This is a genomic window from Streptomyces lucensis JCM 4490 (assembly GCF_014650035.1).
In the GTDB taxonomy this organism is placed as follows: domain Bacteria; phylum Actinomycetota; class Actinomycetes; order Streptomycetales; family Streptomycetaceae; genus Streptomyces; species Streptomyces lucensis.
In genome coordinates this window covers 1-55,541 of sequence record NZ_BMUE01000012.1, presented here as the reverse complement: position 1 = coordinate 55,541, position 55,541 = coordinate 1, and the positions used below count along the sequence as shown (strand labels likewise).

The 55,541-nt window shown below is 72.2% G+C and carries 56 protein-coding genes and 1 riboswitch (1 of these 57 running past the window's edge); of the genes, 23 read left to right on the top strand and 33 right to left on the bottom strand.

What is annotated here, in order from left to right; genetic code table 11:
* From thiS to IE177_RS24910, 5 genes are all read left to right on the top strand, one after another.
* Window positions 1-14 carry the 3' portion of a sulfur carrier protein ThiS gene (gene thiS, locus IE177_RS24930; protein ID WP_190017653.1) on the top strand. 199 nt of this gene lie to the left of the window's left edge, so the window shows 14 of its 213 coding nt (coding positions 200-213); its start codon lies beyond the left edge, outside the window; it ends in the stop codon at window positions 12-14.
* Between the two features lie 3 nt (window positions 15-17).
* A complete protein-coding gene (locus tag IE177_RS24925; RefSeq protein ID WP_190017652.1) occupies window positions 18-812 on the top strand; it encodes a thiazole synthase in 795 nt (264 codons plus the stop codon).
* Window positions 813-900: 88 nt separating this feature from the next.
* Entirely contained in the window at window positions 901-2,829 is a 1,929-nt protein-coding gene (gene pknB, locus IE177_RS24920; protein WP_190017651.1) for a Stk1 family PASTA domain-containing Ser/Thr kinase, read from the top strand.
* 57 nt (window positions 2,830-2,886) lie between these two features.
* Window positions 2,887-3,765 (top strand): deoxyribonuclease IV, encoded by an 879-nt coding sequence (locus IE177_RS24915; protein WP_190017650.1) that lies wholly within the window; start codon window positions 2,887-2,889, stop codon window positions 3,763-3,765.
* Between the two features lie 73 nt (window positions 3,766-3,838).
* The gene (locus IE177_RS24910; protein WP_190017649.1) at window positions 3,839-4,351 is read left to right on the top strand and encodes a DUF4396 domain-containing protein; all 513 of its coding nucleotides are present in this window, start codon (window positions 3,839-3,841) and stop codon (window positions 4,349-4,351) included.
* A 12-nt stretch (window positions 4,352-4,363) separates the two neighbouring features.
* On the opposite strand, the gene IE177_RS24905 is transcribed toward IE177_RS24910, so the two are convergent.
* Window positions 4,364-4,996, bottom strand: coding sequence for a sulfite oxidase-like oxidoreductase (locus IE177_RS24905; protein ID WP_190017648.1), 633 nt, complete (start codon window positions 4,994-4,996; stop codon window positions 4,364-4,366).
* Window positions 4,997-5,173: 177 nt separating this feature from the next.
* Between IE177_RS24905 and bfr the strand changes: the two genes are divergently transcribed.
* Entirely contained in the window at window positions 5,174-5,653 is a 480-nt protein-coding gene (bfr, locus tag IE177_RS24900; protein WP_190017647.1) for a bacterioferritin, read from the top strand.
* Between the two features lie 15 nt (window positions 5,654-5,668).
* On the opposite strand, the gene IE177_RS24895 is transcribed toward bfr, so the two are convergent.
* Window positions 5,669-5,893 (bottom strand): (2Fe-2S)-binding protein, encoded by a 225-nt coding sequence (locus IE177_RS24895; protein WP_190017646.1) that lies wholly within the window; start codon window positions 5,891-5,893, stop codon window positions 5,669-5,671.
* 157 nt (window positions 5,894-6,050) lie between these two features.
* Entirely contained in the window at window positions 6,051-7,403 is a 1,353-nt protein-coding gene (locus IE177_RS24890) for a class II 3-deoxy-7-phosphoheptulonate synthase (protein WP_190017645.1), read from the bottom strand.
* Between the two features lie 106 nt (window positions 7,404-7,509).
* Here IE177_RS24890 and IE177_RS35840 point away from each other — a divergent pair, with 106 nt between their 5' ends.
* Together IE177_RS35840 and IE177_RS24880 are read left to right on the top strand one after the other, a co-directional pair.
* Complete coding sequence (locus tag IE177_RS35840; protein ID WP_190017818.1) at window positions 7,510-7,566, top strand: trp operon leader peptide; 57 nt, start codon at window positions 7,510-7,512, stop codon at window positions 7,564-7,566.
* 99 nt (window positions 7,567-7,665) lie between these two features.
* Window positions 7,666-9,522 (top strand): anthranilate synthase family protein, encoded by a 1,857-nt coding sequence (locus tag IE177_RS24880; protein WP_190017644.1) that lies wholly within the window; start codon window positions 7,666-7,668, stop codon window positions 9,520-9,522.
* An 87-nt stretch (window positions 9,523-9,609) separates the two neighbouring features.
* Here IE177_RS24880 and IE177_RS24875 read toward each other — a convergent pair whose 3' ends face one another.
* From IE177_RS24875 to IE177_RS24860, 4 genes are all read right to left on the bottom strand, one after another.
* Entirely contained in the window at window positions 9,610-10,638 is a 1,029-nt protein-coding gene (locus IE177_RS24875; protein ID WP_190017643.1) for a 6-phosphofructokinase, read from the bottom strand.
* Between the two features lie 112 nt (window positions 10,639-10,750).
* The gene (locus IE177_RS24870; protein WP_190017642.1) at window positions 10,751-11,428 is read right to left on the bottom strand and encodes a response regulator; all 678 of its coding nucleotides are present in this window, start codon (window positions 11,426-11,428) and stop codon (window positions 10,751-10,753) included.
* Window positions 11,425-12,660 (bottom strand): MacS family sensor histidine kinase, encoded by a 1,236-nt coding sequence (gene macS / locus IE177_RS24865; RefSeq protein WP_190017641.1) that lies wholly within the window; start codon window positions 12,658-12,660, stop codon window positions 11,425-11,427. The genes IE177_RS24870 and macS overlap by 4 nt, the downstream gene beginning before the upstream one ends.
* 44 nt (window positions 12,661-12,704) lie before the next feature.
* A complete protein-coding gene (locus IE177_RS24860; RefSeq protein ID WP_190017817.1) occupies window positions 12,705-13,439 on the bottom strand; it encodes a lysophospholipid acyltransferase family protein in 735 nt (244 codons plus the stop codon).
* A 145-nt stretch (window positions 13,440-13,584) separates the two neighbouring features.
* Between IE177_RS24860 and IE177_RS24855 the strand changes: the two genes are divergently transcribed.
* The gene (locus IE177_RS24855; RefSeq protein WP_190017640.1) at window positions 13,585-14,364 is read left to right on the top strand and encodes an alpha/beta hydrolase; all 780 of its coding nucleotides are present in this window, start codon (window positions 13,585-13,587) and stop codon (window positions 14,362-14,364) included.
* Window positions 14,357-14,929, top strand: a complete 573-nt coding sequence (locus tag IE177_RS24850) for a hypothetical protein (RefSeq protein ID WP_190017639.1) — start codon at window positions 14,357-14,359, stop codon at window positions 14,927-14,929. The genes IE177_RS24855 and IE177_RS24850 overlap by 8 nt, the downstream gene beginning before the upstream one ends.
* Before the next feature lie 52 nt (window positions 14,930-14,981).
* On the opposite strand, the gene IE177_RS24845 is transcribed toward IE177_RS24850, so the two are convergent.
* From IE177_RS24845 to IE177_RS24820, 6 genes are all read right to left on the bottom strand, one after another.
* A complete protein-coding gene (locus tag IE177_RS24845) occupies window positions 14,982-15,740 on the bottom strand; it encodes an endonuclease/exonuclease/phosphatase family protein (RefSeq protein WP_190017638.1) in 759 nt (252 codons plus the stop codon).
* A 148-nt stretch (window positions 15,741-15,888) separates the two neighbouring features.
* The gene (locus IE177_RS24840) at window positions 15,889-16,842 is read right to left on the bottom strand and encodes an ROK family glucokinase (RefSeq protein WP_190017637.1); all 954 of its coding nucleotides are present in this window, start codon (window positions 16,840-16,842) and stop codon (window positions 15,889-15,891) included.
* A gap of 67 nt (window positions 16,843-16,909) precedes the next feature.
* Window positions 16,910-17,398 carry a DUF5304 domain-containing protein gene (locus IE177_RS24835; protein WP_190017636.1) on the bottom strand — a complete coding sequence of 163 codons (489 nt, stop codon included), beginning with the start codon at window positions 17,396-17,398 and terminating at the stop codon, window positions 16,910-16,912.
* Window positions 17,399-17,454: 56 nt separating this feature from the next.
* The gene (locus IE177_RS24830) at window positions 17,455-18,627 is read right to left on the bottom strand and encodes an ArsA family ATPase (RefSeq protein WP_190017635.1); all 1,173 of its coding nucleotides are present in this window, start codon (window positions 18,625-18,627) and stop codon (window positions 17,455-17,457) included.
* A 65-nt stretch (window positions 18,628-18,692) separates the two neighbouring features.
* Window positions 18,693-19,130 (bottom strand): SRPBCC family protein, encoded by a 438-nt coding sequence (locus tag IE177_RS24825; RefSeq protein WP_190017634.1) that lies wholly within the window; start codon window positions 19,128-19,130, stop codon window positions 18,693-18,695.
* Between the two features lie 123 nt (window positions 19,131-19,253).
* Window positions 19,254-20,090, bottom strand: coding sequence for a metallophosphoesterase family protein (locus IE177_RS24820; RefSeq protein ID WP_229816258.1), 837 nt, complete (start codon window positions 20,088-20,090; stop codon window positions 19,254-19,256).
* 296 nt (window positions 20,091-20,386) lie between these two features.
* On the opposite strand from IE177_RS24820, the gene IE177_RS24815 reads away from it, so the two are divergent.
* Window positions 20,387-22,183 (top strand): AMP-dependent synthetase/ligase, encoded by a 1,797-nt coding sequence (locus tag IE177_RS24815; RefSeq protein WP_190017633.1) that lies wholly within the window; start codon window positions 20,387-20,389, stop codon window positions 22,181-22,183.
* Window positions 22,184-22,280: 97 nt separating this feature from the next.
* Here IE177_RS24815 and IE177_RS24810 read toward each other — a convergent pair whose 3' ends face one another.
* Complete coding sequence (locus IE177_RS24810) at window positions 22,281-23,423, bottom strand: glycosyltransferase family 4 protein (RefSeq protein ID WP_190017632.1); 1,143 nt, start codon at window positions 23,421-23,423, stop codon at window positions 22,281-22,283.
* A gap of 141 nt (window positions 23,424-23,564) precedes the next feature.
* Here IE177_RS24810 and IE177_RS24805 point away from each other — a divergent pair, with 141 nt between their 5' ends.
* Window positions 23,565-24,800: a glycosyltransferase 87 family protein gene (locus IE177_RS24805; RefSeq protein ID WP_190017631.1), complete on the top strand. Its 1,236-nt coding sequence runs from the start codon at window positions 23,565-23,567 to the stop codon at window positions 24,798-24,800.
* A gap of 1 nt (window position 24,801) precedes the next feature.
* Here the strand turns inward: IE177_RS24805 and IE177_RS24800 are convergent, their stop codons facing one another.
* The gene (locus tag IE177_RS24800) at window positions 24,802-26,136 is read right to left on the bottom strand and encodes an MATE family efflux transporter (protein WP_190017630.1); all 1,335 of its coding nucleotides are present in this window, start codon (window positions 26,134-26,136) and stop codon (window positions 24,802-24,804) included.
* An 89-nt stretch (window positions 26,137-26,225) separates the two neighbouring features.
* On the opposite strand from IE177_RS24800, the gene IE177_RS24795 reads away from it, so the two are divergent.
* Entirely contained in the window at window positions 26,226-26,759 is a 534-nt protein-coding gene (locus IE177_RS24795; RefSeq protein WP_190017629.1) for a PadR family transcriptional regulator, read from the top strand.
* Here IE177_RS24795 and IE177_RS24790 read toward each other — a convergent pair.
* The 5 genes from IE177_RS24790 to IE177_RS24770 form a co-directional block, all read right to left on the bottom strand.
* The gene (locus tag IE177_RS24790) at window positions 26,740-27,927 is read right to left on the bottom strand and encodes a hypothetical protein (protein WP_190017628.1); all 1,188 of its coding nucleotides are present in this window, start codon (window positions 27,925-27,927) and stop codon (window positions 26,740-26,742) included. The genes IE177_RS24795 and IE177_RS24790 overlap by 20 nt on opposite strands.
* A 27-nt stretch (window positions 27,928-27,954) precedes the next feature.
* Window positions 27,955-28,965 carry a C40 family peptidase gene (locus IE177_RS24785; RefSeq protein WP_190017627.1) on the bottom strand — a complete coding sequence of 337 codons (1,011 nt, stop codon included), beginning with the start codon at window positions 28,963-28,965 and terminating at the stop codon, window positions 27,955-27,957.
* 247 nt (window positions 28,966-29,212) lie between these two features.
* Window positions 29,213-30,247: a C40 family peptidase gene (locus IE177_RS24780; protein WP_190017626.1), complete on the bottom strand. Its 1,035-nt coding sequence runs from the start codon at window positions 30,245-30,247 to the stop codon at window positions 29,213-29,215.
* A gap of 211 nt (window positions 30,248-30,458) precedes the next feature.
* A complete protein-coding gene (locus IE177_RS24775; protein ID WP_190017625.1) occupies window positions 30,459-31,802 on the bottom strand; it encodes an NYN domain-containing protein in 1,344 nt (447 codons plus the stop codon).
* A gap of 44 nt (window positions 31,803-31,846) precedes the next feature.
* Window positions 31,847-32,086: a hypothetical protein gene (locus IE177_RS24770; protein ID WP_029382693.1), complete on the bottom strand. Its 240-nt coding sequence runs from the start codon at window positions 32,084-32,086 to the stop codon at window positions 31,847-31,849.
* A 154-nt stretch (window positions 32,087-32,240) separates the two neighbouring features.
* Between IE177_RS24770 and IE177_RS24765 the strand changes: the two genes are divergently transcribed.
* Window positions 32,241-32,966, top strand: a complete 726-nt coding sequence (locus IE177_RS24765; protein WP_190017624.1) for a rhomboid family intramembrane serine protease — start codon at window positions 32,241-32,243, stop codon at window positions 32,964-32,966.
* A gap of 91 nt (window positions 32,967-33,057) precedes the next feature.
* Here the strand turns inward: IE177_RS24765 and IE177_RS24760 are convergent, their stop codons facing one another.
* A complete protein-coding gene (locus tag IE177_RS24760) occupies window positions 33,058-34,209 on the bottom strand; it encodes an acyl-CoA dehydrogenase family protein (RefSeq protein WP_190017623.1) in 1,152 nt (383 codons plus the stop codon).
* A 430-nt stretch (window positions 34,210-34,639) separates the two neighbouring features.
* On the opposite strand from IE177_RS24760, the gene IE177_RS24755 reads away from it, so the two are divergent.
* The 5 genes from IE177_RS24755 to IE177_RS24735 all read left to right on the top strand — a co-directional run bounded on the left by IE177_RS24755 (window position 34,640) and on the right by IE177_RS24735 (window position 40,559).
* The gene (locus IE177_RS24755) at window positions 34,640-35,614 is read left to right on the top strand and encodes a cytochrome P450 (RefSeq protein WP_190017622.1); all 975 of its coding nucleotides are present in this window, start codon (window positions 34,640-34,642) and stop codon (window positions 35,612-35,614) included.
* A 273-nt stretch (window positions 35,615-35,887) separates the two neighbouring features.
* Window positions 35,888-36,841, top strand: a complete 954-nt coding sequence (locus IE177_RS24750; protein ID WP_229816257.1) for a polyprenyl synthetase family protein — start codon at window positions 35,888-35,890, stop codon at window positions 36,839-36,841.
* Entirely contained in the window at window positions 36,838-37,755 is a 918-nt protein-coding gene (locus IE177_RS24745) for a terpene synthase family protein (RefSeq protein ID WP_190017620.1), read from the top strand. The genes IE177_RS24750 and IE177_RS24745 overlap by 4 nt, the downstream gene beginning before the upstream one ends.
* Window positions 37,756-37,766: 11 nt before the next feature.
* Complete coding sequence (locus tag IE177_RS24740; protein ID WP_190017619.1) at window positions 37,767-39,125, top strand: cytochrome P450; 1,359 nt, start codon at window positions 37,767-37,769, stop codon at window positions 39,123-39,125.
* A gap of 75 nt (window positions 39,126-39,200) precedes the next feature.
* Window positions 39,201-40,559, top strand: coding sequence for a cytochrome P450 (locus IE177_RS24735; protein ID WP_190017618.1), 1,359 nt, complete (start codon window positions 39,201-39,203; stop codon window positions 40,557-40,559).
* 79 nt (window positions 40,560-40,638) lie between these two features.
* Here the strand turns inward: IE177_RS24735 and IE177_RS24730 are convergent, their stop codons facing one another.
* Window positions 40,639-41,826 (bottom strand): cytochrome P450 family protein, encoded by a 1,188-nt coding sequence (locus IE177_RS24730; protein WP_229816256.1) that lies wholly within the window; start codon window positions 41,824-41,826, stop codon window positions 40,639-40,641.
* A gap of 117 nt (window positions 41,827-41,943) precedes the next feature.
* Between IE177_RS24730 and IE177_RS24725 the strand changes: the two genes are divergently transcribed.
* From IE177_RS24725 to IE177_RS24715, 3 genes are read left to right on the top strand one after another with little or no spacing between them, the layout of a single operon-like run.
* The gene (locus IE177_RS24725) at window positions 41,944-42,645 is read left to right on the top strand and encodes a TetR/AcrR family transcriptional regulator (protein WP_190017617.1); all 702 of its coding nucleotides are present in this window, start codon (window positions 41,944-41,946) and stop codon (window positions 42,643-42,645) included.
* Complete coding sequence (locus IE177_RS24720) at window positions 42,642-43,928, top strand: phthiocerol/phthiodiolone dimycocerosyl transferase family protein (RefSeq protein ID WP_190017616.1); 1,287 nt, start codon at window positions 42,642-42,644, stop codon at window positions 43,926-43,928. The genes IE177_RS24725 and IE177_RS24720 overlap by 4 nt, the downstream gene beginning before the upstream one ends.
* Before the next feature lie 35 nt (window positions 43,929-43,963).
* On the top strand, window positions 43,964-44,245 hold the full coding sequence (locus tag IE177_RS24715; protein ID WP_190017615.1) for an Lrp/AsnC family transcriptional regulator: 282 nt from the start codon (window positions 43,964-43,966) through the stop codon (window positions 44,243-44,245).
* Window positions 44,246-44,258: 13 nt separating this feature from the next.
* Here the strand turns inward: IE177_RS24715 and IE177_RS24710 are convergent, their stop codons facing one another.
* From IE177_RS24710 to ctaE, 8 genes are all read right to left on the bottom strand, one after another.
* A complete protein-coding gene (locus tag IE177_RS24710; protein ID WP_190017614.1) occupies window positions 44,259-45,620 on the bottom strand; it encodes an aminotransferase class V-fold PLP-dependent enzyme in 1,362 nt (453 codons plus the stop codon).
* A 163-nt stretch (window positions 45,621-45,783) separates the two neighbouring features.
* Window positions 45,784-45,900, bottom strand: a riboswitch (SAM riboswitch).
* Window positions 45,901-45,977: 77 nt separating this feature from the next.
* Window positions 45,978-46,151, bottom strand: a complete 174-nt coding sequence (locus IE177_RS24705) for a hypothetical protein (protein ID WP_190017613.1) — start codon at window positions 46,149-46,151, stop codon at window positions 45,978-45,980.
* 27 nt (window positions 46,152-46,178) lie between these two features.
* Complete coding sequence (locus IE177_RS24700; RefSeq protein ID WP_190017612.1) at window positions 46,179-46,535, bottom strand: PRC-barrel domain-containing protein; 357 nt, start codon at window positions 46,533-46,535, stop codon at window positions 46,179-46,181.
* Window positions 46,536-46,690: 155 nt separating this feature from the next.
* Window positions 46,691-47,755, bottom strand: a complete 1,065-nt coding sequence (gene trpD / locus IE177_RS24695; RefSeq protein WP_190017611.1) for an anthranilate phosphoribosyltransferase — start codon at window positions 47,753-47,755, stop codon at window positions 46,691-46,693.
* Between the two features lie 135 nt (window positions 47,756-47,890).
* Window positions 47,891-49,549 (bottom strand): cytochrome bc1 complex cytochrome b subunit, encoded by a 1,659-nt coding sequence (qcrB, locus tag IE177_RS24690; protein ID WP_190017610.1) that lies wholly within the window; start codon window positions 49,547-49,549, stop codon window positions 47,891-47,893.
* Window positions 49,546-50,604: a cytochrome bc1 complex Rieske iron-sulfur subunit gene (qcrA, locus tag IE177_RS24685; RefSeq protein ID WP_190017609.1), complete on the bottom strand. Its 1,059-nt coding sequence runs from the start codon at window positions 50,602-50,604 to the stop codon at window positions 49,546-49,548. Before qcrA ends, qcrB begins: the two co-directional genes overlap by 4 nt.
* The gene (qcrC, locus tag IE177_RS24680) at window positions 50,601-51,413 is read right to left on the bottom strand and encodes a cytochrome bc1 complex diheme cytochrome c subunit (protein ID WP_190017608.1); all 813 of its coding nucleotides are present in this window, start codon (window positions 51,411-51,413) and stop codon (window positions 50,601-50,603) included. Before qcrC ends, qcrA begins: the two co-directional genes overlap by 4 nt.
* A 62-nt stretch (window positions 51,414-51,475) precedes the next feature.
* Window positions 51,476-52,096, bottom strand: coding sequence for an aa3-type cytochrome oxidase subunit III (gene ctaE, locus IE177_RS24675; protein ID WP_190017607.1), 621 nt, complete (start codon window positions 52,094-52,096; stop codon window positions 51,476-51,478).
* A gap of 154 nt (window positions 52,097-52,250) precedes the next feature.
* On the opposite strand from ctaE, the gene IE177_RS24670 reads away from it, so the two are divergent.
* The gene (locus IE177_RS24670) at window positions 52,251-52,652 is read left to right on the top strand and encodes a response regulator (RefSeq protein WP_190017606.1); all 402 of its coding nucleotides are present in this window, start codon (window positions 52,251-52,253) and stop codon (window positions 52,650-52,652) included.
* 98 nt (window positions 52,653-52,750) lie between these two features.
* Here the strand turns inward: IE177_RS24670 and IE177_RS24665 are convergent, their stop codons facing one another.
* The 3 genes from IE177_RS24665 to IE177_RS24655 all read right to left on the bottom strand — a co-directional run.
* Entirely contained in the window at window positions 52,751-54,013 is a 1,263-nt protein-coding gene (locus IE177_RS24665) for a L,D-transpeptidase (RefSeq protein ID WP_190017605.1), read from the bottom strand.
* Window positions 54,014-54,160: 147 nt separating this feature from the next.
* Entirely contained in the window at window positions 54,161-54,559 is a 399-nt protein-coding gene (locus IE177_RS24660; RefSeq protein ID WP_190017604.1) for a cytochrome c oxidase subunit 4, read from the bottom strand.
* The coding region (locus IE177_RS24655; RefSeq protein WP_190017603.1) for a cytochrome c oxidase subunit I at window positions 54,556-55,541 on the bottom strand (986 nt) is incomplete at its 5' end. The genes IE177_RS24660 and IE177_RS24655, both read right to left, overlap by 4 nt.

The window sequence follows — 55,541 nt, the reverse complement described above, 5'->3', positions numbered from 1 at the left end:
TCCAGGGAGGCTGACCCATGGCCGACGACCCCTTCGTCCTCGGCGGTGTGCCCCTCGGCTCCCGGCTGATCATGGGTACGGGCGGTGCGCCCAGCCTCGACGTGCTGGAGCGGGCGCTGGTCGCCTCCGGCACCGAGCTGACCACGGTCGCGATGCGGCGGGTGGCCCCGTCCGTGCACGGTTCCGTGCTGTCGGTGCTGGACGGGCTGGGCATCCGGGTGCTGCCGAACACGGCCGGGTGCTTCACCGCCGGGGAGGCGGTGCTGACCGCGCGGCTGGCCCGGGAGGCGCTGGGCACGGACCTGGTCAAGCTGGAGGTCATCGCCGACGAGCGGACGCTGCTGCCGGACCCGGTGGAGCTGCTGGAGGCGGCCGAGACGCTGGTCGACGACGGGTTCACGGTGCTGCCGTACACGAACGACGACCCGGTCCTCGCGCGGAAGCTGGAGGACGCCGGCTGCGCGGCGGTGATGCCGCTGGGTTCGCCGATCGGGTCCGGGCTCGGCATCCGCAATCCGCACAACTTCGAGCTGATCGTGGAGCACGCGCGCGTGCCGGTGATCCTGGACGCGGGCGCCGGTACGGCGTCCGACGTGGCGCTGGCCATGGAGCTGGGCTGCGCGGGTGTGATGCTGGCCTCCGCCGTGACCCGGGCGCAGGAGCCGGAGACGATGGCCGCGGCCATGAAGCACGCGGTGGAGGCGGGCCGGCTGGCGCGGCTGGCGGGGCGCATCCCGCGTCGCCACTTCGCGCGGGCCTCCTCGCCCACCGGGGGGCGCGCCCGCCTGGACCCCGAGCGCCCCGCCTTCTGATCGCGCGACAGTCACAGCTCTGCTGCATTCCGTCCCCGGAACCCCACGGGGCCCGGGGCGGGCGGCCGGTCCTCGTAGACTCCCCTGCGTGGATACGACCCTTCAGGACCCCCTCGTCGGGCAGCTGCTCGACGGCCGTTACCGCGTCGACGCGCGGATCGCGGCGGGCGGGATGGCCACGGTCTACCGGGCCCTGGACACCCGCCTGGACCGCGTGCTCGCGCTGAAGGTGATGCACCCGACGCTCGCGGTCGACGGCACCTTCGTCGAGCGGTTCATCCGGGAGGCCAAGTCGGTAGCCCGGCTCGACCACCCCAACGTGGTGCAGGTCTTCGACCAGGGCACCGACGGGTCGTACGTGTACCTGGCGATGGAGTACATCGCCGGGTGCACCCTGCGCGACGTGCTGCGCGAGCGGGGGGCGCTGCAGCCGCGGGCCGCGCTGGACATCCTGGAGCCGGTGCTCGCCGCGCTGGGCGCCGCGCACCGGGCCGGGTTCGTGCACCGGGACATGAAGCCGGAGAACGTCCTCATAGGGGACGACGGGCGGGTCAAGGTGGCCGACTTCGGGCTGGTGCGGTCGGTGGACACCGTCACCAGCACGACGGGCGCCGTGCTCGGAACGGTGTCGTACCTCGCGCCCGAGCAGGTGGAGCAGGGCACCACCGACCCGCGCGTCGACGTGTACGCGTGCGGTGTGGTCCTCTACGAGATGCTCACGGGCGAGAAGCCGCACTCCGGGGACTCCCCGGCCCAGGTGCTCTACCGGCACATCAACGAGGACGTCCCGCCGCCCTCGGCGCTGGTGCCGGGGCTGCCGCACGAGCTGGACGAGCTGGTCGCCTCGGCCACGGCGCGCGACCCCGAGGTGCGCCCGCACGACGCCGTGGCGCTGCTCGCCCGGGCGCGCGAGGCCCGTCGGTCGCTGACCGACGAGCAGCTGGACGCGCCGCCGCCGCAGGCGCTGGCCGCGGGGCACGACAACGCCGAGGACCGCACGAGCGTGATCCCGCGCTCGCCGACCGTACCCCGGCCGCTGCCGGTGAACGAGGACTCCCCCGGTCAGGACGCCGGCCGCACCACCCGGCTGCAGGCCCCGCCGGTGCCGCCGGCGCCGTCGCGGCGCCCGGGGCGGCCCCGGCGCACGGTGCTGGCCGTGCTGGCCGCCGTGCTGGTGGTGTTCGGCGTGGGCGGCGGGGTCTGGTACATCAACTCCGGCCAGTTCACGAAGGTGCCGCCGCTGCTCGCGAAGACGGAGGCGCAGGCCAAGGAGCGGCTGGAGGCGGCCGGGCTCGACGTCGGGCAGGTCGAGCGCGCCTACAACGACACCGTCAAGCGCGGCACGGTCATCAGTACCGACCCGAAGCCCGGCGCCCGCATCCGGGACAACGGCTCGGTGAGCCTGACCGTGTCGCTCGGCCCGGAGACGGTGAACGTGCCGGACGTCCAGGGCCGCCCGCTCGGCGAGGCGAAGGCGCGGCTGAGGGAGGACGGGCTGGAGCCCGGCATGGTCACGCGCGACTTCAGCGACGACGTGCCCAGGGGCTCCGTGATCGCCACGACACCGCACGCGGGCACCAAGCGGCACGCCGGTTCGGCGATCGCGCTGACCGTCAGCAAGGGGCGCGCCATCGACGTGCCGGACGTGACCGGCGAGGACCTGGACAGCGCGAAGCAGGAGCTGACGGGCGCCGGGCTGAAGGTGCGGGTCGCCCCCGACCGGGTCACCTCGGACCAGGACGCGGGCAAGGTCGCCGAGCAGAACCCGCCGAACGGCAAGGCCGCCGAGGGCGACACGGTGACGCTGACGGTGTCCAAGGGCCCGCCGATGATCGAGGTCCCGGACGTGGTGGGCGACAGCGTCGACGACGCGACGAAGGCGCTGGAGGACGCCGGGTTCGAGGTGGACGAGGACCGCGGGCTGCTCGGGCTGTTCGGCGACACCGTGAAGAAGCAGTCGGTGGCGGGCGGCGACAGGGCGCCCAAGGGGTCGACGATCACGATCACCATCCGGTGACCGGGGTCACCGGGGACCGTGGTCCGGGGGCCGGAGCGGGCATGACACCCTGAACGGGTGAGTCCCGTTCCCCCCTCCCTCCCCCGCAACCCCGTGGGCGGCCACGTCCCGGTGGCCGGCGGCCTGCACTCCGTGGGGCTGTCGTACGCCCGTGACCTGAAGGCGGAGACCGTGCAGGTCTTCGTCGCCAATCCGCGCGGCTGGGCCACGCCCGCCGGCAACCCGCGGCAGGACGAGGCGTTCCGCGCGGCGTGCGCCGAGGCGTCGGTCCCGGCGTACGTCCACGCCCCCTACCTGATCAACTTCGGCTCGCACACCGAGGCGACCGTGGAGCGGTCGGTGGAGTCGCTGCGGCACTCGCTGCGGCGCGGGCGGGAGATCGGCGCGCTGGGCGTGGTCGTGCACACCGGGAGCGCGACCGGCGGGCGGACGCGGGAGGTGGCGCTGAAGCAGGTGCGCGCGCACCTGCTGCCGCTGCTGGACGAGCTGACCCACGACGACGACCCGTTCCTGCTGCTGGAGTCGACCGCCGGGCAGGGCGCCTCGCTGTGCTCGCGCACCTGGGACTTCGGGCCGTACTTCGAGGCGCTGGACGCGCACCCCAGGCTGGGCGTGTGCCTCGACACCTGCCACGTCTTCGCCGCCGGGCACGACCTGACCGGGCCGAGCGGCATGCACCAGACCCTGGACCTGCTGGTGGACACCGTCGGCGAGGGGCGGCTGAAGCTGATCCACGCCAACGACTCCAAGGACGTCGTCGGTGCGCACAAGGACCGGCACGAGAACATCGGCGCCGGTCACATCGGCGAGGACCCGTTCCGCGCCCTGATGACGCACCCGGCGACGGCGGGCGTCCCGCTGATCATCGAGACGCCGGGCGGCAAGGAGGGCCACGCCGCGGACGTGGAAAGGCTGAAGCGGCTCCGGGATTCCTGAACCGTTCGGGAATACCCCCAGGGGGTATGCGGTTCCTGTCGTCAGGAACCGCCACCCGGCATTGGGGGACACCATGGACCACTCGGCCCACACCGAACAGCACCGGCAGCACCGCGAGCAGCACCACGGGCACGCGGGGCACGCGCCCGCGGCCACCTGGTCGACGGCCGCGCAGGCCACGCTGCACTGCCTCACCGGCTGCGCCATCGGCGAGGTGCTCGGCATGGTCGTCGGCACGGCGCTCGGCTGGGGCAACCCGGCGACCACACTGCTGGCGATCGTCCTGGCCTTCTTCTTCGGCTACTCGCTCACCTTGCGCGGCGCGCTCCGGGCGGGCGTGGGCCTCGCCGCCGCCGTCCGCGTGGCACTCGCCGCGGACACCCTGTCCATCGCCGTGATGGAGCTGATCGACAACGGCGTGATCCTGGTCTGGCCGTCCGCGATGGACGCGACGCTCGGCGAGCCGCTGTTCTGGGTCTCACTGGCGGCCTCGCTCGCCATCGCCTTCGTCGTGACCACCCCGGTCAACAAGTGGACGATCGGGCGGGGCAGGGGTCACGCCGTGGTGCACCGGTACCACCACTGACGCGCCCGGGGGTCAGAGCTCGGGGCCGTCCCCGGGCCCCTCCTGGTAGGAGTAGCGCTGCTCCTTCCAGGGGTCGCCGATGTTGTGGTAACCGCGCTCCTCCCAGAAGCCGCGGCGGTCGGCGGTCATGTACTCGACGCCGCGGACCCACTTGGGGCCCTTCCAGGCGTACAGGTGCGGCACGATCAGGCGGACCGGGAAGCCGTGCTCGGCGGTGAGGAGCTCGCCGTCCTTGTGGGTGGCGAAGATCGCGCGTTCGGAGACGAAGTCCGACAGGCGCAGGTTCGAGCTGAAGCCGTACTCCGCCCAGACCATCACATGGGTGACGTCCGGCGCCGGCGGGGCGAGGTCCAGGACGGCGCGGGCGGGGACACCGCCCCATTCGGCGCCGAGCATGCTGTACTTCGTCACGCAGTGCAGGTCGGCCACCACGGTGGTGTACGGCAGGGCCGTGAACTCCTCGTGGTTCCAGACGTGCTTGTCACCGTCCGCCGTGGCGCCGAAGACGCGGAACTCCCAGCGCTCGGGCCGGAACTTCGGGACGGGCCCGTAGTGCGTGACCGGCCATCCACGCTGGAGCCGCTGACCCGGCGGAAGCTCGGACCCTGCCACTGCCCCAGATTCTCGCTCCTCCGGATGACCCATGTATCCATCCTGACAGACCTCGGGCAGTGCCCTTGACCACCCTCCCCCGAACCGGACAAGGGCCCACAAAACAGCTCGTACCTACTAAGTACGCACTTACTGGACGATCTTCTCCGCCGATGCAATCATGCGCCGCACACCCTCCTCCGTCCCCCCGCGTGGAAGGAGCCCGCTGCGATGCAGGGCGACCCCGAGATCATCGAGTTCCTCAACGAGCAGCTCACCGGTGAGCTGACCGCGATCAACCAGTACTTCCTGCACGCGAAGATGCAGGAGAACAACGGCTGGACGAAGCTCGCCAAGTACACGCGGCACGAGTCGTTCGACGAGATGAAGCACGCGGAGGTGCTCACCGACCGCATCCTGTTCCTGGAGGCGCTGCCCAACTACCAGCGGCTCTTCCACGTCCGGGTGGGCCAGACGGTCCGGGAGATGTTCGAGGCGGACCGGCAGATCGAGGTGGAGGCGATCGACCGGCTCAGGCGGGGCATCAAGGTGATGCGCGACAAGGGCGACATCACGTCGGCGAACATCTTCGAGGACATCCTCGCCGACGAGGAGCACCACATCGACTACCTCGACACGCAGCTGGAGCTGGTGGACAAGCTCGGCGAGGCGCTCTACATCGCCCAGCTGATCGAGCAGCCGGAGGGCTAGGGGGCGTCTCGTCGATCAGGCCGCGTCGGGGAGTTCGGCCAGCACCGGCCTGCCCTGGTCGGCCAGCTCGCGGCGGGGGCAGGCGCCGCGGCCGAGGATCGCCTGGATCCGGCGCACGCAGGAGCCGCAGTCGGTGCCCGCCTTGCAGGCCGACGCGATCTGGCGCGGGGTGCAGGCGCCGTCCTCCGCATGCTTCTGGACCTGCTGCTCGGTGATGCCGAAGCAACTGCAGACGTACACGCGGCTCACCTCCCGACGGGATCGCTCTTGACTGCCATCCCGTTTGTCCGGTGAGGCAAACCTAACCTTACCCATCGCCCGGGAAGCGTGAAAGGGGCGGGGGCGCGGATCGGCTGTGATCCGCGCCCCACTCAGGCCGGTACGGCGGACGGCGCCGTCACTGGTCCCGGTACATCTCGGCCACCAGGAACGCCAGGTCCAGCGACTGGCTGCGGTTCAGGCGCGGGTCGCAGGCCGTCTCGTAGCGCTGGTGCAGGTCGTCGACGAAGATCTCGTCGCCGCCGCCCACGCACTCGGTGACGTCGTCGCCGGTCAGCTCCACGTGGATGCCGCCCGGATGGGTGCCGAGCGCCTTGTGGACCTCGAAGAAGCCCTTGACCTCGTCGAGCACGTCGTCGAAGCGGCGGGTCTTGTGGCCGGAGGCCGCCTCGAAGGTGTTGCCGTGCATCGGGTCGGTCACCCAGGCCACCGTCGCGCCGGACGCCGTGACCTTCTCGACCAGCTCGGGCAGCCGGTCACGGATCTTGTCGGCGCCCATGCGGACGATGAAGGTCAGCCGGCCCGGCTCCCGCTCGGGGTCGAGGCGGTCGATGTACCGCAGCGCCTCCTCGGCCGTCGTGGACGGACCGAGCTTGATGCCGATCGGGTTGCGGATCCTCGACGCGAACTCGATGTGCGCGTGGTCCAGCTGCCGGGTGCGCTCGCCGATCCACACCATGTGCGCGGAGACGTCGTACAGCTTGCCGGTGCGGGAGTCGACCCGGGTCAGGGCGGACTCGTAGTCCAGCAGCAGCGCCTCGTGCGAGGAGAAGAACTCGACGGTCTTGAACTCCTCCGGGTCGGTGCCGCAGGCCCGCATGAAGTTCAGCGCGTTGTCGATCTCGCGCGCGAGCTGCTCGTAGCGCTGGCCCGACGGCGACGTCCGCACGAAGTCCTGGTTCCAGGCGTGCACCTGGCGCAGGTCGGCGTAACCGCCGGTGGTGAAGGCGCGCACCAGGTTCAGCGTGGACGCCGAGGCGTGGTACATGCGCTTGAGCCGCTCGGGGTCCGGGATGCGGCTGGCCTCGGTGAAGTCGAAGCCGTTGACGGAGTCGCCCCGGTACACCGGCAGCGTCAGGCCGTCGCGGGTCTCGGTCGGCTTGGAGCGCGGCTTGGAGTACTGCCCCGCGATGCGGCCGACCTTCACCACGGGCACGGAGGCCGCGTAGGTCAGGACGGCGCCCATCTGCAGGAGCGTCTTGAGCTTGTTGCGGATGTGGTCGGCGGACACCGCGTCGAAGGCCTCGGCGCAGTCGCCGCCCTGGAGGAGGAACGCCTCTCCCTTGGCGACGGCCGCCATCCGGGCGCGCAGCTGGTCGCACTCGCCCGCGAAGACGAGCGGCGGATACGACTCGAGGTCCGCGATCACTGCGCGCAGAGCCTCGGCGTCGGGGTACTCGGGCTGCTGCGCCGCGGGCAGGTTTCGCCAGGTGTTGCCAGCGCTGGGGCTGGTCTTAGCGTTCACGGTCACCCCGTAAACATTACGGGGTCGGGTCGGGAGTTTTTTCCCGGTGCTCGAAGGATGAGACGGAAGGACTGCAGCGTGGACGGTCCGGGGGTGGGGTAGGGTTCCCGGCATGTTCGCGCCTTCGATCCAGACCTGGTGGTGGACCGCTTATCCGGCGGCCCGCTGATCGCGCGTACACAGACTTCGCGAAGGCCGCCCGAGGGGCGGCCTTCGGTGTTTCCCGGGCCGTTCCTCTCCGTCAGAAGATCGAGAAGGAGCCCGACCCGTGAACCTGCAGGACCTGCTGTCCGACCCCCGCCCCTTCGCCCTGCTGCGCCGCCGCGTCCCGGGCCGCGCCGAACACCCGGTGGAGGTGCTGGTCGGCCCGGTGACCAGCCACGACCGGCTGGCCGACCTCCCCGGCGAGGGCCTCGCGCTGGTGCCGTTCCGGCAGATCCGCGAGCGCGGCTTCGACGTGCGCGACGACGGCACCCCGCTGCTGGCACTGACCCCCGAGGAGTCGTACGAGATCCCGCCGGCCGAGGCGCTCGGCATGCTGCCCGCGCACGAGGTGCGGGTCGAGGGCGGTGCCTTCGACGTGGACGACGAGGAGTACGCCGGGATCGTCGGACGGGTGCTGACCCAGGAGATCGGGCAGGGCGAGGGTGCCAACTTCGTGATCCGGCGCACGTTCCAGGGGGAGATCCCCGGCTTTGGCCGTGCTGACGCGCTCGCGCTGTTCCGCCGGCTGCTGGAGGGCGAGCGGGGCGCGTACTGGACGTTCGTGGTGCACACCGGGGACCGGACACTCGTGGGCGCCAGTCCGGAGGTGCACGTGCGCATGTCCGGCGGGACGGTCGTGATGAACCCGATCAGCGGCACGTACCGCTATCCCGCCGGGGGTCCCACCCCGGAGCACCTGCTGGACTTCCTCGCCGACGGCAAGGAGATCGAGGAACTGTCGATGGTCGTCGACGAGGAACTCAAGATGATGTGCACCGTCGGCGACATGGGCGGGGTGGTCGTCGGGCCCCGGCTGAAGGAGATGGCGCACCTCGCGCACACCGAGTACGAGCTGCGCGGCAGGTCCTCCCTGGACGTGCGGGAGGTGCTGCGCGAGACCATGTTCGCGGCGACCGTCACCGGGTCGCCCGTGCAGAACGCGTGCCGGGTGATCGAGCGCCACGAGGTGGGCGGCCGGGGTTACTACGCCGGTGCGCTCGCGCTGCTCGGGCGGGACGCGGGGGGCGCCCAGACCCTGGACTCCCCCATCCTGATCCGCACCGCCGACATCGACGCCGGCGGCCGGCTGCGGGTCCCGGTCGGGGCGACGCTCGTGCGGGGCTCGGACCCGGCGGGCGAGGTGGCCGAGACGCACGCGAAGGCGGCGGGCGTGCTGGCCGCCCTCGGGGTGCGGCCGTCCCGGCCGCGCGCGGAGCGGGACCGGCCCCGGCTGGCCGACGATCCGCGGGTGCGGGCCGCGCTGGACGGGCGGCGCTCGGCCCTGGCCCCGTTCTGGCTGCGGATGCAGGAGCGGTCCGCCGCGCTGGACGGACACGCCCTCGTGGTCGACGGCGAGGACACCTTCACCGCGATGCTGGCGCACGTGCTGCGCTCCAGCGGGCTGGAGGTGACCGTGCGCCGGTACGACGAGCCGGGGCTGCGGGAGACCGTGCTCGCGCACGAGGGGCCGGTCGTGCTGGGCCCCGGGCCCGGTGACCCCTGCGACGGGGCCGACCCGAAGATGCGGATCCTGCGGGAGCTGGCCGCCACGGTGATCCGCGAGCACCGGCACGGCGTGCTGGGCGTGTGCCTGGGCCACGAGCTGATCGCGGCCGGGCTGGGGCTGGAGATCGTGCGCAAGGAGGTGCCGTACCAGGGCGCGCAGACCACGGTCGACCTGTTCGGGCGGCAGGAGACCGTCGGCTTCTACAACAGCTTCGTCGCGCACTGCGACGACGAGGCCGCCCGGGAGCTGACCGCGCGCGGCGTCGAGGTGAGCCGGGCGGAAAACGGGGAGGTGCACGCCTTGCGCGCGGCCCGCTTCGCGTCGGTCCAGTTCCACCCGGAGTCGGTGCTGACGCTGAACGGCCAGGCGATCGTGACGGAACTGCTGAACGGAGCGCTCCTGCGGCAGCCGTGACCGGGGCGGGACGGCCCTGACATGACTGACCGGGCCGTGTCGTGACCGGGCTGTGGGCCGCGCACCGGCCCACAGCCCCGGCGCCGGTCAGCCGAAGAACACCCCGGCCTCCGTGTACAGCTCCGGGTCCACCGTCTTCAGCCTGGCGGTGGCCTCGGAGATCGGCACCCGGACGACGCCGGTACCGCGCAGGGCGACCATCTTGCCGAAGTCGCCGTCGCGGACGCAGTCGATGGCGTGCAGGCCGAAGCGGGTGGCCAGCCAGCGGTCGAAGGCGCTCGGGGTGCCGCCGCGCTGGACGTGCCCGAGGACGGTGGTGCGGGCCTCCTTGCCGGTGCGCTTCTCGATCTCCTTGGCCAGCCACTCGCCGATCCCGGAGAGCCGCACGTGACCGAAGGAGTCCAGCGAGTCGTCCTTGAGGACCACGTCGCCGTCCTTGGGCATGGCGCCCTCGGCGACGACGACGATCGGGGCGTACGACGCCTTGAAGCGGGAGGTGATCCAGGCGCACACCTGGTCCAGGTCGAAGCGCTGCTCGGGGATGAGGATGACGTTGGCGCCGCCGGCGAGGCCCGAGTGCAGGGCGATCCAGCCGGCGTGGCGGCCCATCACCTCGCAGACCAGGACCCGCATGTGGGACTCGGCGGTGGTGTGCAGCCGGTCGATGGCCTCGGTGGCGATGCCGACGGCCGTGTCGAAGCCGAAGGTGTAGTCGGTGGCGGACAGGTCGTTGTCGATGGTCTTGGGCACGCCGACGCACGGCACCCCGTACTCGTCGGACAGGCGCGCGGCCACGCCCAGGGTGTCCTCGCCGCCGATCGCGACGAGGGCTTCGACCTCCTGCTTGGCGAGGTTGTCCTTGATGCGGCGGATGCCGCCCTCCACCTTGAGGGGGTTGGTCCGCGAGGAGCCCAGGACGGTGCCGCCGCGGGGCAGGATGCCGCGCACCGCGGGGATGTCGAGGCGGACGGTGTCGTTCTCGAGAGGACCGCGCCAGCCGTCCCGGAAGCCGACGAAGTCATAGCCGTACTCCTGCACGCCCTTGCGCACGATGCCCCGGATGACGGCGTTGAGCCCGGGGCAGTCGCCGCCTCCGGTCAGTACTCCGACTCGCATGGAAATGTCCCTTTGCCGCGCTTGCCTGACGATCGGTCACGCTAGTGGTGATCCGCGCCACTTCGTCAGAGGCGCCAAGGGTGATTCGGGGCGCGTCGCCGGATTCCGGGCGCTACTCGTCGTCGAGTCCGCGCTCTATCGCGTACCGCACCAGTTCCACCCGGTTGTGCAACTGGAGCTTGCCGAGGGTGTTCTGGACGTGGTTCTGGACCGTGCGGTGGGAGATGACGAGGCGTTCGGCGATCTGCTTGTAGCTCAGGCCCTTGGCGACGAGGCGCAGCACCTCCGTCTCCCGGTCCGTCAGCCGGGGTGCGCCCGGCTCGTCGGCGTCGGCGGCGGGCGCCGGCTCGGTGGCCAGGCGCCGGTACTCGCCGAGGACCAGGCCGGCCAGGCCCGGGGTGAACACCGGGTCCCCGGCGGCCGTACGGCGCACCGCGTCGAGCAGTTCCCCGGTGGAGGCGGACTTCAGCAGGTAGCCGGTCGCGCCGGACTTGACCGCCTCCAGCACGTCGGCGTGCTCACCGCTCGCCGAGAGGACCAGGACGCGCAACGCCGGGTTGTGGGCGACGAGTTCCTTGCAGACCTGGACGCCGGGCTTGGCGGGCAGGTTGAGGTCGAGGACGAGGACGTCGGGGGCGGCGGCCCTGGCCCGGCGGACCGCCTGCTCGCCGTCCCCGGCGGTGGCGACCACCTCGAAGCCGGACTCGGCCAGGTCCCGGGCGACCGCGTCGCGCCACATGGGGTGGTCGTCGACCACCATGACCCTGATCGGGTCCTGCTGCTGCGTCATCGCTGCTCCGCCTTCTTCCCCCGCGCCCGTGCGGCGCCCTTCGGTACCTTCAGTTCGACTTCCGTGCCCTGACCGGGGACGGAGATCAGCTCGGCGCTGCCGCCGAGGTCCCGCAGCCGTCCGCGGATGGACTGGGCCACGCCGAGCCGGCCCTCCCCCTCGGCCTGGGCGAGCCGGCCCTCCGGGATGCCGGGGCCGTCGTCCCGGACGGTCACGACGACCTCGTCCGGCTCGTCCTCGACCAGGATCCAGGCCCGGGCACCCTCGCCTGCGTGCATCCGGACGTTGTCCAGGGCGGCCCCGACGGCGGCGGCCACCTCCCGGGCCGCGGCGTGCGGCAGCGGCACCGGTGCGCCGGGCTCGGCGAAGCCGACCCGGCCGCAGGCGTAGGGGGCGAGCAGGGAGCGCAGGTCGACCGGTCCGGCCGGCTCGTCCTCGTACGGCACCTCGACGGCGCGCACGACGGCGCCGGCGGCCGCGTCCTCCGACACCCGGGACACCGGCACCAGGCCCCCGGAGACCAGCGTGCGCAGGGCCACCTCCTGCTCCCCGGCCAGCCGGCCCAGTTCGGCGGCCTCTCCGCCGAGGGCGGTGCCGCGGCGCTTCACCATCGCCAGGACCTGCAGCACGCCGTCGTGGATGTCCCGGGCCAGCCGCTCCCGCTCCCGGGTCGCGGCCTCGATCTCCAGGGCGCGGGCGAGGGTGCGCTCGGAGGCGCGGGCCACCTCCACGACGTAGCCGATGGCGATGGAGGCCACCCAGACCAGGATCACGTTGTGCACGGTGTCCCGGGCGGGGCTGCCGCGCTCGACCAGGTTGACGACGGCGACGGCGGTGGAGGCGACGGCGGCCCAGCGCCAGCCGCCCTTGATGGCGAAGGCCAGCACCGAGCCGGCGGTCCATATGGACGGCAGGGTGGGGCCGCCGCCCGCGATCCGCTCGTGGTTGTCGGCGAGCGGAGTGAGCAGGATGCCGGCGAGGGCGACGGTCAGGTCGGCGGCCAGGAAGCGCCGGGTGCAGGCCGCCTCGCTCGCCACCTTGGGCAGGGTGGCGAGGGTCCACACGGCCAGGACGGCGTAGTAGGCGACGGCGACCCAGGGCCGTACGAAGTGGGACCACGCCGTGGCGCACAGGCCGATCGCGTACAGCATGGTCAGCACGCGGTAGCCGGCCAGCGCACGCCACAGCGGCAGCTCGACCGACATCGTCATGACGCGTTCGCGCCTGGGCATGTCCCCCGGTCCCCCCGATCCCCCGGTCCCGCTGAGCCCCCCGGCTAGGACTCGGCCTGCTTCTTCTCCGCCTTCTCCGCTTCCTTGGCCGCCTTCGCCGCCTCCGCGATCTGCCGCTTGGCGGCGGTCGCGTACATGTCGACGTACTCCTGGCCGGAGAGCTTCATGATCTCGTACATGACCTCGTCGGTCAGGGCGCGCAGCACGAAGCGGTCGTGGTCCATGCCCTGGTAGCGGCTGAAGTCCATGGGCCTGCCGATGCGGATGCCGGGCCGCATCAGCTTGGGCACGACCTTGCCGGGCGGCTGGATCTTCTCCGTGTCGATCATGGCGACCGGGATCACCGGCGCGCCGGTGGCGAGCGCCACGCGCGCGAGTCCGCCCGGCTTGCCGCGGTAGAGCCGGCCGTCGGGCGAGCGGGTGCCCTCGGGGTAGATGCCGAACAGCTCGCCCCGCTCCAGCACCTCTATGCCGCTCCTGATGGCCGCCTCGCCGGCGCCGCGCGCTCCGGAGCGGTCCACCGGGAGCTGTCCGACGCCCTTGAAGAAGGCGGCGGTCAGGCGGCCCTTCACGCCGGGCGTGGTGAAGTACTCGGCCTTCGCGATGAAGGTGACCTTGCGGTCCAGGACGGCCGGCAGGAAGAACGAGTCCGAGAAGGACAGATGGTTGCTGGCCAGGATCGCGGGGCCCGCGGCCGGAATGTTCTCCAGTCCCTCCACCCAGGGCCTGAAGGCAACCTTCAGCGGCCCGCCGATGGCGACCTTCATCGTGCCGTACAACACCCGTGTTCCTCCTGTGTCCGTCGCACAGACCTTAACCCGGAGCGCCGCCGAAGGACCCGACGCCCCTGGTCGGTGTCAGTGCGGTCGCGTACGGTGAACCACATCCGCGCGTTTTTCCTCCCACGGACAGGAGAGTCGAAAGGTGCCGGTTCTCCCCGGAGCCGAGCCGTACCGCCACGAGGGCGGGGAGGTGGGCGTCCTCCTCTGCCACGGGTTCACCGGCTCGCCCCAGTCGCTGCGCCCCTGGGCGGAGCACCACGCCGCCCACGGCCTGACCGTGTCCCTGCCGCTGCTGCCCGGCCACGGCACCCGCTGGGAGGACATGCAGGTCACGGGCTGGCAGGACTGGTACGCGGAGGTGGACCGCGAACTGCGCCTGCTCTCCGACCGGTGTGCGCGGGTGTTCGTCGCGGGCCTGTCGATGGGCGGGGCGCTGGCGCTGCGGCTCGCGGCCCGGCACGGCGAGCGGGTCACGGGCGCGGTGGTCGTCAACCCGGCGAACAAGGTGCACGGCCTGTCGGCGTACGCCCTCCCGGTGGCCCGGCACCTCGTGCGGACGACGAAGGGCATCGCCAGCGACATCGCGCGGGAGGGCGCGGCGGAGCTGGGCTACGACCGCGTGCCGCTGCACGCGGCGCACTCGCTGCGGGTGTTCCTGCGCCGGCTGGACGGCGAACTGCCCCAGGTGACCCAGCCTTTGCTGCTGCTGCGCAGCGCGCGGGACCATGTCGTCCCGGCGGCGGACCCGGCCCGGGTGCTGGGCCGGGTGTCGTCCACGGACGTGACGGAGGTGGTGCTGGAACACAGCTACCACGTCGCGACGTTGGACAACGACGCGGACCGGATCTTCGAGGAGAGCCTCGCCTTCATCGGCCGGCTCGCACCCAGTGTCGGCAAGGAAGGGACGGCCGCAGTTGGCTGAGCACGACTCCGACCGTGACAACCGCGAGGAGCGCGACCCGGACGAGCAGGGCGTGCCGTTCGACGAGGCCGCGGCCTGGCGGGCGATCGTCGCCGGGTACGGCGAGGAGCCGCCGGACCCGCCGGGCGCCAGGCCGTTCAAGCCGGTCGAGGATCTCGCGCTGCTGGAGAAGGACGCGGCCGAGGGCGGCAAGGACGAACCGGCCGATCCGCGGCCGGCCCGGCCGCTGGGCAGCTCGGTCTCCTTCGCGCCCGGGGTCGGACCGCGCGACCACACGGCGCCCGAGCCGTCCGACGACGACTTCGACGAGGACGACGAGGGCCACTTCGTACCGCCCGAACCGCCGCCGCTGCCGGCCGCCGACACGACCGCCAGGTTCGCCTGGCTGGGCGTGGTCGGCGGCCCGGTCCTCGTCCTGCTGGCCGTCCTGTTCGGCTGGGAGATGACCTGGTGGCTGACGACGCTGGGCGTCGGCGGTTTCCTCGGCGGCTTCGCGACGCTGGTGATGCGGATGCAGACGGACGACGACGAGGACGACGACCCGGGCCGGGGGGCCGTGGTCTGAGGGGGCGCCGGTCCCGGGCGCCTGAGGGAGCGGCCCCGCGGCGGGGCCGGCCTCAGGCGGCCGGGACCCTGAGGGCGGCCAGTACCGGCAGGTGGTCGGTGGCCGCCCTGAGGTCGGCCGCCGAGACTCCCGGCTGGTCCAGCGGGACGCCGCAGCCGAGCACCTCGATGCCCTTGGTCGCGAAGACGGCGTCGATGCGCTTGCGGGGGTCGGTCGCGGTGGACGTGAACTCGCCGCCCCACGGGGCCGTGGCGTGGCAGTCCTGGAGGTTCGCGTGCCCGGCGAGGTGACCGAAGGTGCGGCCGTCCGGGGTGTCGTTCAGATCGCCGCCCGCGACCGCGTGCTCCACCCCCATCGCGGCGAGCCGGTCCAGCAGCATGCCGCCCTGCTCGTACCGCTCGTCCCGCTGCAGCGACAGATGGCAGCTGAGCACGCCCAGCCGGGCGCCCCCGAACCGTACGACGGCGGTGGCGAAGCCGCGCCGGTGGAGGCCGGGGGTGAGGGGGAGCAGCACGTCCTGCGTCCGCTCCACCGTGGCCCGCAGACCGCACAGGATCGCGGGTCCCGCCGCCGTCGCACCTCCGGTGAGGACGACCTGCCCGGAGGCCGCTGCGAGCCGGGCGAGCTTCTTGCGCCAGCGGAAGAAGCGGGGGGCCTCCTGGACGAGGACCAGGTCGGGGGCACAGGCGGTGATGACACGGGCCAGGGCGTCCGCGTCGTCCCGCATCGAGCGGATGTTGTAGCTCAGGACCCTGATGACCGCGGAACCGTCGGCTTCCGTGCGGGAGTTGGGGAGCAGCGGGGTTGCCATGCCGACAATCTACGCCGCCCGGGAGCGGGGGCCGCGGCATGACTCGGGGCGCGGGGTACCGTGTGCGACCGCCGGTGCTTCATGGCTGGTCGCGCTGTTCCCCGCGCCCCTGGAGCAGGCCCTGCCGCCGCAGGTCAGGCCGTGGACGTCACATGACCGGGTCGGGCTCGCGGGCCAGGTCCGCCGCGCCCACCATGCCGGCCTTGTTGCCGAGCTGGGCCGCGATCACGTCGGCGACCGGGCGCCAGTTGCCGCCGACCAGCCAGCGCTTGTAGGACTTGCGGATCGGGTCCAGGACCAGGTCGCCCTCGTCGGAGAGGCCGCCGCCGACGATGAACGCGGACGGGTCGAAGAGGGAGGCCAGGTCGGCGAGGCCCGCGCCGGCCCAGCGGGCCAGCTCACGGTAGGAGTCGACGGCGACCGGGCAGCCCTGGCGGGCGGCCATGGAGATGTGCTTGCCCTCGATGCCGTCGGGGGTGCCGTCGCCGAGCGCGAGCAGCAACTCGGCGCGCTCGGGGGTGGCGTTGGCGCGCTGCTTGGCGTAGCGGACCAGGGCGCGCCCGGAGGCGTACTGCTCCCAGCAGCCCTGCGAGCCGCAGCCGCACAGCAGGCCGTCCGGGACCATCCGGATGTGGCCGAACTCGGCGGCCACGCCGAAGTGACCGCGGCGCAGCTTGTTGCCGATGATGATGCCGCCGCCGAGGCCGGTGCCGAGCGTGATGCAGATGACGTTGCGGTGGCCCTTGCCCGCACCGAACTTGTACTCGCCCCAGGCGGCCGCGTTGGCGTCGTTCTCGACCACGACCGGGAGGCCGGTGCGCGCCTCGACCTTCTCCTTCAGCGGCTCGTTGCGCCAGTCGATGTTGGGCGCGAAGTACACCGTGGAGCGCTGCCGGTTGACGTAACCGGCGGCGCCGATGCCCACACCGACGATCTCGTGTCCCGCACGCGCGCCCTCCACCGCCGAGGCGATGGCGTCCACGATGGCCTCGGGCGTGGTGGGGGTCGGCACCTTGAAGGTCGAGAGGATGTTGCCTTCCTCGTCGACCACGCCGGCCGCGATCTTCGTGCCGCCGATGTCGACGCCGATGGTGAGTCCCATGAATCCCTCAGTTCCGGTCGAGCCCCGCTACGGCCAACCGTACCCGAGGCCCTGCCGTGCCAGGGCTTCAGTCCAGGTCGATGCGCTCCCCCGGACCGGTGCCCTCACTCCCGTCGCCGCGGTCGGGCCGGTCGTCCTTCGGGCCGGCCGGGCCGGTGGTCCAGCGCCGCTCCTGGGACTGGACGGCGGAGCGGTAGGCGGCCAGCAGCTCGGTGCCGGCCGCGGCGAGGTGGTCGAAGACGTCCGGGTTGCGCTCGATGACCGGCTCGACGGCGGCCTTCGCCTGCTCGACGACCTGCCGCACGACCTGCTGGGCCGCGGGTCCGGCCAGGCCGCCGAGCAGCGGGGACTGGAGGCCGGACAGCTTGTCGGCCACCGTGTCCACGAGCCGGCGCAGTTCCTCGGCGGCGGAGCCGGGCGGCGGCCCCTGCTCGGTACGGCGGCGGGCCTTCTCGGCGGCGAGGTCCTCGGCGCAGGCGGTGGCCCAGGCGTCGGCGTCGGCAGCCCGCTCCTGCTCCTGACCGGAGGGACCGGACGCGGGACGGTCTTCGCTCATGGCGGACTCCTGACTACGGTTCGCCCCTACGACGTTACCCGAACGGGCGACGCCGTTCACCGTCCGCCGGTGGGCCACAGGCCGGGGTCCGGGGCGAAGCGGACACGCAGTTCCCCCTCGCGGAGCGCGGCTCCCGCGACGGTGCAGCGGCGCAGGGCGGAGGGGAGCGGGACGATCCGGCGGAAGGGGCCCACGGCGATCAGCAGTTCGTCGCCGCGCCGGATGAGGTCCAGCTCGTCCCGTATCGCGCCGGGCAGCGGGACGTGCCAGACCAGGACGCCGTCCTCGGCGATCCGGTCGGTGACGGGCCACTCGACGGGGGCGGGCGCCGGGTTGACGGCCGGTACGGCGAGGGCGGCGAGGTCGTCGGTGCCGTGGGGGTCGCGGCCGAGGTGGGGTACGGGGTGGACGTCGTACTCCTGCTGCCACTCGGCGAGGGTCTTGCGCTGCTGGGCGAGGAGCCCGGCGAGCCAGGTGCCGCCGTCGGCGTCGGGCAGGACGCGGTTGGCGATCAGGGCCTCGGTGGGCAGGCCGCGCAGGGCCAGGCCGAGGGTGGCGGTGCGCACGGCGTCCGCGCCGGCCGGGCCGGGTTCGGCGACCAGGCGGACGGCCGTGCCGCGGTCGGTGAGGACGGCCTCGACGGCGGCCAGTTCGAGGTCCCAGCGGGCCGCCGTCTCGTACAGCCAGTCGGCGGGCATGGGCACGCCGGCCAGCCGGCCGAGGACCGGGCGCAGGGCGCGGGCGGCCTGCCGCTCGGGCGGGAGCAGGCGGCGCAGGTAGCGGCGCAGCTCCTCGGGGAGGGCCAGCAGGGCGAGGGCCTGCGGGAGGGGCGGGAGGTCGACGACGAGGAGGTCGTAGCGCTCACAGAGGACGGCGTCCCGCAGGGCGCGCAGGAAGGACAGCTCCTCCGCGCCGGGCAGCGGGGTGACCTCCTCTGCGTCCAGTCGCACGGCGCCGAGCAGGTCCAGGACGTTCGCGGCGCGCGTCTGGAAGGCGGTGAGGTCCTGACGGAAGCGGTCGACGGCGTCGGGTCTGCACACGGTGAGGAGCGGGGCGGCCTCGGCGGGGGCCGGTCCCGTCGCGGTACCCAGTGCCGCGCCCGGGGTGTCCGTGCGGTCCGCGCTCAGCAGCAGGGTCCGGGTGCCGTCGGCCGCGGCGCGCGCCGCGGTGGCGGCGGCGATGGTGCTGCGGCCGCTGCCGCCGGGACCCGTGATCAGGATGGTGCGCATGAGGGTGAACCGTAACGGACCGCGGCGGTCCGCGCCGTCGGCGCCGCCCGGCCCCCGCCGGTGGCCTACGCCGATTCCACCCTCTTCTTCAGGCCCGCCAGGGCGCGGTCGATGATGACCTTCTCCGCCTTGCGCTTGATCATGCCCAGCATGGGGATCTTGACGTCCACCGTGAGCCGGTAGGTGACCTCGGTGCCGCCGGCCGTGGCCGGCTTCAGCAGGTAGGAGCCGTCCAGGGCGCGGAGCATCTGGGACTTCAACAGGGTCCAGGAGACCTCGTGGTCGCCGGTCCAGGTGTAGGCCAGGGTCTGGTCGTCCTTGATGGCGCCGGCGTCCATGACGAGGCGCACCTGCTCGGCGCGGCCCTGCTCGTCGGCCGCGAGGACCTCGGCCTCCTTCACCTCGCCGGTCCAGTCCGGGTAGCGCGCGAAGTCGGCGATCACCGCCATGACCTCGGCCGGGGCCGCCTCGATCGTGATGCTCGAACTGGTGTGTTCCGCCATCGCCGTGGCTCCTCCGGATGCGGGCCGTGTAGAGAGGTTTCGTGTGCGCGGGGCTGCGCACGTGTGTGCAGCGTGAAGGCTACCGCGCCGCCGACCTGCCGCCTTCATCCCGTCCGCCCCCGCTCACCATTCGAGCGCCCAGGGCGTTCCGGTCCCGGCGAAGTGGCCCACGTTCACGCACTCGGTGGCGCCGATCCGCATGCGGCGCACCAGCGGCTGGTGGACGTGCCCGAACAGCGAGTAGCGGGGCCGGGTGCGGCGGATGGCGTCCAGCAGGGCACGGCTGCCGCGCTCGAAGCGGCGGGCGACGGTGTCGTAGACCAGTTCGGGCACTTCCGGCGGGATGTGCGTGCAGAGCACGTCGACCTCGCCGACGGCCTCGATCTTGGCCGCGTACTCCTCGTCGCTGATCTCGTAGGGCGTCCGCATCGGGGTGCGCAGGCCACCGCCGACGAAGCCGAAGACGCGGCCGCCGATCTCCACCCGCTGACCGTCGAGGACCGTGGTGCCCGGCAGGGCGTACTCGCGCCACAGGGGCGGCATGTCGACGTTCCCGTAGGTGGCGTACGTCGGCGTGGGGAACGCGGCGAACAGCTCGGCGTACTGCTTGCGCACCGCCGTCTCGATGGCCGTGGCCCGGTCGGCGCCGATGCCGGCCCACAGCCGGGCGCCGAACTCACGGGCCTCGGCGAAGCGGCGGGCGGTGCGCAGCTCGACGATGCGGTCGGCGTTCTCCTTGCCGAACAGGTCGGGGAAGATCCCGCGCGAGTGGTCGGCGTAGTCGAGGAAGAGGACGAGGTCGCCCAGGCAGATCAGGGCGTCGGCGCCCTCGCCGGCCCGGGCCAGGTCCCGCGCGTTGCCGTGCACGTCGCTGACCACGTGGACGCGTGTGCGCCGGGTGCCGGAGCGGGTGTGTGCGGTTCGTGCGAAGGGTGTGGATCCGGAGGGTGTGGACGCCATGGCGATCAAGCGTAGGCGTGCGCGGTCCGCGTGAACAGTGCCGGTCGGGCCTGCGGTTACTCGCCGGTCGGTTCGGCCGTGGACTACTGTGCGCGAAGGAACGCCAACCTGTGTGACGCAGCGAACATCTCGGCGGGACCCCCTGTCGTAGAGGCCATACCGGCGGGTAACGTCCGGGCAGTCCAGTCGTGCTCAGGATTTCAACTTGTGAATTCCCGAGCACCTGCCCGAGCCTTGGACCGCACCGTCGCATCGCACAACGTCGTGGCGCCGGCGCCCTATGAGGAGCAGCAGTCTTGCGCGAGTTCAGCCTTCCGGCTTTGTACGAGGTCCCTGCGGACGGCAATCTGAGCGACATCGTCCGCAGAAACGCCGCGCAGCATCCCGGCGTCGCCGTCATCGCCCGCAAGGTGGACGGCGTCTGGCAGGACGTGACGGCCCGGGAGTTCCTGGCCGAGGTGCGCACCGCCGCCAAGGGGCTCATCGCCGCCGGGGTGCAGCCGGGCGACCGGGTGGGACTGATGTCCCGCACCCGCTACGAGTGGACGCTGCTCGACTTCGCGATCTGGAGCGCGGGCGCGATCACCGTGCCGGTGTACGAGACCAGCTCGCCGGAGCAGGTGCAGTGGATCCTGTCCGACTCGGGCGCGACCGCGTGCGTCGTGGAGCTGGACACCCACGCGGCGGCCGTGGAGGCGGTGCGCGACTCGCTGCCCGCGCTGAAGAACCTCTGGCAGATCGAGGCCGGGGGCCTGGAGGAGCTGGCCCGGCTCGGGCAGGACCTGTCGGACGAGACGGTCGAGGAGCGCAGCTCGCTCGCCAAGGCCGACGACCCGGCGACCATCGTGTACACGAGCGGCACGACCGGGCGCCCCAAGGGCTGTGTCCTCACCCACCGCAGCTTCTTCGCCGAGTGCGGCAACATCGTGGAGCGGCTGCGCCCGCTGTTCCGCACGGGCGAGTGCTCGGTGCTGCTCTTCCTCCCGCTCGCCCACGTCTTCGGGCGGCTGGTGCAGATCGCGCCGATGATCGCGCCGATCAAGCTGGGCTGCGTCCCGGACATCAAGAACCTCACCGACGAGCTGGCCGCGTACCGGCCGACGCTGATCCTCGGCGTCCCCCGGGTCTTCGAGAAGGTCTACAACACGGCCCGGGCCAAGGCGCAGGCCGACGGCAAGGGCGCGATCTTCGACAAGGCGGCGGACACGGCGATCGCCTACAGCAAGGCGCTGGACAGCCCCTCGGGCCCGTCGCTCGGCCTGAAGATCAAGCACAAGGTCTTCGACAGGCTGGTCTACAGCAAGCTGCGCGCGGTGCTGGGCGGCCGGGGCGAGTACGCCATCTCCGGCGGCGCCCCCCTCGGCGAGCGGCTCGGCCACTTCTTCCGGGGCATCGGCTTCACGGTGCTGGAGGGCTACGGTCTGACCGAGTCCTGCGCTGCGACCGCGTTCAACCCGTGGGACCGGCAGAAGATCGGCACGGTCGGGCAGCCGCTGCCGGGCTCGGTGGTGCGGATCGCGGACGACGGCGAGGTGCTGCTGCACGGCGAGCACCTGTTCCGGGAGTACTGGAACAACCCGGGCGCGACCGCCGAGGCGCTGGCGGACGGCTGGTTCCACACCGGTGACATCGGCACCCTCGACGAGGACGGCTACCTGAGGATCACCGGCCGCAAGAAGGAGATCATCGTCACGGCGGGCGGCAAGAACGTGGCGCCGGCCGTCATAGAGGACCGGATCCGGGCGCACGCGCTGGTCGCGGAGTGCATGGTGGTGGGCGACGGGCGGCCGTTCGTGGCCGCGCTGATCACCGTCGACGAGGAGTTCCTGGGCCGGTGGGCCGCCGAGCACGGCAAGCCGGCGGGATCCACCGCCGTGTCGCTGCGCGAGGACCCGGATCTCCTCGCCGCGATCCAGGCGGCGGTGAACGACGGCAACGCCGCGGTGTCGAAGGCGGAGTCGGTGCGCAAGTTCCGCGTCCTGCCCTCCCAGTTCTCGGAGGAGTCGGGCCACCTCACCCCGTCGCTGAAGCTGAAGCGCAACGTCGTGGCGAAGGACTACGCGGACGAGATCGAGGCGATCTACGCGAAGTAGTCCCCCTCACGCACGAGCGTCACGGCGCGGGTCCCGGGCGGGGACCCGCGCCGTCGTGCGTCCGGGGGCGGACGCGGCGGGGCGGGGCGGGCCCGCTCTACAGGACGTCCGTCAGGCGTTCCGCCAGCAGGTCCCAGCGCCACTTCCGCTCCACCCACCGGCGGCCCTGCTCGCCCATGCGGCGGCGCAGCCCGGGGTCGCCGAGGAGGGTCACGATGCGGTCGGCGGCCTGTGCCGGCTCACCGCCGCGGACCACCCAGCCGGTCTCCCCGTCCAGCACCGCGTCGGGTGCGCCGCCCGAGTCGCCGGCGACGACCGGCAGGCCGGTGGCGGACGCCTCCAGGTAGACGATGCCGAGGCCCTCGACGTCCAGGCCGCCGCGCCGGGTGCGGCACGGCATGGCGAAGACGTCCCCGGCGCCGTAGTGCGCGGGCAGCTCGGACCAGGGCACGGCGCCGGTGAAGCGGACCGAGGCCCCGACGCCCGTCTCGCGGGCCAGCCGGCGCAGGTCCCGCTCGTAGGGGCCGCCGCCCACGATCAGCAGGACGGCGTCCGGCTCGGCGGCGAGGATGCGGGGCATGGCCTGGATCAGGGTGTCCTGCCCCTTGCGCGGCACCAGCCGGGAGACGCAGACCACGACCGGCCGGTCGGTGAGACCGAGCCGCGCCCGGACCTCGTCGCCGCCGGAGCCGGGGTGGAAGGTCTTCTCGTCGACCCCGGGCGGCAGTTGCACCATCCGCCGGGCCGCCGCGGGCGTGAGCGCGGTCGCTATCCGGGAGCGGGTGTACTCGCCGAGGTAGGTGATCGTGTCGGTGGACTCCCCGATCCGGCGCAGCAGTTGCCGGGCGGCGGGCAGCTGGGCCCAGCCGGCCTCGTGCCCGTGCGTGGTGGCCACCAGCCGCTCGGCGCCCGCCGCCCGGAGGGCGGGCGCCATCAGGCCGAGCGGCGCCGCCGCCCCGAACCACACCGAGGTGCACCCGTGCTCGCGCAGCAGCCCGGCCGCGCGCCGGGTGGCCCGCGGGGTGGGCAGCAGCATGGTCGTACGGTCACGTACGACGGTGAAGGGCTGCTCGGCGTCGAACTCGGCCGTGGCCCGCACGCCCTCCCGCCCGTGCTTCCAGGTGGAGGCGTAGACGACCAGCCGGCCGGGGTCCAGGCGCAGGGCCATGTTGTGCAGGAAGGCCTGGATGCCGCCCGGCCGGGGCGGGAAGTCGTTGGTGACGATCAGGGTCTTGTGCATCGCCGCCGACCCTACCGAACCGGCCCCTGGCGCCCCCCACGCGGCCGGGGCTGTGGCAGGCGCACAGGTACGCGCGCCATCATGGGCGGGCGTAATCGAACGGCGGGCAGCCGCAGCGGGCACCGGACGACAGGGGATCATGTGGAGACGAAGGCCGCCCGGCGGTCCCCGGCCCCGCTGCTCGCGACCTGGGCCGTCACCCGCGTGGCCCTGCTGCTGTTCGTCTTCGGGGTGTTCGTCTTCCCCGGTCCGGACGTCACCGCCGACGTGTCGGTGACCTACCGGGGCTGGTACGAGGAGCTGCTTCGGGGAACGTTCCCGCTGGACGACGTCACCTGGCAGTACCCGCCCGCCGGCGCCCTCCCGGTCCTCGCCCCCGCCGTCCTGCCGTTCCTGTCCTACGCGCACGCCTTCTTCGTGCTGGCGTTCCTCGCGGACCTGGCCGTGCTGGCCTCGCTGCTGTACGCGGGCGGTCGCGCCGGCCGGTCCCGGGGCGGGGCGTGGGTGTGGGTGGCGGGGGTGCCGCTGCTCGGGCCGACGGCGTACGCCCGCTATGACGTGATGGTGACCGCGGTGGCCGTGGCCGCCCTGCTCGCCGGGGCCCGGCGCCCGCGGCTGATGGGCGCCCTGACGGCCTTCGGGGCCCTGCTGAAGGTGTGGCCCGCGCTGCTGCTGGCCGGCGCCGTGCGACGGGAGGCGTGGCGGGCCGCGGCGGTGACCGCGGCGGGCGTCGTGGCGCTGTTCGCGGTGACCATGCCGGGCGCCTTCGCCTTCCTGACGTTCCAGCGGGACCGCGGCACCGAGGTGGAGTCGCTGGGGTCCCTGGTCTTCCACGTGGGCCGGCACTTCGGCTGGGACGGCGAGGTGCTGCTGAACTACGGGTCGATGGAGTTCCTCGGCCCGCGGGTCGCGGAGGTCAGCGGGGCGGCGCTGGCGCTGACCGCGGCCGCGTTCGGCTGGCTGGTGCTGTGGCGGCTGCGGACGACCCGCCACGCGCCGCACACCCTCGCCGACGCGGCCTTCACCGCCGTGCTGCTGTTCACGGTCACCAGCCGGGTCCTCAGCCCGCAGTACCTGGTGTGGCTGGTCGGGCTGGCCTCCGTCTGCGTGTCCCACCGGGCGAGCCGCATGGGGGCGCCGGCCCTGATGGTGGTGCTCGCGTCCTTCGTGACGGTCCTGGAGTTCCCGCTCGGCTTCCTGCACGTGGTGCTGAGCGACTGGTACGGCGTCACCCTGCTGGCGCTGCGCAACGGCCTGCTGGTCGCCGCCGCGCTCACCGCGGCCCGCCGGCTGTGGCGTTCGACCGTTCCCCCGGCCCCGGCCGCCCCGCTGCCGCCGCGGCCGAGCCACGCCGAGGAGACCCCCGTCTCCGGCTGACTCATCCGGTCCGGGCCGGAAGGTCCCCGAGGTCCTTGGTCCCGGCCTGCCCCGGCACCCGCCGCCGCAGCAGCGCCGCCACGGTCGCGCACTGCACCGCCATCGACAGGGCGAGCGCCAGGCAGACGCCGGGCAGGCCGAGGCCGGTGAGGGCGTACGCCAGGGGCAGCTGGACGGTGGTGCCGAGCACGGTGACCCGGAGGAGGACGGGCGCTCCCCCGCTGCCCTCGAAGACCCCGCCGAGCGCGATGAAGCAGGCCGTCAGCAGCAGGAAGGGGCCCGTGCAGCGCAGGAACAGCACGCCCTGGCGCGCGACTTCGGGTCCGGCGCCGAAGGCGGCCATGATCCACGGACCCGTGGCGGCGAACAGGACGGCGGCCGCGAGGCCCAGCGTCCCGGAGACCAGCACCGCCTCCCGGCCGATCTCCCGTCGCGCGTCCTCGCCCGCGCCCCGCGTGTGCGCGGTGTGGATCGCGGCGGCCTGCCGGACCGCGTAGAAGGCCATGGTGGCGACGTACATGACCTTGTAGGCGATCGAGTAGGCGGCCACCGCGGTCACGCCGAGCCGGGCCACGATCGCGACGAGGACCAGCGACCCGCCCTGGCGCACGGTGAAGTCGGCGGACATGGGCAGCCCGGTGGTGAGGGTGCGGCGCAGGGCGGCGGGGAGGGGTCCGGCGGCACCGGCCCGGGCTGCCGAGCGCACCAGGGGGTCGCGGCGCAGGGCGCGCAGGCCCGCCGCCAGGGCGACGCAGCGGCACAGCACGGTGGAGGCGGCGGCGCCGCGGACGCCGTAGCGGTGGATCAGGACGGGGTCGCACAGCAGGATCAGCCCGTTGGCCAGCAGGGCGAGCCGCAACGGGGTGCGGGTGTCGCCGGCGCCCTTGAGGATGCCGTCGACGAGCTGCTGGGCGAAGAAGACGGCCATGCCCGGCAGGGAGATCGCGAAGTAGCCGGTGGCCAGGCGTGCGGCGGTGTCCCCGGCACCGCCGAGCACCAGACCGGCCAGCGGCTCGCGCAGCAGGAGGCCGCCGGCCGCGACCGCGGGGGCGACCAGGGCGCACAGCGCGACCCCGCCGCGCACCGCGGCGCGCACCGCTGCGGGGTCACGGGCGCCCCGGGCGTGCGCGACCAGCACGGTGGTGCCGGAGGCGAAGACCAGCGCGACGCCGAGCAGGACGTTCTCGGTGCTGGTCGCGACGGCCACGGCGGCGACGGCGGCGCCGCCGAGCCGGGAGACCCAGACGGTGTTGATGATCCCCGCGGCGACGGAGGCGAGGAGCGAGAAGTAGACCGGGTGGGCGAGCGAGACGAGCTGCCTGCGGTGCGCGTCCAAGGGAACCCCCTCTTATCGAGCTACCTCGTTTAGAGGTAGCTCGATAAGAGCTAGCATGTGTTCCCCGCCCGCTGCAAGGAGGATCCCGCGTGCTGGAGCTGTCGATTCTGGGCTTCCTGGCCGAGGAACCGCTGCACGGTTACGAGCTGAAGGAGCGGATCACGGCGCTGAGCGGGCACGTCCGCCCGGTCAGCGACGGCGCCCTGTACCCGGCCATCAACCGGCTGGTGGCCGCCGGGCTGCTGGACCAGCGCACCGAGGAGGGCGCGAGCGCGGCACCGCGCCGGGTGCTGTCCCTGACCGAGGAGGGACGCGCGGAGCTGATGAGACGGCTGCGCACCCCCAAGCCGGCGGAGATCACCGACCAGGTCCGCTTCAACACGGTGCTCTCGTTCCTGCGCCACCTCGACGACCCCGCCGAGCAGGCCGCCGTGCTCCGCCGCCGCCTGGACTTCCTCCAGGCCCCGGCGAGCTTCTTCTACCGCAAGGGCGAGCCGGTCCGTGCCGAGCAGGCCGGGGACATGTTCCGGGAGGGCATGCTGCGGGTCGCCCGGGCCACCGGGCGGGCCGAGCGGGAATGGCTGACCGCGGCGATCGACACGCTCAGCCGAGCCGCTTCGTGACGTAGTCCCGCCAGCGCGCGGTGAACCGCTGCGGCGTCGTGCCGAGCACCTTGCGCAGCGCCTGCTCGACCGCGCCCGGCCGCTTGCCGTGGGCGCCGACGGCCCGGTAGAAGGCGCCGAGCCGGGCCGCGCCCCAGTCGTCGGCGATCATCCGGCAGGCCAGCCAGCCGCTCTCGTAGGCCTGCGCCAGCTCGGTGGGGTCGCCGGTGAAGCCGAAGTCCTTGTCGCCGGGGAGCGCGCCGGGCGCCCGGCCGTCCTGGACGGCGCGGGCGAGTTCGGGCGCGATCGCCCTCGGCGCGCGGCCGGCGCCGAGGTAGCCGATCCAGTCGGCGTAGCCCTCGGAGAGCCACAGCGGGGTGGCGGCGGTGGTGTGGGCGCGCGTGGCCACGTGGGTGGTCTCGTGGGTGAGCACGACCTGCTTGCCGACGTCCCCGAGCCCGGCGTACGCCTCCGGGTTGACGACCACCCGGTCCGCGGGCGTCCGGCCGGAGCCCCCCGCCTCGCCGGTGGTGACGGCCGCGATCCCGCGATAGTCGGACGCGGGCGAGCCGAGCAGGCCGGCCATGCCCGCCAGGGACCGCGGTACGAGGACCACGACCCGCCCGCTCCAGTCCGTGCCCCACTCGTGCGAGACGGCCGGGGCCGCCCGGTCGGCCATCCTGGCGAAGGCCCGCAGCTCGGCCCGCGGCCGGCCGGTGCCGAGGACCAGGCTGCGCGCGCCCTCGACGGCGGTCACCGTGCCCTGGTCCCACAACTGCTGCCCGGCCCGCCGGGCGGGCCTGTCCGCTGTGACGTACCAGGCCCCGCCGGCGCCGCGGCCGAGGGTGAGGGTGCGCCGGACGTCGACCGGGGCCCGGTCGTAGCCGGCGACGCGGTAGCGCAGGTCGGCGTCGGCGGTGGCGCCGGAGGAGGTGCGGTGCACGCCGGTGACCCGGTAGCTCCAGGAGGCCAGCGGCAGGGCGCGCAGCCGGGCGTACTCGGCACGGGTGCCGGTCTCGCCGTACGCGCTCGCGTCATGGGCGACGAGGGCCGCGGCGCGCCGGTCGAGCACGTGCTGCACCTCGGCGCGGGCGGAGTCGGCCGCCGTGCGCCCGCCGCACCCCGTCAGGGGCAGCAGCAGGCAGAGCCCTGCGGCTCCGATCCGCCACACCCGTCCGCGACCAGCCACTTTCCGATCGTACGGCGCGCGGGGCGCTCAGGGTCTGGTGACCGAGGAGACGGGCATCATGCCGACCGGGTCGTAGCGCACCGGAGCGCCGGGGTAGGGCGCGTGGATGACCTGGCCGTTGCCGGCGTACATGGCCACGTGGCTGGCGTCGGAGCGGTAGACGACCAGGTCGCCGGGGCGGGCCTGGGAGAGCGGCACCCGCCGGCCGGCGAGGCGCTGCTCCTGCGAGGTGCGCGGCAGGTGGATGCCCGCGTGCGCGTACGACCACTGCATCAGGCCCGAGCAGTCGAAGCCGGAGGGTCCGTTGGCGCCCCACACGTAGGGGCGGCCGAGGGCGGAGCGGGCGGCGGCCAGGGCCGCTGCGGCGCGGCCGCCGGCGACGAGGGATCCGGCCGGGTCGGGCAGGTCGACGCGGCTGCCCCGGGAGGCCCGGCCGTAGGCGGCGCGGTCCGCTGGGGGCAGGGAGTCGAGCAGCCGCCGGGCCGCGGCGAGCTTCTTCACCACCGTGCGCTTGTGGGTGGCGACGGCCTTGCGGCTGCGGTCCAGTTCGGCGAGCTTGCCGGTCGCCTCCGCGCGCTCCTGGGCCAGCTCGCGCAGCGCGGACCGCAGCTCCCGGAGCTGGCCGGCCTGCCGGGTGCCGATGCGGTCGAGGGTGGCGGCCTTGTCCAGGTAGTCGTCGGGGTCGTCGGCGAAGAGCAGGGCGACGGCCGGGTCGACGCCGCCGGAGCGGTACTGGGCGCCGGCGAGCGAACCGAGGTGTTCGCGCAGGGTGTTGACGCGCTGCTGCTGCCGGGCGATGCGGTCCTGGGCGTCCCGTACCTGGCGGCGCAGGGCGCCCGCCCGCTCCGCGGCCTTGTCGAAGGCCTGGGTCGCCCGCTCGGCCTCCTCGTAGAGCCGGTCCACCTCGGCACGGGTGCCACCGTGCGGTGCTGCCTGCGCCGGTACGGCGCCGAGTGCGGCGGCCGCGGCGGACAGCACGCACAGGGCGGCGGCGCCCCGGTCGAATCCGGACGGTGCGAGACGGCGATGGGACCCCACGGCAGTCCTTCTGCTGGCGGACGGAGACCGTTTCCCCGGCGCCGGGGACGGGGAGGCCCCGGCGCCGGGGAAACGCGGCAGACAGTAGCCGTGCGCGGGAACCCGGACCAACCGCCGGTGCGTCAACGCACGCTGACGCCCCGCCGCTGACGCAGGTCAAGGGCGGGGCGTGGAGTCAGTGCGGGTCCCGGGGATTCGCCCGTTCGGGCGCCACCGGGTGCGTTTCAGGGGCGCCGGGGCAGAGGCGTCAGACCCGGACGCCGAACTGGAACGGCATGTTGCCGATGGCCTCGTAACGGACCACCGCGCCGGTGTGCGGGGCGTGCAGCACCTGGCCGTTGCCGGCGTAGAGGCCGACATGGTGGAGGTCGCCGTAGAAGAAGACCAGGTCGCCGACCTTCAGGTCGCTCTGGCTGTAGATCCGGGTGCCTGTGCCCGCCTGCGCCTCGGAGGTGCGCGGTATGGTCACGCCGGCCTGGGCGTAGGCCCAGGAGGTCAGGCCCGAGCAGTCGAAGGAGGAGGGGCCGGTCGCGCCGTAGACGTAGGGCGAGCCGATCTTGCTCTGGGCGGCGGAGAAGGCCGCCGAGGCGCGGTTGGAGGCGGGCGGGGCGTCGCCCAGGTCCACGCGGTCGGAGGAGGAGCGGTCGGCCCGCTGCTGCTTGGCGGCGATCTCCGCCTTCTCCTTGGCGGTCAGGGTGTTGAGGAGCTTCTGCGCCTCTGCGAGCTTGCCCTGGACCTCCTTCTTCTTGTGCTCCAGCTGGGTGCGCGTGGAGGAGAGGTCCTTGAGCTTCTCCGTGGCCTCCGCCCGCTCCTGGGCGAGTTCGCGCTGCTTGTCCTGGATCTTCTTCAGCGCGTCGACCTGCTGGCCGCTCAACTGGTCGAGCGTGGAGGCCTTGTCGAGGTAGTCGTCCGGGTCCGAGGAGAGCAGGAGCTGGACCGAGGGGTCGATGCCACCGGAGCGGTACTGGGCGGTGGCCATCGAACCGAGGCCGTCGCGGAGCTTGTTGAGCTCCTCCTGGCCGCGGGCGACGTTGTCCTGGATGGTGGAGATTTCCTTCTGCAGCTTGTGCTGCTTCTCCTTGGCCCCGTTGTACTTCTCGGTGGCCTGCTCGGCCTGCTCGTAGAGCTTGTCGACCTTCGCCTTGACCTCGTCCTTGCCCAGCTTCTCGGTGGGCGCGGCGTTGGCGGCGTTCGCGCTCAGCGCGACGGCAGCGGCGGCTGCGGTGGTCAGCACGGTGACACGCGTGCGGCTCGGCTGCTTGGGTCGACGGTGGGACGCCACGAGGGACGATCTCCTTCTTGTGAGTGATCACCCGTTCGGAGGTTCGAGCCCAGACCCTAGTGACACAGTTGTGATCATTCAAATCCTCGCGGCAAAAAACCCGGCACCGCAATGCATTCTTTGCACACAACTCACGTGCAGTGATATCCGCTTGACGCTGCGCTGCGTGACGATGCGACCAATTCGGGCATCTACGACGCCTGTTGGACTTTCAGGACAGTCGCTTCAGAAGCACCGCAGAGGCCACGGGCCGGGCGCCCGCCCTGGCGACCCCGTCGGCCACCTCGCGGTCGGTGGAGGCGACGATGACCGGACGGCCCGGCGGCTCCGCGCGCACGAGCTGGCGGATCAGCTCGTCGGCCGTGACCCCCGGCTTGGAGAACAGCACCCGCACCCCGCGCGGCGGCGCGAGGAGCACCGGCGCGGCCAGTTCGGCGCCGTCGAAGACACATGTCACCTCGGCGCCGGTCTGCGCGGCGAGCGCCGAGAGCTGACCGAGGAGCCGGAGCCGCTGCTTCTCCAGCGGCATCTGCGGATAACCGGTCTTGGTCACGTTGTAGCCGTCGACCACCAGGTGCGCCTGCGGCAGCGCGAGCAACTGGTCGAGGATGGCCGGGTCGTGCTCGGACAGGGCACGGGCCGCGATGTCCTTCGGGGTCATCCGTCCCGGTTCGACCGCGTCCACGGTCTCGGCCGGGCGCACGGACACCGGCGGCAGGGCGAGTTCGCGCCTGAGGCCCTGGGTCGCGTCGAGCAGGGTGTCGAGCAGCAGCCGCACCCGCATGTCCTCCACGCTGCGGCCCTCGCGGGTCGCCCGCCGGGTGGCCTCCAGCGCCGCCTCGGCCTCGCCCAGGCGGGTCCTGAGCCGCCGGGACTCGCTCTCGGCGGCCGACACCTGCGCGTGCGCCTCCGCGCGCACGGCGTCCGTCTCGCCGTGCGCCTTGCGCAGCGCGGCCTCGCCCCGCTTGACGTCGCTGAGCGCGGCCCGCAGCTTGCGGTGCAGCGACTCCGTCTCCCGCTTCGCCGACTCCAGCTCCGCGCGCAGCCGTTCGGTCTCGGCGCGGGTGTGGTCGCGGGCCTGGGCCAGTTCGGCGCGCAGCCGCTCCAGCTCGGCCCGGCTCTCCTCGTCCGCCCGCTCGGCGTCCGCCCGCTGGGCCTCCTCGCCGGCGGCGGTGACCAGCTTCACCCAGCCCGCCGGGCGCAGTACGTAGGCCGCGGCCGCCACGTCGAGCGGGTCCGCGGCCGGAGGCGGGGAGCCGGAGTCGAGGGCGCCGGCGAGTTCCGGCTGCGCCTCCTTGAACTTCTCCCCGATCCGCTGCCGGAACAGGGCGTCGGTCTCCAGGGCCGCCGCCATCGCGTTCCCGGCGAACTTCGCCCGGCGATTGGGGGCGAACCGGGCGTACTGTCTCAGCTGGGCGGGCAGTTCCGTCACCGTCAGGCTGCCGAAGCCGTCCGAGACGATCTGCACGACGCGCCGGCGCACGCCGTCGGGCAGCGGACGGTCAAGCACCTCGGCGGTGCCGTCGCCCGGCCCCCCGCCTGCGGTCTCCACCATCCGTCACACCCCACTGTTCCTGCTCTTCCCCGGGGCCGCTCCGCTCAGGAGCCGGCGCCGGGCCTGTCCACGAGTTCCACCTGGTCCACCGCGTTGCACCAGCGGCAGCGCACCGACTCGATGGTCTCACTGACCACCTCGCGCTCCTCCACCGTCGGCTCACCGGCGAGATCGAGGTGGACGTACTCGACGACCTTGGACGAGCGGGTCACGTCGAACCGGGTGAGGTTGCCGCACAGGGCACAGCGCCATCGCGTCGTGGCGGTCGGCAGGGGAACCGTCATCGTGGCTTTCGCTTCCTTCTAGTGTCCGTGACGCGCCATCTGCCCGACGCGTGTGGCTCGTAACCCTACGGCCTGGCGGTCACTCGCCGCTGGTCCGTCCACGGCGGCGAGGCGGTCTGTGCGAATGCGTCCCGTTACGTCATGCTCTGTAACCATGATCAGCGACTGGGGCGCCGTGGCCGGCAGGACCTTCAGAGCGGTGCGGGGCACGTCGGCGCCGGTGACGTACGGCCTCATCGGTCTGTGCTGCCTGGTCTTCGTCCTCGGGCCGGCGTCCGGGCTCGACCCGGTGTACGGCTCCGGGAACGCGCTGCTCGCCGCCCAGCGGGCGTACTTCCGGCACTGGGGCGTGATCCCCGCGGAACTGTTCGCCGCGCCGGCGCGGGAGGCCCTCTCCCCCGCGACCGCCCTCTTCGTGCACGGCAGCTGGGTGCATCTGCTCGGCAACATGCTCTTCCTCTATGTCTTCGGAGCGATGACCGAGGAGCGGATGGGCCGTGTCCGGTTCACCCTCTTCTATCTCGGCTGCGGCTACCTCGCGCTGATCGGCTACGCGGCCGCCAACGACGCGTCCCGGCAGTCGCTGGTCGGGGCTTCCGGGGCGATCTCCGCGGTGCTGGGCGCGTTCCTCTACCTGTTCCCCGACGCCCGTGTCACCAGTCTGCTCCCGTTCCTGTTCTTCCTCCCCCTGCGCTTCCCGGCCTGGGTCGTCCTGCCCTTCTGGGCGGCGGTGCAGTGGCTGGCCGCGGGCCGCGCCTCCCAGGGGCCGGGCGTGGCCTACCTCGCGCACCTGGTCGGCTTCGCGCTCGGCTTCCTCTTCGCGTGGCTGCGGTTCGGACGGCGGGCCGCAAGGGCGGCGCCGGAGCCCGGCGGCGGATGAGGGTCCCCCGGGCGCGCGGAAGGGGTGTCCGCCGCGGCGGACACCCCTCGGAGTGGTCCCGCGCCCTGCCGGGCGCCTCCCGTCCGGCCGGTCAGAGCCCCATCGACCTGGCGACGATCGTGCGCATGATCTCGCTGGTGCCGCCGAAGATCCGGCTCGCGCGGTTGTCGGCGTACAGCCGGGCGATCGGATGGTCCATCGTGAAGCCGAGACCGCCGTGCAGCTGCAGGCACTTGTCGAGCACCCCGACCGCCGCCTCCGTGCAGTACAGCTTGGTCGCGGCCGCCTCCTCCGCGGTGAGTTCCCCGCCGTCGAAGGCGTCCAGGGCCTGGTCCACGACCGCCTGCAGCGCGTTCACCGTGGCCTGGCAGTCGGCGAGCACGAACTTGGTGTTCTGGAACGCGGCGACCGGCTTGCCGAAGGCGGTGCGCCCGCGCACGTACTCGGTGGCGAGCCGGACCGCCGCGGCGGCCTGCGCGTAGGCGCCGACGGCGATGCCCAGGCGCTCCTGCGGGAAGATGCCGGCCAGACACGCGAAGGCGTCTCCCGGCTCGCCCAGCACGTCGCCGGCCGGGACCCGGACGTCCGTGAAGGTCATCCCGACGATGTCGGAGGACCGCAGGCCCAGCGTGGCCGGCTCGGACTCGACGGTCACGCCCGGGGCCCGGGTGTCCACGGCGAGCAGGGACATGCCGCCGCGCCGGTCGGACCGGTCGGCGGACGTGCGGCAGGCGACGAGCACCAGATCGGCCTGGGCGCCGCCGAGGACGTAGGCCTTGGTCCCGTTCAGCACGTAGTGGGTGCCGTCGCCGGACAGCTCGGCGGCCGTGCGCAGGCCGGCGACGTCGGAGCCGGCCCCCGGCTCCGTGATCGCGATGGCCGTCATCAGCTCGCCGGTGACGAACCCGGGCAGCCAGCGCCGCTTCTGCTCCGGGGTGGTGTGCTCGACGAACGTGGCGGGCAGCGCCAGGTGCGCGCCGGCCCCGCCGAAGGTCACGCCGGCCCGGGCGCACTCCTCCGCGATGACGGCGTTGAACTTGAAACCCTTCCGGCCCGCGCCGCCGAACTCCTCCGGGATACCGAGCCCGAAGATGCCGAGCTTGCCCAGTCTGAGATAGAAGTCACGCGGCACCCGGCCGGCCGTTTCCCATTCGGAATAGACGGGTACGACCTCTGTCTCGATTAAGCCCCGCACCGTCGCGCGGAACGTCTCGTGCTCGTCCTGGAAAACAGTGCGCCGCACCGCTCTTCCCCCTGAAGCCTCGATCGGTGTGTTCGCCAACGGCTCGACGCTAATATGGAGTTGAGGATCTTGTCCAGGGCGACGGGCCTTGTCATCGGCGGTTGTCGTGTGCCTACTATTCGGTCACCGGGTTCGGGGCCGCGGCGGCGGCTCCCTGCGACGGCCTGCCGATTTCATGGGGGAGACAGGCATGGAACCAACGGGCAGTAAACCTTTGTTCAATGCTCGTGACCCACGATTGCGCACCGATCCGTACCCGCTCTACAAACGCCTCCGGGACGCGAAACCGGTCCACCGGACGCCGTACGGCCACTGGGTGGTGTCGGGATACGACGCGGTGGCCGCACTCATCCGGAATCCCGAATTAACCAGTGAATATCCACAAGACCCCAAATGGGCCGCACAACGGGGCGGACAGGACAGTCCGATCGTGCGCGCCACCCGCAGCTGGATGCTGATGCGGGACGGCGACGCGCACCGCCGGCTGCGCGGCCTGGCCAACCCCGTGTTCACCGCCAGGGCCATCCGCGAGACGGCCCCCCGGATCGCCGGCATCGTCCACCGGATCATGACGGACATGGGCGGCGGCCGGGACGTCGACCTCATCGGGCAGCTCGCGGCCCTGGTTCCGGTGACCGTCTTCTGCGGCCTGGGCGGCCTCCCCGTGGAGGACCGCGACCTGTGCCGGAAGTGGACCGACGCGCTCGGCCACGTCATCGACCCGGCCACCGACGAGGACGCCCGCCGCGCCATGAACGACGCGGCGGAGGAGTTCGGCGCCTACATCGCCGGACATCTGGAGAAACGGCGCGCGGATCCCCGGGACGACATCATCTCCCGCCTGCTGCTGGCCCGGTTCGACGGCGAGAGGCTCTCCGACGAGGAGATCGTCGCCAACGTCATGATGTTCTTCATGGGCGGCCACGAGACGACCGTCAACCTCATCGGCAACGGCATGCTCGCCCTGCTGCGCCACCCCGGCCAGCTGCGCGCCCTGCGCGAGGACCCGGGCCTCATCGACAACGGCGTCGAGGAGCTGCTCCGGTACGACGCGCCCATCCAGCTGGTGGCCCGCATCACCACCGCCGACATCGAACTCGAGGGCGCCACGATCCCGGCCGGCTCCAAGGTGATGATCCTGCTCGGCGCCGCCAACCGCGACCCGCTGCGCTTCGCCGACCCCGACCGCCTCGACCTGCGGCGCCCGGACGTCCGGCCGCTGTCCTTCGGGGGCGGCCCCCACTACTGCATCGGCGCCCTGCTGGCGAAGACCGAGGCGCGCCTCGTCCTCACCGAGCTGCTGCGCCGCCACCGCGACATCAGACTCGTCCGCGAGGACGTCGTGTGGCGTCCGCAGGTCAATATCCGCGGGCTCAGCGAACTCCGCGTCGATCTCCTCTCCTGACGTCGGTCCGGCCTCCAGCCGCCGGGCAGTGCCGCCCGGCGGATTTCCACAGTGTCCGGCAATTCCTGCGCGCGTGCCCAACCATGTGCGCACATGTCCGCCGCAGACGCGGAGCCGGCTCCACTGTTCCTATGAGCGGGGATGAAGCACAGGAATATGAGTACGCAGACCATATCTCCCGGCATACTCGATCCACGCGTCACGAAGAATGCCGTGGACACCGTCCTGGTCGATTTCCTGGAAAGCCGGAGCGAGAACTCCGGGAATCCACACATGGCCAGGCTCGTCACATTGCTCGAAGAGTTCATGATGGGCGGCAAGCGAATCCGCCCGGTGCTCACCGTGATGGGCTGGCAGGCGGCCGGCGGGGAATCATCCGACCTGGCGGCCGTGGTACGCGTGGCCGCCTCACTGGAGATGTTCCACGCCTTCGCCCTCATTCACGACGACATCATGGACGACAGCGACACCCGGCGCGGCCGACCCACCGTCCACCGCGTGCTCGCCGGAGAACGGGGCGACGACCGTGCCGAGCGGTTCGGAATGGGCGCCGCGGTCCTGCTGGGCGACCTCGCCTTCGCCTGGTCGGACCAGCTCCTGCACACGGCAAACCTCACCGCCGTCCAGTCGGCGGCGGTCCTGCCGCTCGTCGGCGAGATGCGCACGGAGGTGATGTTCGGGCAGTACCTGGACCTCAGGGCGACCGGCGAGCTCACCGACGACGTCGACGCCACGCTCACCGTCAACCGCTACAAGACGGCCAAGTACACCGTCGAGCGCCCGCTGCACATCGGTGCCGCCCTCGCGGGAGCCGGCGCCGAGGCCCTGGCCGCCTGCTCGGCGTTCGCCCTGCCCCTGGGCGAGGCCTTCCAGCTCCGTGACGACCTGCTGGGGGTCTACGGCGACGTCCGCGACACCGGCAAGTCGCGTCTGGACGATCTGCGGGCCGGCAAGAACACGACCCTGGTCGCGCTCGCCCTGCGCGCCGGCGACGCGGCGCAGGGCGCCCGGCTGCGCGCGCTGATCGGCGATCCGCAGCTGGACGAGGCCGGCGCCGAGGAGGTCCGGGCGCTGTTCGCGTCCACCGGCGCCCGGGACGCCGTCGAACGCATGATCGACGAACGCCTCCGGCAGGCCCTCCGGGCCCTGGAGACCGCCCCCTTCACCGCCGATGCCGTCACCGCCCTCAAGCAGCTCGCCGTCACGGCCACCAGGAGGAACTCATGACCGCGGACCTGACCTCGCCCACCGTCACGGCCCCCGCCTCGGCCGCCCGCTACTGGCAGGAGTGCACGGACCGCTTCGCCGCCCTGTTCGAGCGGCACGTCGGGTACGAGGCGCGGAAGGTGCCCATGACGGACGCCGAGCTGCGGGAGGTCATCGACGCCTGCAACCGGGCGGTGGCCCCCCTCGGCAAGACCGTCTCCGACAAGCGCTGGATCTCCTACATGGACGTGGTGCGCTGGTCGCAGAGCGCCCGCCACATCAAGGACATGGAGGCGTTCAAGGCGGTCTGCGTGCTCAACTGCGTGACCTTCGTCTGGGACGACATGGACGCCGCCCTGCACGACTTCGGCCTCTTCCTGCCCCAGCTGCGCGCGGTGTGCGAGCGGTACTACTCCCCCGAGGACGCGGAGTTCGCGTACGAGGGCGCCCGCGCCTTCGTCACCAGCGACCACATGTTCCGCGACTCGCTGCTCAAGAAGGTGCTCTGCAGCACCTCGCCCGAACAGTACTTCCGCTTCCGCGTCACCGACGTCGGCGTGGACTTCTGGATGCGCATGTCCTACCCGATCTACCGCCACCGCGAGCTGACCGAACACTCCAGGACCGGCCTCGCCGCCCGGATGACGACCCGCGGGCTGGCCATCGTCAACGACTTCTACTCCTACGACCGCGAGCAGGCCCTCGGCCAGATCACCAACTGCTTCCGGCTGTGCGACATGACCGACGAGGCGGACTTCCGGCGCTTCTTCCAGGCCCGCCTCGACGACATGGCCGAGGACCTGGAGTGCATCAGGGCGTTCGACGACGTCACCCGGGACGTCCTGCTCGACCTGATCCAGGGCAACTTCGTGTGGACCACACGGGACCGGCGCTACCAGGCCCCCGTGAACGACGTCAACTCGCGTATCCAGTAGGGGCCGCCGGAATGCGCACCTCCAAGTCAGCCGAGCCGGAGCGGCACTGGCGGACCGGCACCGCCCCCGGCGCCGTGCCGCTCCTGGGACACGTGCCCGCGCTGTGGCGCCGCCCCCTGGAGTTCCTGGCCTCGCTGCCCGCGTACGGCGACCTGGTCGAGGTCCGGCTCGGTCCCGGCCGGGCCTACCTCGCCGCCCACCCCGAGCTGGTCCGGCACGTGCTGCTCAACCCGCGCGTCTTCGACAAGGGAGGCGTCTTCGACAAGGCACGGCAACTGCTCGGCAACAGCCTGTCGGTGTCCCGCGGCGAGGAGCACCGCTTCCAGCGCCGCCTGATCCAGCCCGCCTTCCACACGACGCGGATCGCCGCCTACACGACGGCGGTGGCCGCGGACACCCGCACCGTGACCGACGCCTGGCGGGCCGGCCGGACCCTCGACGTCAGCGACGCCATGCACGCCCTGCTCATGCGGGTCGCCGCGCGCACCCTCTTCTCCACCGGGCTCGACGACGCCACCGTCGAGGAGGCCCGGCAGTGCCTGCGGACGGTGTCGCACGGCATCTACAAGCGCACCGTCGCCCCGCTGGGCATCATGGAGAAGCTGCCCACCCCGGGGAACCGCGCCTACGACCACGCCAACGCGCGGCTGCGCCAGATCGTGGCCGGCATGATCGCCGAGCGGCGGCGGTCGGACACGGACCACGGCGACCTGCTCTCCACCCTGCTGCGGGCGGAACACCCCGAGACCGGGGAGAAGCTGGACGACGGACAGGTCCTGGACCAGGTCGTCACCTTCCTGGTGGCCGGCAGCGAGACCACCGCCTCCACCCTGGCCTTCGTCTTCCACCTCATGGGCACGCTGCCCGAGGTGGAGAAGCGTGTGCACGCCGAGGTGGACACGGCGCTGGCGGGACGCACCCCCGTCCACGGCGACCTGCCCGCCCTGCCGTACACCCGCAACGTCATCACCGAGGCGCTGCGCCTGTACCCGCCGTCCTGGATGGCGATGCGGGTCACGGCGCAGGACACCGAACTCGCCGGCCGGCCGGTTCCCTCCGGGACGATGATCCTGTACAGCGCGTACGCCCTGCACCACAATCCCGAACTCTTCCCCGACCCCGAGTCCTTCGACCCCGGCCGCTGGGAGGAGGACCGGGCCGGACAGGTGCCGCGCGGGGCGCTGCTGCCGTTCGGCGCGGGGAGCCACAAGTGCATCGGCGACGTCCTCGCGCTCACCGAGACCGCGCTCATCGTGGCGACCGTCGCCGCCCGCTGGCGACTGCGCCCCGCGCCCGGGTCCCGGCTGCGGCCGGAGCCCAGGGCCACCCTGGAGGCGGGCCCGCTGCCCATGGTGCTGGAACGGCGCTGACCCGCTCCTCCTCCCGCGTTCCGCGCCCCCCTTCCCCCTTCCCCGTCCGTACCGTCACCGAAGGACACATCCGGCATGAAGACACCGTCCGACGTGGCCACGCGCAGCTGGCGGATCGCCAGGGCGCCGGGCCGGCTGCCGCTGGTGGGCCACGCGCCGCGGCTGGCCCGCCGCCCGCTGGAGTTCCTCGCCGCACTGCCGGCCGCGGGCGACCTGGTCGAGCTGCGGCTCGGCACCAGGCCGACCTATCTGCCCTGTCATCCGGAGCTGGTGCAGCAGGTGCTGCTGAACGCGCGGGTGTACGACACCGGGGGGCCGGTGAAGGACAAGGCCCGGCCCATCCTGGGCAACGGGCTGATCACGTCCGACTGGGCCGACCACCGCCGGCAGCGGCGCATGGTCCAGCCGGCCTTCCACGCGGCGCGCATCGCGACGTACGCCGAGGTGATGCGCGAGGAGTGCGCGGCGCACGCGGAGAGCTGGCGGGCGGGCCGGCCGGTCGACGTCGGGGACGCGATGCAGGCCCTGACCGCGCGGGTGACCGCCCGCGCGCTGTTCTCGACCGAGATGGCGCCCCACTCCGTCGCGGAGATCCAGCGCAGCCTGCCCGTCATGGTGCGCGGCGCGTTCCGTCGCGCGATGGACCCCACCGGTCTGCTGGCGAAGCTGCCCCTGGCCGCCAACCGGGAGTTCGACGCGGCGCTCGCCAGGCTGCACGCCCTCATCGACACGATCGTCGGGGACTACCGGCGCTCCGGCGGGGACCGCGGCGACCTGCTGTCCGCGCTGCTGGCCGCACGGGACGAGGAGGACGGCGGCGCGATGACCGACCGGGAGGTCCACGACCAGGTCATGACCCTGCTGCTGGCCGGTGTGGAGACCACGGCGAGCGCCCTGACCTGGGCCTGGCACCTGCTGGCGGCCAACCCCGAGGCCGAGGCGCGGCTGCACGCCGAGGTCGACGAGGTGCTGGGCGGCCGGATCCCCGGTCACGCCGACGTACCGGGGCTCGTCCAGACCCAGCGGATCTTCACCGAGACCCTGCGGCTGTACCCGCCGGCCTGGATGTACACCAGGACGACCACCGAACCCACCGAGCTGGCCGGGCACCGGCTGGCGGCCGGTTCGGACCTGCTGATCAGCCCCTACGTCATCCACCGCATCCCGTCGCTGTTCCCGCGCCCGGAGGTCTTCGACCCGGACCGGTGGCTGCCGGAACGGGCCAAGGACGTCGCCCGGGGTTCGTACCTGCCGTTCGGCGCGGGAAGCCGCAAGTGCATCGGCGACGTCTTCGGGATGACGGAGGCGACGCTGGCGCTGGCCACCATCGCCTCCCGCTGGCGGCTGCGGCCGGTGCCGGGCACCACCGTCTCGCCCCGGGCCGGGATGAGCCTGACCACCGGGCCACTGCCCATGGTTCCCGAACCGCGCTGACCGCACAGGCCGGACCCGGGTGCCCTGGCCTGTGCGGTGGTCACCCGGGTCCGCAGGACCTCCGCGGCGACGGGACGGGTCAGCCGAAGGTGACCGGCAGCTGGTGCAGGCCCCGCAGCATCAGGCTGGGGCGCCACGTGAGGGTGTCGGGCTCGGTGTCCAGGGCGAGGCCGGGGCACCGCTCCAGCAGCGTGCGGAAGGCGACCGCGGCCTGCATGCGGGCCAGCGGTGCGCCGAGGCAGTGGTGGATGCCGTAGCCGAAGGCCATGTGGCCGCGGGCGTCCCGGCGGATGTCGAAGCCGTCTGCCCGGTCGAACCGCCGGGGATCGCGGGAGGCGGCGGCCAGCACGACGGCCACGGAGTCACCCGCGCCGATCACCGTGCCGCCCAGCTCCACGGGCTCCTTGGCGTAGCGGAACGCCGTGGTCTCGACCGGCCCGTCGTACCGGAGCATCTCCTCCACGGCGTTCTCCAGCAGCGACCAGTCGGCGCGCAGGGCGGCCAGCTGGTCCGGGTGGCGCAGCAGGGCGAGCGTGCCGCTGGACAGCAGGTTGGCCGCCGTCTCGTAGCCGGCCACCAGCAGCAGGAAGGCCATGCCCAGCATCTCCTCGGAGGAGAGCCGCTCCTCCTCGCCCATGTGCCCGGCCAGCGCGCTCAGCAGGTCCGCACCGGGCTCCTCCCGCTTGGCGGCGACGAGTTCGGCGAGGTAGCCGGTCATCGCCAGGGCCGCGGCGCCGGCGGCCTCGGGCCGGGTGAAGTCCGTGCTCTCCAGGTACCAGTCGTGGAAGGTCTTGCGGTCGGTCGCCGGCACGCCGAGCAGTTCGCAGATGACGGCCAGGGGCAGGGGCAGCGCGAACGCCTCGACCAGGTCCGCGCGGCCCAGCGGCAGCATGGCGTCCACGAGTTCGTCCGCGATCCGCTGGACCTCCGGGCGCAGCGCCTCGATGCGCCCGGGCGTGAAGTCCTTCGCCACCAGCCTGCGCAGCCGCGTGTGCTGCGGGGGGTCGGTCTGCACCATGTTCAGGCCGATGGAGTTGCCCCCGTCGTCCTGCCATCCGGCGGAGTGCCGGATGTCGTTGGACAGCCGGGCGTCGGCCAGCGCCGCGCGCGCCTCCTCGTGGCCCACGACGAGCCAGAACTCCCCCGACGCCGCGGTCCGCACCCGGTGCAGCGGGCCCTCGGCGCGCATCCGCTCGTACACGGGGTAGGGGTCGTCGACGAATGCCTGGCCGAGCGCTGACAGATCCTCGAAGCCGTTCAGGGACACGTGTGTTCCTCGCTTGGGACGGGCCGGAAGAAGGCAAGCGGGGAGTACCCCCCGGTTGTTCGCGACCCTAGCAGCGGAAACGGGGACCAGTCCACGGTTGGTGTTAGGGTGCCGCCCATGGCCGGCAGCGAGCACCGCAGAGCCCCCGTGCGCAGCGACGCGCGCCGCAATCGCGAGCTGCTGATCGCCGCCGCCCGGGAGATCTACGCCGAACGCGGGGTGGACGCCCCGCTCGACGACATCGCCCGCCGGGCCGGGGTCGGCAACGCCACGCTCTACCGTCACTTCGCCGGGCGCACCGAACTGATCGAGACCGTCTTCCGCGACGCGCTCACCCCGATCCTGGCCATGGCGCGGCGGACCCGGGACGAGGAGGACGCCTGGAGCGGCCTGACCGCCTACCTCGACCGCGTGTTCGCCCTGCTGGCCGCCGACCGCGGCGCGGGTGACCTGATGACGACCAGCATCCAGGGCGTGCCCACGCTCGACGCCCTGCGCGAGGAGAACCACCGCACGCTGGCGGCCCTCCTGCGGCGCGGCCAGGAGCAGCAAACCATCCGGGCCGACCTCACCGTCGAGGACCTGCTGTTCCTGCTGGCCGCGCTGGGCCGGGCCGTGCCGGCCGCGCCCCGCTCCTGGCGCCGCCATCTCGCCCTGATGCTGGACGGGCTGCGTCCCGCCGCCGCCCGCCCGCTGCCCGGTCCCCCGCTCGGGCCCGATGAGTTCGACGCCGCCCTGCACCGTCTCGGCACCGCCCCGCGCACGCCCGCGGGGCCGGAGCCGTCCCCTCCACCGACATCGGAGACCTCCACACCATGACGCGTCAGCGCCCCGTATCCCCCTTCGAGAGCGTCTACTTCCTGGACCTGGGTCCCGCGGGCCTCCCGCTGTACGACATGCCCGAGTTCGTCGAGTCCCTGGTGCGCGGCCGTCCGGACCCCGCCCTGATGAGGCGGGCGCTCGGCCTGCTCACCGAGCACCACCCGATCCTGCGTTCGGAGGTGACGTCCGGTGAGGCCGGCCCGCTGCTCCGGGTGCGCGACCGGGTGCGGCCGCCGCTCACCGTCCTCGACGGCATCGAGGAGACCTACGCCGAGCTGATCAACTCACGGCCCGACTGGACCGAGAGCCTGCTGCACGCCTGGCTGCTGCGGGACGGCGAGCGCAGCCAGGTGGTGCTCGGCATCCACCACGGGGTGGCCGACGGCCGCTCGGCCTTCGCGCTGCTCGACGAGTTCTGGCGGTACTACACCGCCCTGGCCGCCGGCGCGGACCCCGCCCCCGAACGGCGCGAGGAGCTGCCCGAGGCGATCGACACGCGGCTGGCCGGCGCCTTCCCCGACGCCGAGCTCGACGCCCTGGTGGACGCCATCGCCCAGGGCGGGGCGGCCGACGCCAAGCCCGCGACCCTGCCCACCGACGCCGTGGGACGCCCCGGCCGCCCGGACGCGGCGCGCCGCTTCGTCTGCGACCGGCTGGAGTTCCCCCCGCGGATCACCGACGCCGTGGTGGCCGCCGCCCGGGCCCGCGGGGTGACCGTCAACAGCCTCGTCACCGGCCTGGTGCTGACCGCCGTACGCGCCCGGCTGGCACCGGAGCACGGCCCGCTGACGATGACCTGCGGGCACGGCGTCGACCTGCGCACCCGGCTGACCCCGCACCTGCCCCTGAGCACCGTGCTCAACTGCATCACCGGGCTGCAGACCACGCTGGCCGTCGGGCACGACGACCGTCCGGAGGCCGTCGGCCGCGAGGTCTCCGGCCAGGTGGCCGGCGCCCTGGCCCGGCGCGATCCCGAGCGCTTCCTGCTCGCCGCGCTCCGGGCGGGCGCCCGGGGCGTCGCGGTGCCCGTGCCGGTGGTCAGCTACGGCATCTCCAACGTGGGCCGGATCCCGGCGCACCCCGTCCCCGAGGGGATGGAACTGCTCCGCTTCGGCGGTACGGCCAACGCGCCGGGCATGCCGCCCAAGATCGGCGTCGCCAGCTTCGGCGGCCGGCTGCTCGTGCAGAACGAGTACGACAGCTGGACCTACGGCCCGGAGCAGATGGGACCGCTGCGCGAGACCTTGCGTGCCTCCCTGACGGATCTGGCCATAGAGTGAAGGGCACCTTGAGGCCCCGAGGGAGAGAGCCAGCCGTGATCACAGCGATCGTCCTGATCAAGACCAGCGTGGACCGCATCCCCGAGATCGCGGAGTCGATCGCGGCGCTGGAGTCGGTCAGCGAGGTCTTCTCCGTCACCGGCACGTACGACCTGATCGCCATGGTCCGGGTGCGGCAGCACGAGGACCTGGCGGACGTCATCCCGGGCCGGATCAGCAAGATCCCGGGCGTGGAGGCGACGGACACGCACGTCGCCTTCCGCACGTACTCCCAGCACGACCTGGAGGCCGCGTTCGCGATCGGGCTGGACTCCTGAGGCCGTAGGGCGCTCACACCGCGGGGACGCAGCGCCCGCCCTCGGTCCGGTACCGCCACTTGGCGCCGTCCCGGACCAGTTCCCGCACGGCGTCGACGAACCGCCGCACGTGCTCGTCCGGGGTGCCCGCGCCGAAGCTCACCCGGATCGCGTTGAGGGACTTCTCCCCCGCGGCGGCCTCGGGGGCGCCGCACTCGCCCTGGGTCTGCGGGTCGCCGCCCAGCAGGGTGCGGACCAGGGGGTGGGCGCAGAAGAGGCCGTCGCGGACGCCGATCCCGTACTCGGCGGAGAGGGCGGCGGCGAAGTGGGAGCTGTTCCAGCCCTCGACGACGAAGGAGATGACGCCGACCCGCGGGGCGTCGTCCCCGAAGAGGGAGAGGATCCGCACCTCGGGCACGCCGGCCAGGCCCTCGCGGACCGTGCGGACCAGGTGCCGCTCACGGGCGACCAGGTCGTCCCAGCCGGCCTCCGTCAGGGCCTTGCACGCCGAGGCGATGGCGTAGGCGCCGATCACGTTCGGGGAACCGGCCTCGTGGCGGGCCGCGCTCTCGTGCCACTCCACGTCCACTCCCCCGTCCGCCCGCCGGGTGACCCTGCGGCTGGCGCCGCCGCCCAAGAGGTACGGCCCGGCCTCCCGCAGCCAGTCGGCGCGGCCGGCCAGCACACCGCAGCCGAAGGGTGCGTACAGCTTGTGCCCGGAGAAGGCGACCCAGTCGACGTCCAGGTCGCGGACGTCGACCGGGTGGTGCGGGGCGAGCTGGGCCGCGTCGAGGACGATGCGGGCGCCGTGGGTGTGGGCGGCGGCGGCCAGCTCGCGCACCGGCCACAGCTCGCCGGTCACGTTGGAGGCGCCGGTGACGCAGACCAGTGCCGGGCCGTGCGGGTCGCGGTCGGCGAGTGCCCGCTCCAGGGTCTCGACGGCCTGCCGGGGGCTGCGCGGGGCGTCGAGGTAGGTGACCTTCCCGTCCTGCCAGGGCAGCAGGGAGGCGTGGTGCTCGGTCTCGAAGACGAAGACCTGGCAGTCGGCCGGGAGGGCGCGGGCCAGCAGGTTCAGGGAGTCGGTGGTCGACCGGGTGAAGACCACCTGGTCGCCGTCCCGGCAGCCGAGGAACGCGGCGACCGCCTTGCGGGCGTTCTCGAACAGGTCGGTCGAGAGCTGGGAGAGGTAGCCGGCGCCGCGGTGGACGCTGCCGTAGTACGGCGCGTAGGCGGCGACGTCGTCCCAGACGCGCTGGAGGGCGGGGGCGCTGGCGGCGTAGTCCAGCGCGGCGTAGGCGACTTCGCCGCCCGTCACGAGCGGAACGGTGACGTCCCCGCCCAGAACGGGCAGCGGGGCACAAACGGTCTGGGCGGGGGCAGCGGTGAGGACGGACATGGCGGAACTCCCGTGGAAGCAGGCGGAATTCACCGGCGCGAGCAGAAGGGTGCTCGAGCGCGGGCGGGGTGAAAGGGGTGTGCGGAGGCGGGGCTCTGCGGCCCTAACGCATTCGCTTGCTCACGGAAGGCTCCTCGACGACCAGGACCCCTGGTGTCCGAGGGGTCCGCGCTTGCCGCGGACCCTGTTGTCCGCGACCTGGTCCTCACCCGGGGCACCCCGCCACGGACGGAGGGTTGCCGGACAGTCGGCCGGGGCCTCATGACTGTCACTCATGACCTGAACAGGAACCTACGCGAGCCGATCACCGGTCCGCAACCCGTGTCCGGATCCCGGGACACCTCCCCGGCGCTCCGGTCACCGCATGAGGTGGTGCCGGTGCGAGCGCCGGGACCAGCGCACGCCGAACAGCACCAGGTCCGCCAGGAGCACCACCGCGCCGATGACCAGGAGCCAGAACAGCCCCTCCACCGTCGCGCCGATGAGCCCCAGGACGATCGCCACGATGATCAGGAACAGGAAGAGTGCCATGGGTGCCCCGCTCTCGGGCCCGGCCCGTCAGCGGCGCGCGAGACGGCGTCCACGGTCCGCGCCCGCCGCGTAGGGCCTGTCGTAGTGCTCGAAGATCTCGTGTTCCCGCTCGGCCGGCAGGACGTCGTCCATGCCGATGGACGGCGCCTTCCTCACCTGCCCGCGGGGGTGGGCCACCCGGACCCAGCCGGGTCCGAGGGTCGCCTCGTCGAGGGGGACGAAGACCAGCCGCTGCCGGGTCGGCAGCCCGGTGCGGACCGTCGCCATGGCAGGGGTGTCGGTCGCGGTGTCCACGTAGACCGCCTCCAGGGCCCCGATCCTGCGGCCCCTGGGATCGATCACGTCGCGGTTGCGCCACTCACGGATGTCGGCTGCGTGGATCATGCCTCGCTCCTCGCGGGCCCTTCCCGGCGCCGCACGCGGAGGTGACGCGGCCGCGGGAGAGCCGCCACATCCTTCACTGTACTCCCGCCGCCCCCGCGCCGACGGGGGCGGCGGGGGCGGCGTTCACCCGTGGGCCCTGGCGCCGGCCCCCGGCCTCACGCGTTGCTGGCGGCCACCCAGCGGTCGAGGGCTCCCCTGGCGGCGCCCGAGTCGATCGACTCGGCGGCCTTCTCCATGCCGGTGCGCAGCTGGTCGGCGAGCGGGGCGTCCGTCGGGTCCAGGGCGGCCAGCGCCGCCGCGGAGTTCAGCAGCACGGCGTCCCGTACGGGCCCCCGGTCACCGTCCAGCAGACGGCGGGCGACCTCCGCGTTGTGGGCCGGGTCGCCGCCGCGCAGGGCCTCGACCGGGACCAGGCCGAGCCCGACGTCCCGGGGGTCGAAGGTCTCCTCGGAGACCTTGCCGTCCCGGACGACCCAGACCCGGGAGGTGGCCGTCGTCGTCAGCTCGTCGAGGCCGTCGTCGCCGCGGAAGACCAGCGAGGAGTTGCCGCGTTCGGCGAGCACGCCCGCGACGATCGGCGCCTCCCGCGCGACGGCCACGCCGATCGCCTGGGCCCGTACGTTCGCCGGGTTGGTCAGCGGACCCAGCAGGTTGAACACCGTCCGGATGCCCAGCTGGCCGCGCGCGGCGCCCACGTGGCGCAGCGCCGGGTGGAACTTCACGGCGAAGCAGAACGTGATGCCGGCCTCGTCCGCCACCTCGGCCACCCGCCGGGGCGTCAGGTCGAGGTTGACACCCAGCCGTTCCAGGACGTCGGAGGAGCCGGAGGCCGAGGAAGCGGCCCGGTTGCCGTGCTTGACGACCTTGGCGCCGGTACCGGCGACGACGAGCGCGGACATCGTGGAGATGTTCACCGTCCGGGCCCCGTCGCCGCCGGTGCCGACGATGTCGACGGTGCGGCCGGGCACCTCGATCACGTTCGCGTGCTCGTACATCGTGCGGACCAGGCCGGTGATCTCCTCGACCGTCTGGCCCTTGGCCCGCAGCGCCACCGCGAAGCCGGCGATCTGCGCGTCGGTCGCCTCGCCGCGCATGATCCGGTCCATGGCCCACGCGGTGTCGTCGGCGGACAGGTTCCGGCCGTCCAGCAGACCGTTCAGCAGGGCGGGCCAGGAACGGCCCGCCGCGGTGTCGCCTCCAGCGGGGGTCACAGCGCTCATGAGCCGCTCCTGGGTCGGGTCCCGCGGTGCGGGACACACATCTCGAACAGGTCCACCCTATCCAGGCCGCGGCATGGCGAAGGGCCCCGTCCGCAAGCCGGACGGGGCCCTTCGTGTGGCGTGGCGACGTGGGGATCAGTGGTGGCCGTGGCCGCTCGTGATCTCCTTGTACTCCTCGACGGTCGGCTTCGGGATCTGGTTGTCCTCGCCGTAGTAGGCGTCGGAGAGCTTGGCGCGCAGCTTCTCCGTGGCCTTCACCTTGCGCTCGACACCGTTCTCGTCGACCGTCGGGCCGATCTCGGCCGGCTTGTACTGCTCGTGCGCGGTGAGCGTGTGCAGCTGCTCCTGGCTGAGCGGCTCGTGCACCTCGATGAACTCACCGTGCGGCAGGCGCTTGATGATGCCGGTCTCACGGCCGTGCAGCACCTTCTCGCGGTCGCGGCGCTGCAGACCGAGGCAGATCCGCTTGGTGACGATGAACGCGATGACCGGTCCGGCGAAGAAGCCGATCCGGACGAACCAGGTGACGGCGTTGATCGACAGGCTGAAGTGCGTGGCCCACAGGTCGTTGCCACCACCGACCAGCGTGATCATGTACATCGTGACCCAGGCGACACCCAGGGCGGTGCGCGTCGGAGCGTTGCGCGGACGGTCCAGGATGTGGTGCTCGCGCTTGTCGCCGGTGATCCACGACTCGATGAACGGGTAGAGCGCCATCGCGCCCAGGACCACACCGAAGAGGACCAGCGGGATGAACACGCCCAGGACGAGCGTGTGACCCCAGAAGTTGATCTCCCAGCCCGGGAAGAAGCGGATCAGACCCTCGGCGAAGCCCATGTACCAGTCGGGCTGGGCGCCGGTGGACACCTGGTCCGGACGGTAGGGGCCCATGGCCCAGATCGGGTTGATCTGCGCGACGGCCGCGATGGCCGCGATGACGCCGAAGACCAGGAAGAAGAAGCCTCCGGCCTTGGCCATGTACACCGGCAGCAGCGGCATGCCGACGACGTTCTTCTCGGACTTCCCGGGACCCGCGAACTGCGTGTGCTTGTGGTAGAAGACCAGGATCAGGTGCGCCACCATCAGGCCGAGCATGATGCCCGGCAGCAGCAGGATGTGGATCGAGTAGAACCGCGCCACGAAGTCGTGGCCGGGGAACTCGCCGCCGAAGAGGAAGAACGAGATGTACGTGCCGACGATCGGCATGGACAGGATCGCGCCCTCGGTGAAGCGGACACCGGTGCCGGAGAGCAGGTCGTCGGGGAGCGAGTAACCGGTGAAACCGGTGAACATGCCGAGGACGAACAGCAGGAAGCCGAACAGCCAGTTGATCTCACGCGGCTTGCGGAACGCGCCGGTGAAGAACACGCGCATCATGTGCACGAACATGCCGGCGAGGAAGATCAGCGCGGCCCAGTGGTGGATCTGCCGGATGAGCAGACCACCGCGCACGTCGAAGGAGATGTGCAGGGTCGAGCTGAACGCCTCGGACATCAGCTGTCCCTGGAGCGGGACGTAGCTGCCGTGGTACTCCACCTCGTTCATCGACGGGTGGAAGAACAGCGTCAGATAGACACCCGTCAGGATGATGATGATGAAGCTGTACATGCACACTTCGCCCAACATGAACGACCAGTGGTCGGGGAAGATCTTGCGCATGTTGGCCTTGGCCAGGGAGTAGATCCCGAGCCGGCCGTCGGCCCAGTCGGCGACGCGCTCGCCGGCCGGTGCCTTTCCGCGACGGCCCGCCGCGCCGGCGGCGGATGCGGACTTGTCGTTGGGTGCAGTACTCATCCGCGCTCCCAGAATGCAGGACCGACGGGCTCCTCGAAGTCGCCGAGCGCCTGGAGGTAACCCTCACTGTCCACGCCGATGCGCAGCTGCGGCAGGGCGTGGCCGGCGGGGCCGAAGATCACTCGGGCGCCGTCGGAGAGGTCGAAGGTGGACTGGTGGCACGGGCACAGCACGTGGTGCGTCTGCTGCTCGTACAGGGAGATCGGGCAGCCGACGTGGGTGCAGATCTTGGAGAAGGCGACGATGCCCTCGTGCGACCAGTCGAGCTCGCGCTTGTCCTTGATGTTGCCCGGCTGCAGCCGGACGATCATCAGGGCGGCCTTGGCGATCTCGTTCTGGAAGTCCTCCTGGGCCTCCTCCAGACCGTCCGGCTTGGCGAAGGTGAGCGAGCCGACGGCGACGTCCTCGGGACGCAGCGGCTGGTTCGTGTTCATGTTGACCAGGCGCTTGCCCTTGGCCCACAGCGTGTGGCGCAGCGAGGTGCCGGGCAGCGGGCCCAGGTCGCGCAGCAGCATGACGCCGGAGAGCGGCACCAGGGTGAGCGCGCCCAGCATCGTGTTGCGGATCAGCTTGCGGCGGCCGATCGCCGACTCCTTGGCGCCCTGGCGGAAGTCCGCGTGGACCTTCGCGCGGACGTCCTCGGGAGCCGCGATCGCGTGGCGCTCGTCGGCGACCTCCACGTCGGACATCAGGGTGCGGGCCCAGTGGACCGCGCCCGCGCCGATGCAGAACAGCGCCGTGCCGAGGGTCATGCCCAGCGCGAAGTTGAGCGCGCTGATGTGACCGATCGGGAAGACGAAGATCGACTTGTCGTGCGGGACCGTCACGTACGAGACGATGAAGCCGATCGTGGCCAGCATCGACACCGTGAACAGCAGGGCGACAGCGCGCTCGGACCGCTTGGCGGCCCGCTCGTCGATGTCCTGGATCCGGTGCTCGTGCGGCGGCAGTCCCGGGTCAGCGAACGGGTTGACCTCGTCCGCGACGCTCACGGCGCCGTGCGCGTGCTCCTGCGCTGCGGGCAGGTTCTCTTCTGGAATGTCTTGGCTACTCATGACTTCTTGGCCTTTGCGGTCCGAGCGGCGACCCAGACGGCGACCGCGATCAGCGCGCCGAGGCCGAAGATCCAGGCGAACAGGCCCTCGCTGACCGGCCCGAGGCCGCCCAGCTCCATACCGCCGGGGTTCTCCGTCTGGCTGCCGTCGACCGCGTTCAGGTACGCGATGATGTCCTTCTTGTTCTTCTCCGACATGGTGGTGTCGGGGAAGGACGGCATGTTCTGCGGGCCGGTCTGCATGGCCTCGTAGATGTGCTTCGGGTCGACACCCTCGAGGCTCGGCGCGTACTTGCCCTCGGTGAGGGCACCGCCCTTGCCGGTGAAGTTGTGGCACTGCGCGCAGTTGGTGCGGAACAGCTCGCCACCCTTGGCGATGTCCGCGCCGGCCGGACCGTACTGCTGCTCGGTCGGCACGCTCGGGCCCGCGCCCAGCGACGCGACGTACGCGGCGAGCTGGTCGATCTGGGCCTGCGTGTAGACGACCTTCTTGCGCGGGATCTGGGCCATCTGGGAGGAGGAGGCCGGCATACGGCCGGTGCCCACCTGGAAGTCGACCGCCGCGGCGCCGACGCCGACCAGGCTCGGGCCGTCGGAGGAGCCCTGGCCACCGGTGCCGTGGCAGCTGGCGCAGCCGACCTCGTAGAGCTTCTTGCCCTCCTTGATGGTCAGGGACTGGGAGGATTCATCGGCCTGCGCCTTGCCCGCGGGCGCGAACGCGGCGTACAGCCCCCCAGTGGCCGCCAGCGCGAGGAGTAGGACGACGACCGCCGCCAGCGGATGGCGTCGTCGTGCGGAGAGCTTTTTCACGGATTACCCCGGTGTCAGGATCTTCTGCGTCGATGCTTCTGGATGTGCGGGAGCGGTCCCGGCTACTTGATCAGGTAGATCGTGGCGAAAAGGCCGATCCAGACCACATCGACGAAGTGCCAGTAGTAGGACACGACAATGGCCGCGGTCGCCTGCTCGTGCGTGAACCTCTTGGCCATGTAGGTGCGGCCGAGGACCAGCAGGAAGGCGATGAGACCGCCCGTCACGTGCAGGCCGTGGAAGCCGGTGGTCAGGTAGAACACCGAGCCGTACGGGTCCGAGGACAGCGAGATGCCGTCCTTCTTCACCAGCTCCGTGTACTCGTAGATCTGACCGCCGATGAAGATCGCACCCATGATGAAGGTGAGGATGAACCAGCCACGGAGCTTCTTCACGTCGCCGCGCTCGGCCGCGAACACGCCGAGCTGGCAGGTGAGGGAGGAGAGCACCAGGATCGTGGTGTTCGTGGCGGAGAAGGGCACGTTGAGTGCCTCCGCCTGTTCCTTCCAGTGAGCCGGTCCGGTCACCGACCGGAGGGTGAAGTACATCGCGAAGAGGGCCGCGAAGAACATCAGCTCGGAACTCAGCCAGATGATGGTTCCGACGCTGGTGAGGTTCGGCCGGTTGACCGACGGGTGCGCGTGCCCGGTTTCTACTGTCGTTGCTGTCGCCACGACCGACATTATGTCGGTCGCTTATCCCGCCCTCACTCCGGGGGGTGCCGTTCGGAGTGTTGCTGCCTGCCGAACCGGTGCTGACGTGGTGTTCATGGGAGTAACATCCGCCCAAACGGCCCCGTCCGTCCTGTCCGTACGACGCCGACGTCCCGGAGGAACAATGCAGCCGACCGCCACCGTGCTGGTCTACAGCGACGACTCCAACACCCGCGAGCAGGTACGGCTGGCCGCAGGGCGTCGGCCCGCTCCGGACGTGCCCCAGGTCGAGTTCCTGGAGTGCGCGACCCCCGAGGCGGTGCTGCGCGAGCTGGACCGGGGCGGCATCGACGTGTGCGTGCTCGACGGCGAGGCCGTGCCCATGGGGGGCATGGGGATGTGCCGTCAGATCAAGGACGAGGTCTTCGACTGCCCGCCGGTACTGCTGCTGATGGGCCGGCCGCAGGACGCCTGGCTGGCCACCTGGAGCCGCGCGGACGCGGCCGTGACGCTGCCGGTGGACCCGGTGGAGTGCGCCTCCGCCCTGGCCGACCTGCTCCGCCGGAAGCGGCTGCTGGGCGTCTAGGGAGCGTCTTCTGGATTCTGCCGGCGTCGCGGTGCCCGGGGTCCCGGGCCAGCGGGTTCGGGGGCGCGGGGCGGCCGGGGGCTGTCCCGCGCCCCCGCTCACAGCGCCGCCGGCCGCAGCCGGGGTGCGTCCGGGGACGACGGCGCCGTGTCGGGCGCGCCGGCCGTCAGGGCGCTGCCCATGCGCCAGGAGTTCCAGTCGAGGTTCCAGTCGCCGAAGCCGTTGCCGAAGGGCTCCATCGGGTCGCCCTGGGAATTGACCACCTTGACGACGTCGCCCGGACGGATGTTGTCGAAGAACCACTCCGCGTTGGACGTGCTCATCCCCGTGCAGCCGTGGCTGACGTTCGCCGAGCCCTGGGAGCCGACCGACCACGGGGCGGCGTGGACGTACTCGCCGGACCAGGTCACGCGGGTGGCGTAGTAGACCGGGAGGTCGTACGAGTCCGAGCTGCCCTCGGCGATGCCGACGGTGGTGCCGCGCATCCGTACGAAGTACTGCTTCTCCAGGACCACCTTGACGCCGTTGCGGGTCTCGAAGCCGGGTTTGCCGGTGGTGACGGGGATCTGCTCGACCTGCCGGCCGTTCTTGTAGAACGTCAGCTGGTGCGACGAGGCGTCCGTGACGGCCTCGACCCGGTCACCGATCGTGATCTTCAGCGCCTTGGACGGGCCGCCCCACAGCCGGTCGCCGATCCGCACGCCGTCCAGGTTGCTGTGCACCTGGACGGTGGCGTGGGCGGGCCAGAAGTCCTTGGGCCGGTAGTGCAGCTCCTTGTCGCCGACCCAGTACCAGGAACCCTGCACGGCCGGCACGGAGTCCACCCGCAGGGCGCGCTCCACGACGGCCCGCTGCGCCTTGTCCTTGACCGCGCGGTCGAGTTGGGCGGTGATGGGCTGCCCGACGCCGTACTCGCCCGCCTGCGGCCCGAACGTCACCTTCAGGCGCTGTTTGCCGGTGGGCTTGCTGGTGTCGAAGGCGAGGACCTTGCGGCCCGGCGCACCGTCGTCGTCCTCGGTGCTGACCCGGACCGTGTAGTGGGCGTTGGCGGCCAGCGGGGAGGTGCTGTGCCAGCGGCTGCCGTCGGCCGCGAGTTCGCCCGTCACGAAGCGCCCTGTGGAGTCCTGGGCGGTGACGTCGGTGATCCTGCCACCGCTCTCGGCGGTGATCTCCAGGGGCTTGTCCGGATCGGCCCGCTTCCCCGCGTCGGTGGGGCCGTTGAAGGAGATCTGGTCCGCCGCGTCGTACGGCTTGGCCGACAGCGGGTTGTCGCCCGAACCGCAGGAGGTGACGCCCGCGCCGAGGGCGATCACCAGCAACGCGCAGCCGACGACGGTGCGGGTCCGCGGAGTGTGTTTCATGTGATCAAGCTATGAGATGAAGACATGACTGGCGCGCTACATGACTCGTTCGGGTGACGGGCACCGCGGCAAAGGCGGGAGCCCGGACCCTCCTGACGGAGGGTCCGGGCTCCCGGTGTGCTCTCGTGGCGTCCTGCCGCGCACGTCCTACTGGGTGCGGTTCTCACCGTGGTAGTACTCGAACACCCAGCCGAACAGGCCGATCAGGATGAACGGCGCGGAGAAGTAGATCAGCCACCAGCCGACCGCGATGCTGAGGAAGGCGATGGCACCGCCGAAGCCCAGCATGAGCGGCTGCCAGCTGTGCGGGCTGAAGAAGCCCAGCTCGCCCGCGCCGTCCGCGACGTCGGCCTCCTTGTCGTCCTGGGCACCCGCGTCGACCCGCCGGGCGGTGAAGCCCAGGTAGAAGCCGATCATGATGGCCAGGCCGAAGGCCAGGAAGAGCGCCGTGGTACCGGCCGGCTCCTTCGACCACACGCCGTACACGACGGCCATGATCAGGAGGAAGAAGCTCAGCCAGATGAACATCCGGCCCTGGATCTTCACTTGCCGGCCTCCTTGCTGCCCGCGATGGCGGTGCCGTGACCGGCGTGCTCGAGCTGCTCGAGCGCGGCGATCTCGGGGTGGTGCAGGTCGAACGCGGGGGATTCGCTGCGGATCCGCGGCAGGGTGAGGAAGTTGTGGCGGGGCGGCGGGCAGGAGGTCGCCCACTCGAGCGAGCGGCCGTAGCCCCACGGGTCGTCCACGCCGACCGGCTTGCCGTACTTGGCCGTCTTCCAGACGTTGTAGAGGAACGGCAGGATCGACAGGCCGAGCAGGAACGAGCTGATCGTCGAGACGGTGTTCAGGGCGGTGAAACCGTCGGCCGCCAGGTAGTCGGCGTACCGGCGCGGCATGCCCTCGGCGCCCAGCCAGTGCTGGACGAGGAAGGTGCCGTGGAAGCCGATGAACAGCGTCCAGAAGGTGATCTTGCCCAGGCGCTCGTCGAGCATCTTGCCCGTCATCTTCGGCCACCAGAAGTGGAAGCCGGAGAACATCGCGAAGACGACCGTGCCGAAGACGACGTAGTGGAAGTGCGCCACCACGAAGTACGAGTCGGAGACGTGGAAGTCCATCGGCGGCGACGCGAGGATGACACCGGTCAGACCACCGAACGTGAAGGTGATCAGAAAGCCGGTGGCCCAGAGCATCGGGGTCTCGAAGGACAGCGAGCCCTTCCACATGGTGCCGATCCAGTTGAAGAACTTCACACCGGTCGGGACCGCGATCAGGAAGGTCATGAAGGAGAAGAACGGCAGCAGCACGCCGCCGGTGACGTACATGTGGTGGGCCCACACGGTCACGGACAGGCCGGCGATGGCGATGGTCGCGGCGATCAGGCCCATGTAGCCGAACATCGGCTTGCGGGAGAACACCGGGATCACTTCGCTGATGATGCCGAAGAACGGCAGGGCGATGATGTACACCTCTGGATGGCCGAAGAACCAGAAGAGGTGTTGCCACAGCAGTGCGCCGCCGTTGGTCGCGT

What these genes read in the sequence shown, in the direction of transcription:
- IE177_RS24925 (WP_190017652.1), top strand. Translation starts at nt 18, where the DNA reads ATGGCCGACGACCCCTTCGTCCTCGGCGGTGTGCCCCTCGGCTCCCGG.
- IE177_RS24910 (WP_190017649.1), top strand. Translation starts at nt 3,839, where the DNA reads ATGGACCACTCGGCCCACACCGAACAGCACCGGCAGCACCGCGAGCAG.
- IE177_RS24905 (WP_190017648.1), bottom strand. Translation starts at nt 4,996, where the DNA reads ATGGGTCATCCGGAGGAGCGAGAATCTGGGGCAGTGGCAGGGTCCGAG.
- bfr (WP_190017647.1), top strand. Translation starts at nt 5,174, where the DNA reads ATGCAGGGCGACCCCGAGATCATCGAGTTCCTCAACGAGCAGCTCACC.
- IE177_RS24875 (WP_190017643.1), bottom strand. Translation starts at nt 10,638, where the DNA reads ATGCGAGTCGGAGTACTGACCGGAGGCGGCGACTGCCCCGGGCTCAAC.
- IE177_RS24870 (WP_190017642.1), bottom strand. Translation starts at nt 11,428, where the DNA reads ATGACGCAGCAGCAGGACCCGATCAGGGTCATGGTGGTCGACGACCAC.
- macS (WP_190017641.1), bottom strand. Translation starts at nt 12,660, where the DNA reads ATGCCCAGGCGCGAACGCGTCATGACGATGTCGGTCGAGCTGCCGCTG.
- IE177_RS24845 (WP_190017638.1), bottom strand. Translation starts at nt 15,740, where the DNA reads ATGGCAACCCCGCTGCTCCCCAACTCCCGCACGGAAGCCGACGGTTCC.
- IE177_RS24840 (WP_190017637.1), bottom strand. Translation starts at nt 16,842, where the DNA reads ATGGGACTCACCATCGGCGTCGACATCGGCGGCACGAAGATCGCGGCC.
- IE177_RS24835 (WP_190017636.1), bottom strand. Translation starts at nt 17,398, where the DNA reads ATGAGCGAAGACCGTCCCGCGTCCGGTCCCTCCGGTCAGGAGCAGGAG.
- IE177_RS24830 (WP_190017635.1), bottom strand. Translation starts at nt 18,627, where the DNA reads ATGCGCACCATCCTGATCACGGGTCCCGGCGGCAGCGGCCGCAGCACC.
- IE177_RS24825 (WP_190017634.1), bottom strand. Translation starts at nt 19,130, where the DNA reads ATGGCGGAACACACCAGTTCGAGCATCACGATCGAGGCGGCCCCGGCC.
- IE177_RS24820 (WP_229816258.1), bottom strand. Translation starts at nt 20,090, where the DNA reads ATGGCGTCCACACCCTCCGGATCCACACCCTTCGCACGAACCGCACAC.
- IE177_RS24810 (WP_190017632.1), bottom strand. Translation starts at nt 23,423, where the DNA reads ATGCACAAGACCCTGATCGTCACCAACGACTTCCCGCCCCGGCCGGGC.
- IE177_RS24775 (WP_190017625.1), bottom strand. Translation starts at nt 31,802, where the DNA reads ATGGTGGAGACCGCAGGCGGGGGGCCGGGCGACGGCACCGCCGAGGTG.
- IE177_RS24770 (WP_029382693.1), bottom strand. Translation starts at nt 32,086, where the DNA reads ATGACGGTTCCCCTGCCGACCGCCACGACGCGATGGCGCTGTGCCCTG.
- IE177_RS24765 (WP_190017624.1), top strand. Translation starts at nt 32,241, where the DNA reads ATGATCAGCGACTGGGGCGCCGTGGCCGGCAGGACCTTCAGAGCGGTG.
- IE177_RS24750 (WP_229816257.1), top strand. Translation starts at nt 35,888, where the DNA reads ATGGCCAGGCTCGTCACATTGCTCGAAGAGTTCATGATGGGCGGCAAG.
- IE177_RS24745 (WP_190017620.1), top strand. Translation starts at nt 36,838, where the DNA reads ATGACCGCGGACCTGACCTCGCCCACCGTCACGGCCCCCGCCTCGGCC.
- IE177_RS24740 (WP_190017619.1), top strand. Translation starts at nt 37,767, where the DNA reads ATGCGCACCTCCAAGTCAGCCGAGCCGGAGCGGCACTGGCGGACCGGC.
- IE177_RS24735 (WP_190017618.1), top strand. Translation starts at nt 39,201, where the DNA reads ATGAAGACACCGTCCGACGTGGCCACGCGCAGCTGGCGGATCGCCAGG.
- IE177_RS24725 (WP_190017617.1), top strand. Translation starts at nt 41,944, where the DNA reads ATGGCCGGCAGCGAGCACCGCAGAGCCCCCGTGCGCAGCGACGCGCGC.
- IE177_RS24720 (WP_190017616.1), top strand. Translation starts at nt 42,642, where the DNA reads ATGACGCGTCAGCGCCCCGTATCCCCCTTCGAGAGCGTCTACTTCCTG.
- IE177_RS24710 (WP_190017614.1), bottom strand. Translation starts at nt 45,620, where the DNA reads ATGTCCGTCCTCACCGCTGCCCCCGCCCAGACCGTTTGTGCCCCGCTG.
- IE177_RS24705 (WP_190017613.1), bottom strand. Translation starts at nt 46,151, where the DNA reads ATGGCACTCTTCCTGTTCCTGATCATCGTGGCGATCGTCCTGGGGCTC.
- IE177_RS24700 (WP_190017612.1), bottom strand. Translation starts at nt 46,535, where the DNA reads ATGATCCACGCAGCCGACATCCGTGAGTGGCGCAACCGCGACGTGATC.
- trpD (WP_190017611.1), bottom strand. Translation starts at nt 47,755, where the DNA reads ATGAGCGCTGTGACCCCCGCTGGAGGCGACACCGCGGCGGGCCGTTCC.
- qcrB (WP_190017610.1), bottom strand. Translation starts at nt 49,549, where the DNA reads ATGAGTACTGCACCCAACGACAAGTCCGCATCCGCCGCCGGCGCGGCG.
- qcrA (WP_190017609.1), bottom strand. Translation starts at nt 50,604, where the DNA reads ATGAGTAGCCAAGACATTCCAGAAGAGAACCTGCCCGCAGCGCAGGAG.
- ctaE (WP_190017607.1), bottom strand. Translation starts at nt 52,096, where the DNA reads ATGTCGGTCGTGGCGACAGCAACGACAGTAGAAACCGGGCACGCGCAC.
- IE177_RS24670 (WP_190017606.1), top strand. Translation starts at nt 52,251, where the DNA reads ATGCAGCCGACCGCCACCGTGCTGGTCTACAGCGACGACTCCAACACC.
- IE177_RS24665 (WP_190017605.1), bottom strand. Translation starts at nt 54,013, where the DNA reads ATGAAACACACTCCGCGGACCCGCACCGTCGTCGGCTGCGCGTTGCTG.